The organism is Desulfopila aestuarii DSM 18488 (genome assembly GCF_900143695.1).
GTDB classification, from domain to species: Bacteria; Desulfobacterota; Desulfobulbia; order Desulfobulbales; family Desulfocapsaceae; genus Desulfopila; species Desulfopila aestuarii.
Window position 1 is genome coordinate 57,672 of sequence record NZ_FRFE01000017.1, and the last position, 57,671, is coordinate 115,342.

General features: G+C 47.8%; 51 protein-coding genes and 1 pseudogene (1 of these 52 only partly in view). 22 read left to right on the forward strand and 30 right to left on the reverse strand.

Annotated features, from left to right (window positions below; all coding sequences use genetic code 11):
• Window positions 1-64: 64 nt before the first annotated feature.
• Together BUF15_RS16215 and proC are read left to right on the forward strand one after the other, a co-directional pair.
• Window positions 65-865: an LbetaH domain-containing protein gene (locus BUF15_RS16215; protein ID WP_073614755.1), complete on the forward strand. Its 801-nt coding sequence runs from the start codon at window positions 65-67 to the stop codon at window positions 863-865.
• 179 nt (window positions 866-1,044) lie between these two features.
• The gene (proC, locus tag BUF15_RS16220; RefSeq protein ID WP_073614756.1) at window positions 1,045-1,893 is read left to right on the forward strand and encodes a pyrroline-5-carboxylate reductase; all 849 of its coding nucleotides are present in this window, start codon (window positions 1,045-1,047) and stop codon (window positions 1,891-1,893) included.
• An 87-nt stretch (window positions 1,894-1,980) separates the two neighbouring features.
• On the opposite strand, the gene BUF15_RS16225 is transcribed toward proC, so the two are convergent.
• The 6 genes from BUF15_RS16225 to BUF15_RS16250 form a co-directional block, all read right to left on the reverse strand.
• Window positions 1,981-2,232: a winged helix-turn-helix domain-containing protein gene (locus BUF15_RS16225; protein WP_073614757.1), complete on the reverse strand. Its 252-nt coding sequence runs from the start codon at window positions 2,230-2,232 to the stop codon at window positions 1,981-1,983.
• A gap of 80 nt (window positions 2,233-2,312) precedes the next feature.
• Window positions 2,313-5,465: an NAD-glutamate dehydrogenase domain-containing protein gene (locus tag BUF15_RS16230; protein WP_073614758.1), complete on the reverse strand. Its 3,153-nt coding sequence runs from the start codon at window positions 5,463-5,465 to the stop codon at window positions 2,313-2,315.
• A gap of 255 nt (window positions 5,466-5,720) precedes the next feature.
• Complete coding sequence (locus BUF15_RS16235; protein ID WP_073614759.1) at window positions 5,721-6,266, reverse strand: 2-oxoacid:acceptor oxidoreductase family protein; 546 nt, start codon at window positions 6,264-6,266, stop codon at window positions 5,721-5,723.
• Window positions 6,263-7,072, reverse strand: a complete 810-nt coding sequence (locus BUF15_RS16240) for a 2-oxoacid:ferredoxin oxidoreductase subunit beta (protein ID WP_073614760.1) — start codon at window positions 7,070-7,072, stop codon at window positions 6,263-6,265. The genes BUF15_RS16235 and BUF15_RS16240 overlap by 4 nt, the downstream gene beginning before the upstream one ends.
• Window positions 7,073-7,074: 2 nt before the next feature.
• Window positions 7,075-8,223 carry a 2-oxoacid:acceptor oxidoreductase subunit alpha gene (locus tag BUF15_RS16245; RefSeq protein ID WP_143170744.1) on the reverse strand — a complete coding sequence of 383 codons (1,149 nt, stop codon included), beginning with the start codon at window positions 8,221-8,223 and terminating at the stop codon, window positions 7,075-7,077.
• Window positions 8,207-8,437: a 4Fe-4S dicluster domain-containing protein gene (locus BUF15_RS16250; RefSeq protein WP_073614762.1), complete on the reverse strand. Its 231-nt coding sequence runs from the start codon at window positions 8,435-8,437 to the stop codon at window positions 8,207-8,209. The genes BUF15_RS16245 and BUF15_RS16250 overlap by 17 nt, the downstream gene beginning before the upstream one ends.
• A gap of 711 nt (window positions 8,438-9,148) precedes the next feature.
• Here BUF15_RS16250 and BUF15_RS16255 point away from each other — a divergent pair.
• Both BUF15_RS16255 and nadA read left to right on the forward strand, forming a co-directional pair.
• Window positions 9,149-9,817 carry a GntR family transcriptional regulator gene (locus tag BUF15_RS16255; protein WP_073614763.1) on the forward strand — a complete coding sequence of 223 codons (669 nt, stop codon included), beginning with the start codon at window positions 9,149-9,151 and terminating at the stop codon, window positions 9,815-9,817.
• 269 nt (window positions 9,818-10,086) lie between these two features.
• Window positions 10,087-11,139 (forward strand): quinolinate synthase NadA, encoded by a 1,053-nt coding sequence (gene nadA / locus BUF15_RS16260; protein WP_073614764.1) that lies wholly within the window; start codon window positions 10,087-10,089, stop codon window positions 11,137-11,139.
• A gap of 49 nt (window positions 11,140-11,188) precedes the next feature.
• On the opposite strand, the gene BUF15_RS16265 is transcribed toward nadA, so the two are convergent.
• From BUF15_RS16265 to BUF15_RS16275, 3 genes are all read right to left on the reverse strand, one after another.
• Window positions 11,189-11,719 (reverse strand): shikimate kinase, encoded by a 531-nt coding sequence (locus BUF15_RS16265; RefSeq protein ID WP_200802402.1) that lies wholly within the window; start codon window positions 11,717-11,719, stop codon window positions 11,189-11,191.
• Between the two features lie 63 nt (window positions 11,720-11,782).
• Window positions 11,783-12,883: a tRNA-queuosine alpha-mannosyltransferase domain-containing protein gene (locus BUF15_RS16270; protein WP_073614765.1), complete on the reverse strand. Its 1,101-nt coding sequence runs from the start codon at window positions 12,881-12,883 to the stop codon at window positions 11,783-11,785.
• Window positions 12,846-13,343 carry a YkgJ family cysteine cluster protein gene (locus BUF15_RS16275; protein ID WP_073614766.1) on the reverse strand — a complete coding sequence of 166 codons (498 nt, stop codon included), beginning with the start codon at window positions 13,341-13,343 and terminating at the stop codon, window positions 12,846-12,848. Before BUF15_RS16275 ends, BUF15_RS16270 begins: the two co-directional genes overlap by 38 nt.
• 234 nt (window positions 13,344-13,577) lie before the next feature.
• On the opposite strand from BUF15_RS16275, the gene BUF15_RS16280 reads away from it, so the two are divergent.
• Both BUF15_RS16280 and BUF15_RS16285 read left to right on the forward strand, forming a co-directional pair.
• Complete coding sequence (locus BUF15_RS16280; RefSeq protein WP_073614767.1) at window positions 13,578-14,402, forward strand: pyruvate, water dikinase regulatory protein; 825 nt, start codon at window positions 13,578-13,580, stop codon at window positions 14,400-14,402.
• Window positions 14,403-14,481: 79 nt separating this feature from the next.
• Window positions 14,482-14,922 (forward strand): YchJ family protein, encoded by a 441-nt coding sequence (locus BUF15_RS16285; RefSeq protein ID WP_159441316.1) that lies wholly within the window; start codon window positions 14,482-14,484, stop codon window positions 14,920-14,922.
• A 30-nt stretch (window positions 14,923-14,952) separates the two neighbouring features.
• Here BUF15_RS16285 and coaBC read toward each other — a convergent pair whose 3' ends face one another.
• From coaBC to BUF15_RS16305, 4 genes are all read right to left on the reverse strand, one after another.
• The gene (gene coaBC / locus BUF15_RS16290) at window positions 14,953-16,170 is read right to left on the reverse strand and encodes a bifunctional phosphopantothenoylcysteine decarboxylase/phosphopantothenate--cysteine ligase CoaBC (protein WP_073614769.1); all 1,218 of its coding nucleotides are present in this window, start codon (window positions 16,168-16,170) and stop codon (window positions 14,953-14,955) included.
• A gap of 96 nt (window positions 16,171-16,266) precedes the next feature.
• A complete protein-coding gene (locus BUF15_RS16295) occupies window positions 16,267-16,974 on the reverse strand; it encodes a Bax inhibitor-1/YccA family protein (RefSeq protein WP_073614770.1) in 708 nt (235 codons plus the stop codon).
• Between the two features lie 141 nt (window positions 16,975-17,115).
• Entirely contained in the window at window positions 17,116-18,732 is a 1,617-nt protein-coding gene (locus BUF15_RS16300; protein WP_073614771.1) for a fumarate hydratase, read from the reverse strand.
• A gap of 247 nt (window positions 18,733-18,979) precedes the next feature.
• Window positions 18,980-20,254, reverse strand: a complete 1,275-nt coding sequence (locus tag BUF15_RS16305; protein ID WP_200802403.1) for a U32 family peptidase — start codon at window positions 20,252-20,254, stop codon at window positions 18,980-18,982.
• 94 nt (window positions 20,255-20,348) lie between these two features.
• On the opposite strand from BUF15_RS16305, the gene mnmA reads away from it, so the two are divergent.
• The 7 genes from mnmA to BUF15_RS16340 all read left to right on the forward strand — a co-directional run bounded on the left by mnmA (window position 20,349) and on the right by BUF15_RS16340 (window position 27,870).
• Window positions 20,349-21,386, forward strand: coding sequence for a tRNA 2-thiouridine(34) synthase MnmA (mnmA, locus tag BUF15_RS16310; protein ID WP_159441317.1), 1,038 nt, complete (start codon window positions 20,349-20,351; stop codon window positions 21,384-21,386).
• An 11-nt stretch (window positions 21,387-21,397) separates the two neighbouring features.
• Window positions 21,398-22,720 (forward strand): tRNA (N(6)-L-threonylcarbamoyladenosine(37)-C(2))-methylthiotransferase MtaB, encoded by a 1,323-nt coding sequence (mtaB, locus tag BUF15_RS16315; RefSeq protein WP_073614773.1) that lies wholly within the window; start codon window positions 21,398-21,400, stop codon window positions 22,718-22,720.
• Window positions 22,710-23,948, forward strand: a complete 1,239-nt coding sequence (locus BUF15_RS16320; RefSeq protein WP_073614774.1) for a competence/damage-inducible protein A — start codon at window positions 22,710-22,712, stop codon at window positions 23,946-23,948. The genes mtaB and BUF15_RS16320 overlap by 11 nt, the downstream gene beginning before the upstream one ends.
• Before the next feature lie 200 nt (window positions 23,949-24,148).
• Window positions 24,149-25,186, forward strand: coding sequence for a recombinase RecA (gene recA / locus BUF15_RS16325; RefSeq protein ID WP_073614775.1), 1,038 nt, complete (start codon window positions 24,149-24,151; stop codon window positions 25,184-25,186).
• 197 nt (window positions 25,187-25,383) lie between these two features.
• The gene (locus BUF15_RS16330; RefSeq protein WP_073614776.1) at window positions 25,384-26,790 is read left to right on the forward strand and encodes an NAD(P)/FAD-dependent oxidoreductase; all 1,407 of its coding nucleotides are present in this window, start codon (window positions 25,384-25,386) and stop codon (window positions 26,788-26,790) included.
• 193 nt (window positions 26,791-26,983) lie between these two features.
• Window positions 26,984-27,145, forward strand: coding sequence for a rubredoxin (locus BUF15_RS16335; protein ID WP_073614777.1), 162 nt, complete (start codon window positions 26,984-26,986; stop codon window positions 27,143-27,145).
• 131 nt (window positions 27,146-27,276) lie between these two features.
• Window positions 27,277-27,870, forward strand: coding sequence for a peroxiredoxin (locus BUF15_RS16340; RefSeq protein ID WP_073614778.1), 594 nt, complete (start codon window positions 27,277-27,279; stop codon window positions 27,868-27,870).
• 70 nt (window positions 27,871-27,940) lie between these two features.
• On the opposite strand, the pseudogene BUF15_RS28105 reads toward BUF15_RS16340, so the two are convergent.
• The 9 genes and pseudogenes from BUF15_RS28105 to BUF15_RS16380 form a co-directional block, all read right to left on the reverse strand.
• Window positions 27,941-28,234, reverse strand: a pseudogene (locus BUF15_RS28105) (ArsC family (seleno)protein); the annotation flags it as partial.
• Window positions 28,235-28,358: 124 nt separating this feature from the next.
• Window positions 28,359-28,514, reverse strand: a complete 156-nt coding sequence (locus tag BUF15_RS27430) for a hypothetical protein (protein ID WP_200802404.1) — start codon at window positions 28,512-28,514, stop codon at window positions 28,359-28,361.
• A 162-nt stretch (window positions 28,515-28,676) separates the two neighbouring features.
• Window positions 28,677-29,600 (reverse strand): UbiA family prenyltransferase, encoded by a 924-nt coding sequence (locus BUF15_RS16350; RefSeq protein WP_073614780.1) that lies wholly within the window; start codon window positions 29,598-29,600, stop codon window positions 28,677-28,679.
• Window positions 29,581-30,177, reverse strand: a complete 597-nt coding sequence (gene coxB / locus BUF15_RS16355; protein WP_073614781.1) for a cytochrome c oxidase subunit II — start codon at window positions 30,175-30,177, stop codon at window positions 29,581-29,583. Before coxB ends, BUF15_RS16350 begins: the two co-directional genes overlap by 20 nt.
• 15 nt (window positions 30,178-30,192) lie before the next feature.
• Window positions 30,193-30,480 carry a cytochrome C oxidase subunit IV family protein gene (locus BUF15_RS16360; protein WP_234981200.1) on the reverse strand — a complete coding sequence of 96 codons (288 nt, stop codon included), beginning with the start codon at window positions 30,478-30,480 and terminating at the stop codon, window positions 30,193-30,195.
• A gap of 28 nt (window positions 30,481-30,508) precedes the next feature.
• The gene (locus BUF15_RS16365) at window positions 30,509-31,105 is read right to left on the reverse strand and encodes a cytochrome c oxidase subunit 3 family protein (protein WP_073614783.1); all 597 of its coding nucleotides are present in this window, start codon (window positions 31,103-31,105) and stop codon (window positions 30,509-30,511) included.
• A 3-nt stretch (window positions 31,106-31,108) separates the two neighbouring features.
• Window positions 31,109-32,746, reverse strand: a complete 1,638-nt coding sequence (locus tag BUF15_RS16370) for a cytochrome c oxidase subunit I (protein ID WP_073614784.1) — start codon at window positions 32,744-32,746, stop codon at window positions 31,109-31,111.
• 146 nt (window positions 32,747-32,892) lie between these two features.
• A complete protein-coding gene (locus BUF15_RS16375; RefSeq protein ID WP_143170745.1) occupies window positions 32,893-33,618 on the reverse strand; it encodes an SCO family protein in 726 nt (241 codons plus the stop codon).
• Window positions 33,619-33,734: 116 nt separating this feature from the next.
• Window positions 33,735-34,274: a DOMON domain-containing protein gene (locus BUF15_RS16380; protein WP_073614786.1), complete on the reverse strand. Its 540-nt coding sequence runs from the start codon at window positions 34,272-34,274 to the stop codon at window positions 33,735-33,737.
• Window positions 34,275-34,870: 596 nt separating this feature from the next.
• Here BUF15_RS16380 and BUF15_RS16385 point away from each other — a divergent pair.
• The gene (locus tag BUF15_RS16385) at window positions 34,871-35,251 is read left to right on the forward strand and encodes a desulfoferrodoxin (RefSeq protein ID WP_073614787.1); all 381 of its coding nucleotides are present in this window, start codon (window positions 34,871-34,873) and stop codon (window positions 35,249-35,251) included.
• Between the two features lie 72 nt (window positions 35,252-35,323).
• On the opposite strand, the gene BUF15_RS16390 is transcribed toward BUF15_RS16385, so the two are convergent.
• Window positions 35,324-37,315 carry an ATP-binding protein gene (locus tag BUF15_RS16390; protein ID WP_084554087.1) on the reverse strand — a complete coding sequence of 664 codons (1,992 nt, stop codon included), beginning with the start codon at window positions 37,313-37,315 and terminating at the stop codon, window positions 35,324-35,326.
• 396 nt (window positions 37,316-37,711) lie between these two features.
• Here BUF15_RS16390 and BUF15_RS16395 point away from each other — a divergent pair, with 396 nt between their 5' ends.
• Entirely contained in the window at window positions 37,712-39,094 is a 1,383-nt protein-coding gene (locus tag BUF15_RS16395) for a class II fumarate hydratase (protein WP_073614789.1), read from the forward strand.
• Between the two features lie 24 nt (window positions 39,095-39,118).
• On the opposite strand, the gene BUF15_RS16400 is transcribed toward BUF15_RS16395, so the two are convergent.
• Complete coding sequence (locus BUF15_RS16400; protein ID WP_073614790.1) at window positions 39,119-41,275, reverse strand: glycosyltransferase; 2,157 nt, start codon at window positions 41,273-41,275, stop codon at window positions 39,119-39,121.
• Between the two features lie 188 nt (window positions 41,276-41,463).
• The gene (locus BUF15_RS16405; RefSeq protein WP_073614791.1) at window positions 41,464-42,171 is read right to left on the reverse strand and encodes an N-acyl homoserine lactonase family protein; all 708 of its coding nucleotides are present in this window, start codon (window positions 42,169-42,171) and stop codon (window positions 41,464-41,466) included.
• Between the two features lie 294 nt (window positions 42,172-42,465).
• Between BUF15_RS16405 and BUF15_RS16410 the strand changes: the two genes are divergently transcribed.
• From BUF15_RS16410 to BUF15_RS16435, 6 genes are all read left to right on the forward strand, one after another.
• The gene (locus tag BUF15_RS16410; protein WP_084554089.1) at window positions 42,466-42,921 is read left to right on the forward strand and encodes an Lrp/AsnC family transcriptional regulator; all 456 of its coding nucleotides are present in this window, start codon (window positions 42,466-42,468) and stop codon (window positions 42,919-42,921) included.
• 23 nt (window positions 42,922-42,944) lie between these two features.
• Window positions 42,945-44,204, forward strand: a complete 1,260-nt coding sequence (locus tag BUF15_RS16415; RefSeq protein WP_073614792.1) for a diaminopimelate decarboxylase — start codon at window positions 42,945-42,947, stop codon at window positions 44,202-44,204.
• Between the two features lie 237 nt (window positions 44,205-44,441).
• Window positions 44,442-46,133 carry a L,D-transpeptidase family protein gene (locus BUF15_RS16420; protein WP_073614793.1) on the forward strand — a complete coding sequence of 564 codons (1,692 nt, stop codon included), beginning with the start codon at window positions 44,442-44,444 and terminating at the stop codon, window positions 46,131-46,133.
• Between the two features lie 42 nt (window positions 46,134-46,175).
• Window positions 46,176-46,769: a YcbK family protein gene (locus tag BUF15_RS16425; RefSeq protein WP_073614794.1), complete on the forward strand. Its 594-nt coding sequence runs from the start codon at window positions 46,176-46,178 to the stop codon at window positions 46,767-46,769.
• A 33-nt stretch (window positions 46,770-46,802) separates the two neighbouring features.
• The gene (locus tag BUF15_RS16430; RefSeq protein WP_073614795.1) at window positions 46,803-48,257 is read left to right on the forward strand and encodes an exodeoxyribonuclease III; all 1,455 of its coding nucleotides are present in this window, start codon (window positions 46,803-46,805) and stop codon (window positions 48,255-48,257) included.
• 280 nt (window positions 48,258-48,537) lie between these two features.
• Window positions 48,538-51,339, forward strand: coding sequence for an ABC transporter substrate-binding protein (locus BUF15_RS16435; RefSeq protein WP_073614796.1), 2,802 nt, complete (start codon window positions 48,538-48,540; stop codon window positions 51,337-51,339).
• A gap of 23 nt (window positions 51,340-51,362) precedes the next feature.
• On the opposite strand, the gene mutY is transcribed toward BUF15_RS16435, so the two are convergent.
• From mutY to BUF15_RS16455, 4 genes are all read right to left on the reverse strand, one after another.
• A complete protein-coding gene (mutY, locus tag BUF15_RS16440; protein ID WP_073614797.1) occupies window positions 51,363-52,493 on the reverse strand; it encodes an A/G-specific adenine glycosylase in 1,131 nt (376 codons plus the stop codon).
• A gap of 78 nt (window positions 52,494-52,571) precedes the next feature.
• A complete protein-coding gene (locus BUF15_RS16445; RefSeq protein WP_073614798.1) occupies window positions 52,572-54,977 on the reverse strand; it encodes a hybrid sensor histidine kinase/response regulator in 2,406 nt (801 codons plus the stop codon).
• On the reverse strand, window positions 54,974-55,477 hold the full coding sequence (locus BUF15_RS16450; protein ID WP_073614799.1) for a rhodanese-like domain-containing protein: 504 nt from the start codon (window positions 55,475-55,477) through the stop codon (window positions 54,974-54,976). Before BUF15_RS16450 ends, BUF15_RS16445 begins: the two co-directional genes overlap by 4 nt.
• A gap of 15 nt (window positions 55,478-55,492) precedes the next feature.
• Window positions 55,493-55,786 carry a rhodanese-like domain-containing protein gene (locus tag BUF15_RS16455; protein WP_073614800.1) on the reverse strand — a complete coding sequence of 98 codons (294 nt, stop codon included), beginning with the start codon at window positions 55,784-55,786 and terminating at the stop codon, window positions 55,493-55,495.
• A 378-nt stretch (window positions 55,787-56,164) separates the two neighbouring features.
• On the opposite strand from BUF15_RS16455, the gene BUF15_RS16460 reads away from it, so the two are divergent.
• Window positions 56,165-56,386 carry an RNA-binding S4 domain-containing protein gene (locus tag BUF15_RS16460; RefSeq protein ID WP_073614801.1) on the forward strand — a complete coding sequence of 74 codons (222 nt, stop codon included), beginning with the start codon at window positions 56,165-56,167 and terminating at the stop codon, window positions 56,384-56,386.
• A gap of 11 nt (window positions 56,387-56,397) precedes the next feature.
• Here BUF15_RS16460 and BUF15_RS16465 read toward each other — a convergent pair whose 3' ends face one another.
• Window positions 56,398-57,671, reverse strand: partial view of an adenylate/guanylate cyclase domain-containing protein gene (locus BUF15_RS16465; protein ID WP_073614802.1) — the 3' portion only. It continues 298 nt past the right edge of the window; only the last 1,274 of its 1,572 coding nucleotides appear in the window; its start codon lies beyond the right edge, outside the window; the stop codon is at window positions 56,398-56,400.

Genomic DNA, 57,671 nt, shown 5'->3' on the forward strand with positions numbered 1-57,671 from the left:
GTTGTTCACGGTTTTACGTTATTGCAATCTTACACTCTCACCTTCATTTACTGGAGTTACAACAATGCTTGACGCAGCTTCCCTTTTCGACCTTTCCGAATTTGAACACGCATCCCTCTTTACAGAAGGCGATTTTGTCTGGTCAGCACTCAATAAGCTCAAATCCTACATGGATAAGGCCAGCTATCCTGAACTTGACCGCGCCCTGATAGAGAATGGCAAACCACTCACTGAGACAGTAATCTTGCATAATGGCCGATATCTTCCTGCCACAGGTCTTGAAATTATTTTTGACGACGCCACAAAAGGAAAACTTTCTGTTATGAGGGAAGGAACCCGACTTGAAGGGGCGACAGTTATTATGGCCGGAGCGATTCTTATGGGTGATAGAATTGCATTTGGAAAAGGGGTGCTGGTCGAATCAGGGGCAATGATTAAATCGCCGACAATTATCGGCGACTGCTGTGAAGTACGCCAGGCGGCCTACCTCCGCGGTTATTGCCTCGCCGGTAAGCGCTGTGTACTTGGTCACGCCACCGAAATCAAACATTCGATATTCCTTAATGATGCCAAAGCCGGCCACTTTGCCTATCTTGGTGATTCAATCCTTGGCACCAATGCCAATCTCGGGGCAGGTACCAAATTCGCCAATCTCAAAATGGTTTCCGGTAATATCTATATCCAGCACGAAGGAAAAGAATACGATACTGGCAGGCGAAAACTTGGGGCAATTTTAGGCGATGACAGCCAAACCGGCTGCAATTCGGTCACCAACCCAGGCACGATATTCGGCAAACGATGCATGCTCATGCCAAATGTCACCTCCCGTGCTGGCTTTCATCGAGCAAAATCGTTCATACGGTAATTTCAGTCCAGTTCGACGATGTAACAAGTGCTGTCATCTGGTTGTGGACCACTTTTATCTTGACGTGAATCCTACGGTGAACGTACATTACGGCCTGCTTATATTTCTCGCCCTGCGCTGCTAACCTCGTGTAGCTCAATCCTCACCTTATCACCTCTTTCAGAAGGAGCCTTTTCTCCATGCTCATAGAGAAAAAAATTGGTTTAATCGGCGGCGGCAACATGGCCGAAGCACTTATCAGCGGCCTGGTTCAATCAGGATCGGCACTCCCTGAAAACATCATCTGTTCCGACATCCGTGAAGAACCGCTTGAGGAACTTCATCGCAAATACGGTGTAGCCGTAACAACTGATAACGTCGAAGTGGCTCAAAAATCCGAAATTATAATTTATGCCACCAAGCCGCAGATCCTTGCCACCGTCCTTAAAGAAACAGCCGATATCCTTGACAGATCAAAGCTCATCATTTCAATCGCCGCCGGTGTACCGCTAGCTGCCATCCAGTCAGGTTTGCATAAAGATTTGCGACTCATCAGGGTCATGCCGAATATCTGTGCCTTCGTCAAAGAGAGCGCAACTGCTATTGCCGCTGGAAAATATGTAGAAAAGGGAGATATTGAACTGGCGAAAGCCATTTTTGATTCGGTTGGCGTCAGCGTCTTCATCAAGGAAAACATTCTTATGGACGCATTCACAGGTCTGAGCGGCAGTGGACCCGCCTACTTCTTTCTTATTATTGACGCCATGGCTGACGCGGGAGTGAAGATGGGCCTATCACGAAAAGACTCGCTGCTCCTTTCTACCCAGACAATGCTTGGTTCTGCCAAAATGCTGCTCGAGTCAAAAGAGCATCCAGGCCAGCTGAAGGATCGTGTCACCTCGCCTGGTGGCACCTCAATTGCCGGTATTCACACCCTCGAACAAGGCGGGCTGCGTACCACCATAATGGACGCTGTCGAAGCAGCAACCAATCGCTCAAAAGAACTAGGCGAAGTTATGATTCATAATTTTCTTGAAAATAACGATTAGTTTTTGACTTCAAGGATATTGTGAGATCGTCAACTCATTTGGAGTTATTACAGGGCAGGCATCACGTGCCTGCCCTGTTTTGCATGGTTACGCAGCGTGGGATAATCCCATCTCCGCCAGATACACCTGTCCCTGCCGGGTCATAACTACCCGGTCTCCATCCTGGTCGCTTTCGACTACCCCATCCTTATTCATTACTTTGATAATCTGACGCATCTCTTTCAGACTCAACTGTAGCTTTTCAGCAAGAGATGCAGCATTCACCGGTTGCGGCTGATCGTTTTGCAGATTTTCCTGGAGAAGGTGGAGTATCGTGTTTTTTATCTCAAAAAATTTCATCTCTGATCCTTATTTAAACGCAAAAAATAAGAGCGCTTGCAACGCGTTCCATAACCACGAAAAGCAAACGTTCATCCATTTCACATGGCAACCGAGTCCCATTCATCAAAGATATGGTGCAGGTTCTTAACAAGAGACACTTCAGCGGCCTCAAGATAGGTGTCCCACTCAAGACAGAATCTGTAATACGCCATGGACGCCAGTTTTTTCGTCACAATTGCATCAAGATAGGGACCAAGCTCTTCAGATTTGAAAGTGGTCATGATATGTTCTCGCCCCAACACACCGATCAATACAGGCGGCACATACTGTTCCATGGTCTTCCAGACAAGTTCTTCATCGGCCAAAATCTCGCCTTTCCGTTCAAGCAATTGATCCTGGAAGGCAAAAATCTTTTCACTTGTTTTTTCCGATAGATCAAAAAGTGGTATCATCGGGTCAACACCATACACCTTCATCAGCATCAGCGTCTCAACCGCGGCATAACGAGCAACCATGTTCATAATGTCGCGAATAAGAGCCCAACGAGTCTTAACATCGTTGAGAAGTTTTTCCTCATATTCATCCTGCAAAAGGAACGCAGTGAGAACTTCTGAGACCGAACTGCTGAACACCCCGCCCTTATTAGCTGAAGAGTCTTTAATCTGCAGGATGTCGGTAGCGATGGCAATATGGCGACGGGCCACATCATCGAAGAAAACGTTGGCACCCTCGACAATGAATTTCAATTCCTTAAAGAGCTCAAGAAACTGTTTCACGTTGCCATGGTTGATAGTGTCCTTGAAACCTCCACATGGGATAAAAGCGGTAATATTCGCTTCACGTATAAATTTTCGATTCTCGACATTGGCGAGAAAAGTTTTATGGAACAACGCTCCATCTTCAATGACAGTTCCGTCAGGAAGGGAAACATTCTTTCCCCTGAGCGGTACCCGAAAACCTCTTGCTCCCAGTTTTTGTTCAGGATACGCCAGTGAGTTTGCGCGAGGGTCACCGTTACGCATGAAGGCAATTTTCATCAGCTCTTTTTTATCAAGCCCTTCTGGGTCGAACAAAACAGAGCCGCCATCAAGTATCAGGCAGATCTTGCCTTGGTAACATTGAATTTCGTTGGCACCGAGGTCACCGTCCGGGCCACCGGTAATCATCAGGTTAAGGTTTTCTTCAGCATGTCCCTGCGATTCAATAAGGGTTCTGAAGGCGCTCATGATCGAGGTAGTCGTCATGCCGGACAGAGTGATTTTTCCGCCAATCTGTGCATAAATCTCTTCCATGTCGTTTGTTAGCAATACCGATTTACCATCGACCTGAAGATCAACACCATCAGCACCCATATTCAACAACCCGAACAGTTCACCACTTTCGAGCAGCCCATACGTATCGTGTGGTATGCCGAAGGATTTTCCGGTGGTCATGGTCCGCCAGTGCCGGTATCCTCTTTCCTTTGCCCTGAGCGACACTCCGTCCATGAGCGGTGCCGTGCCCTCATCAGGCCCGAAAAAGATCAGCTCAGGCTTGCCGTAATAGTCGATAATAGAATTATCAAGCAGCATGAGATCCATGATGCCTTCTGTGTAGTCAAACAATGCGTCTCGAGAATACGAGGCATACTGGGGATGCGGCACCACCACACCTTTTGAGCCACTCTCGCAGATATCTTTATGTTTTAAGCGCTGCGCCTTAGGGCCAAGTGCGTAATTCAGCAGTACGGCATTGTCCAGTTCGGTGGCGTGATTGGATCTGGAAATCCGAAGCAAACGTAATCCGCCTCGGGCAATGTCTGCAGCACGTAAATGCGTTCCGCAGGCATAATGCCCATTCACATAAAAAATACCGTACACAAACTGGTTATACACCAGTGGGTCGAGAATGGAGCTGTCGAACCTGAAGGAAAAAGAACGTTTTTCTTCTTTGTAAAAATTGGTTTTCAGTGTTGCGCTGACTATCTTGAACATAAACTTGAAGATGTCGTAACCCAGACTGAAATCTATGAAACGGGCAGAAATCATCTTGTCGAATTCTTTCCACTTCGTCTGGAGTACGGCGTCAGTAAGCCGGTCCATAATCCCCGGCTTGAATTTTCGTTCAAACAGTTCGTGAAGAAATCGAAGAAGATCGACATTTTTTTTCACCATCTCTTCTATGAGGCTGGCGGCGTATATCGACTTGTTAGAGCTGTGGAGTCTTTTGGAAAAAGCATCCTGATGATCTTTACTGCTCAGACTTTCAAGGATTTCTCTATCGGTTGCATTTTCACTCTCCTTGTAGATAAAGAGATGCGTAAAATCTATGGCATTTCCAGCAAACAGCATCTCATGAAACGTCAGTTCGCCGTTTAAATAAAGTTCTTTCATAGAGTTTATGGAGTATGAAAGAAATGATCGCAAATCAGCAAGAATGCGTGCCTCTTGAGTCCTTGTGAGTTCACCCTGAATGTAAAGTGCACATACAGAAGATGGAACCGAGGCCTTGGTAAGATATGGCTCCCAGTAGGCGCGTACCAAAGTGAATCCATGCTCGGCCAGCAATTTACGCAAAAGTGGCAACTGCGGCTTTTCAAAATCACTTCCAAACATCAAACGTGTTTCGCCGGTCTCCGGCAGGTTGAACACTTCAATATGCGGCACAACCGCCCGATCGGCTTTTACCAGAAAACTCTCATACCGTTTCCTCGTCGGTTCAGGAGTTACGGCATAGTCACCTGCCAGAGAGAAGAGAAAACGTGAAGACAGAAACTCCTCACGAGAATAATCTACAACTGTTTCGGGCCGAATAATATAGGTGGAATATTTGGAATCAGGGCTGTAATAATATTCCCGTCGATGGCCGGAGATCTGGTCTTCCAGCATCGCTTCCATATTCTCACGGGTCTCTTCTGTCGCAATACGTACCCGGCCCACCTGACTGCCGTAAGACATATCAAAATCGATATTAGCGACTCGCCCATAAAGGGTGACAGTGCCATCGATAACTTTGATAGAGGTGGCGATTGATTGAAGCAAGTGTTCCAGGGCATCGCTCTGGATATTTTCAAAGAAATATCGTGGAAGACCGAGGTCTGCCAAAATGATACCCGCGGCGATATTGATGCAGTTTGCTGTCAGCAATCCTTCGGTTGACAGGTCTATAACCGCCTCATAAAGCAATTTAGGATCCAGACCAACACTCTCCGCCTTCTTTATAATTTCGGCACCTTGCGCTACCGGTGTTGCTGCTGGTAGTAATTTCTCCATGACGTCTCCAGATAAACAAAATCCGTTCGTATTTGCCATCTATCCGCCTGCCGCAGCATCAATATCACTAACGGCTGACTTCCTCGCAACTGAGTCGAATTCGTAGCTACTCCGGTTGAAACCAATTGCCGAGCTGTCTTCCTGCTGCTACGACAACATCTCAACTTGAGCCTGCCATAAAACAACAACGCGGCATGAAACCACAGTATAGCTGCCTTTCATGCCGCGGGAATACACGCAATACTTTGGCTCTCGTCACATCCTGTAAGGAAGGCCAAGTTCAATACCGATATTGAGAGCCTTTTTATTCAAGTCAATAAAATCCTTTGGCACCCTTTCACCAATAACCTTCATAACAGAGTCAGCATTTACGACATCGGAGATGCCAATCAACGCGCCAAGAACGCAGATGTTAAAAACAATAGGTTTACCAATTTCCTCCATGACTTTTTCATACATGGGCAACTCGATCTGGCGGGCATCCACCTTTTTTGTCGTCTCCACGAATTTACTGTCAGTGAGCAGAATACCGGCGGGACGAATCTCAGGGCCAAAGCTGGTATACGCATCCTGGGTAAGGCAGACCAAAATGTTTGGCTGAGTCACCACCGGAAAATCGATCTCACGTTCCGAGATGATCACATCACTTCGGGTTGCTCCTCCACGAGCCGCAGCTCCGTAGCTTTGCGACTGCGTTGCATTTTTTCCTTCGTGGATAACTGCAGCTTCAGCAAGAATTATGGCAGCGGTGATGACCCCTTGCCCACCTGAACCTGAAAAGACAAGTCGTGTTCTTCTCATTTTGCCGCCCCCTTCATTGCCAGCTCAACAATTTTTCCGTATTCAGTGCAGTATTCAGGCCTTTCTCTCTCAACAAAAATTCCTCGACCCCAAAGTGCAGGATTTTCCTCGAGAGCCTTGGAGCCAACCGGTGCGGTGATGTTTTTGTAGTTTTCCATCATCTGGGCAGCGTCACCCTCTTTATTCTTACGACCAAAGTGGGTTGGACACTGTGACAGGATCTCCACTACGGAAAAGCCTTTATGGAGAATCGCTTTTTTCAGCAGGGAGGTAGCCTCCTTGGCGTGGTAGGTGGTAGTTCTTGCAACAAAGGTAGCCCCGGCGGCGGTAGCCAATTCAACCACATCGAAATTGTTATCAATGGTGGTGTAAGGCGCCGTAGTAGCCTTGATGCCGCAGCCAGAAAGTGGCGAGAACTGGCCGCCAGTCATGCCGTAAATCCGGTTATTCATGACAATGGCGGTAATATCGATATTACGTCGTGCCGCATGAATAAAATGGTTACCACCAATAGCAAGCGCGTCACCATCGCCCATGGGCACCAGGAGAGTCAGTTCAGGTTTACTCATCTTTACGCCAGTAGCAAAGGCAAGTGCCCGGCCATGCAATGTGTGCAATGAATGAAAATCGACATAGCCTGAAATTCTGGCAGAACAGCCGATACCTGACGTCATGACGATATTATTTTTATCAAGCCCCAGCTCTTCAACAGCACGCAACAATGAATTGAGCACTGTTCCGTGACCACAGCCGGGACACCACATATGCGGAAAAAAACGTTGCCGGAGATAATCTTGTACAGCCATAATTATATTCCCCTCCCCTGGATAACCCGCAAAAGACCTTTGATATCCGTGGGTGTAATAAGTTTCCCATCGATACGATTGGCCAGAAAGACCTTATTCGGCTCATCCACTGCAGCTTTCACCTGCGCGAGGACCTGACCCATATTCATTTCTACAACCACTACTGCCTTGGCGTTCGCACATTTCTCCCGAACCAGCTCAGAGGGGAACGGCCAGATCGACTGCAGTTCGAGTACACCGATCTTTTCATTTTTCTCCCGCCTGTTTTTGGCCATGTGGATGGCTGATCTGGCGGAAGATCCATAGGAAATGAGGATGTACTGGGCATCGTCGAGGAAATATTCCTTGTAACGGGTGATGGAATCGACGTTGTTTTCGATCTTATCTACCAGGTGGCGTAACAATTCGTTGACGATTTTGGGATTTGCCGAAGGGAATCCCCACATGTCGTGATAAAGGCCTGTAACGTTATAACGGTGCTTGTCGCCGAAGTCTGACATTGGCAGACGACCATCTTCTCTTGGCAGATAAGGTCGGTAATCAACACCTTTGGGAACAGACGTACGCAATCGATCAACGATCTCTACTTCGCCCGGCGCCGGAATAACCAATTTTTCCCGCATATGGCCTACAACTTCGTCAAAAAGAAGCACAACCGGTGTACGATAGGTTTCGGCCATGTTGAAGGCCTCAACAGTCATGGCGAACACATCTTGATGGTTGGAAGCTGTCAGAGCGATAATAGCATGGTCGCCATGAGTGCCCCAGCGTGCCTGATTAATATCTCCCTGACCCACATGGGTAGGGTTGCCGGTAGAGGGACCACCACGCTGAACGTTGGCAATGACACATGGAATTTCTGCCATGCAGGCATAACCGATCGCCTCTTGCTTGAGCGAGAAACCAGGACCGCTGGTAGCGGTCAGAACTTTATGCCCCGTCAGCGATGCACCGATAATGGCGCACATGGAAGCAATCTCATCTTCCATCTGAATAAATTTCCCGCCAATCTCCGGGAGTCGTCCTGACAGTGCCTCGGCGATTTCTGTAGATGGTGTTATAGGGTATCCAGCGTAGAAGTTCACACCGGCGTAGAGCGCACCCTCGACACAGGCCTCGTTGCCCTGTACAAATTTAGTCGTTCTTTCCATTGTCATCTTCCTGGGTTGTCAGCACGGTAATTGCGAGATCCGGACATCGCAGCTCGCACAGTTTGCAGACGATACAATCTTCAGGGCGTACCACGGTCGCCTTCTCCTTGTTGTCCAATTCTAGAACCTGTTTTGGGCAGAACTTGACACATATCCCGCAGCCCTTGCACCAATCACGATTAATCTCTAATTCTTTGAGTTTCTGCCTCGCCATAACAATTATTCAACGGATTTAACCGCTCCTCATCTGCCTCTTCATGAATTATGAAGCGTACACCCGCACAAACCAACCACCTGTTTTATACGGATCCTTTACCACCATTACTGAGCGCCTTGAAAGGGCCTGACCCCATTGCTTTGAACAACCTCACCAATCAGACAAGGCAGATCCTATGGAATCTCGTCCTAATGAGCACACGGCAAATTGTATACAATTTATTCGAACTCGACAATTACCCCTCTCAACCATTCATGTCAACCATTTTCTGCCTGAATTATTCCGCGACAATTTCACAGAAATTCCACTATTTGGAATGCCGCTCAATTTCGTCAGATGATGGACTAAACAGAACCGTTATCATTACATTTATGTAACTTTTCACTTCATGAAAGAGTGATTGATCAAAGACAACCAATTCCAGACACAGGCCAGATACATATCAACAATACGAGCTTTGCCAAATTATCTTCGCTCATCAAGTATTCAATAAAAACGTGGGACTACGACGCTGTGAGACCTGACAACTCCTTCGATATTGGATCAAGTTACGATGTGTTTTGTGCACTTTCTTTGCACACAATTCGTGTTTTTACGAAATAGTCGTGGTATACATGTGCTTTGAAAAGTTCCAATCTCGTCTTCATAGTTATTTTTTTTAGGCAGCCTGATGAAATCGATCTTTTAGCCTGCCGCCAGAGGTTAAGTATGACTGTCCGTGGAAATTCTGAAGAAGAAGTTTACATCAAGCTCAAAAACGCAATCCGAAAACGGTACATCAAACAGGGGAGCCAGCTGGTTGAGGTTTCACTGGCGCAGCAGCTCGGTGTCAGCAGAACACCGGTACGCAGTGCCATCAAGCGCCTTGAAGCGGAAGGGATGGTTAACTCCATACCCAACAGGGGGGCTTTTGTTGTCACCCCGACCTCACGAGAAATCGAAGAGACATATCAAGTCCGCATGGAAATGGAATGCATGGCAGCCAGACTTACAGCCGCTATCATTACCGACAGCCAAATCAAGGAACTCAATCAGCTGGTCATCGACGAAGGACAGGTCTTCGACAGGACAAACCTTGAAGGTTACGATGTGACTAATGCCTGTTTACACCTGAAAATCGCAGAATTTTCAGGAAATAGTATTCTGTATCATTATGTCAAAGAGTTGCTTGATCGCACCCGCATCTACCTCATCCTTTTTGATCCGTTTTTTAAACTTGAATACAGCCCAACTGTGGACGCTCACCAAAAGATTGTCAACGCCCTCGCCGAGCACTCTGCCCAGAAGGCAGAGGCCGCTATTCGAGAGCATCTTCAGAATTCAGTTGATGGGCTTGAAAAGGTCGAAACTATGCCGGAGGACTATCTAGCCCTGTAAGGATCACAACTCTTCTCGCCCCATTTTTGGCATCAGACTTGACAAAGAGGCTTGAAAGCCTCAAACTACATGCCACTCTTTGGAATTGTCGGATTGGTCGTCCTGCGCGTCAACCTTCAGTTCAACCCGTAAGCCCGATTACCGCCTGCCCTTCTCTTTAATCAGATGCATAAGGCGTAAACGAGCCTGACACTACCGCACTTACGCACTACCCTGCCGACTGTGCCGAAACGACCCACTCTTATTCCAGTACGTCAAGAAGGTGTATTATGTCCTCCATCGTTTCCGCCTCTGTTACTCTTCCAACGATCCACGTTCCCGACAACCCTGTTTGGCCTGAGCTCAGCAAGGAAGAGGAACTGCAGCTGAAAAATGAAATAAAATCTCTCCTCGTGAAAAACAACGGTGTACTGGTTGCTCATTATTACACTGCCGGTGTTCTTCAGGATCTTGCGGAGGAGACTGGTGGCTGTGTTGCCGACTCGCTGGAAATGGCCAGATTCGGTACAGAACATCCGGCATCGACGCTGGTTGTAGCCGGTGTAAAATTCATGGGTGAAACATCCAAGATTTTAAACAATGAAAAACGGGTACTCATGCCCGATCTCAACGCTACCTGTTCGCTTGATGAAGGCTGTCCTGCCGACATGTTTTCCGACTACTGTGATCAGCATCCCGAACATACGGTGGTGGTCTACGCCAACACCAGTGCCAAGGTCAAGGCACGCTCCGACTGGGTTGTAACATCAGGTATCGCCCTGCCCATCATCGAGCACCTGGCGAAAAAAGGGGAAAAGATTCTCTGGGGACCGGACAAGCACCTTGGGCGCTATGTCCAGCAGCTGACCGGAGCTGATATGATTTTCTGGCCTGGTTCCTGCGTCGTGCATGAGGAATTTCGCTCGGTTGCCCTGGAGCGCCTTAAAAAACTGCATCCTGATGCCGCGGTTCTTGTCCATCCCGAGTCGCCTGAACAGGTAGTGCAACAAGCCGACGTTGTGGGCTCGACCACTGCGCTCATCAAGGCAGTACAGAACATGGACCGCCAGGAGTTCATTGTGGCCACCGATGCTGGCATTTTCAACAAGATGCGTCAGGTCGCCCCCGGCAAGACACTTATTGAAGCCCCAACCATGGGTGAAGGTGCCACCTGCCAGAGCTGCGCCCGTTGCCCCTGGATGGGCATGAACTCTTTACAGAACCTGGCCGAAGTGCTGAGAACTGGCCAAAACGAGATTCTTGTCTCACCAGAATTGGCCGAGAAAGCAAGAGTACCGATCAAGCGGATGCTTGATTTTGCGGCTAAGATGAAGAAAGCATAAATATTTTGTGTGAGATGGTGGATATTCCATCATCTCACACAATCACACTTTAACTCTTCTTCAGCTTCAGCATTTTTACCCGTTCGACAATTTCTTCCGCCACCCTTGCCACCGGCCTGTCAGCCATGAACACCTCGACATCAGCAACACGCCGATAAATCGGTAGTCGCGTGTTATACAGCTTTCGAGCTGCCTCCATATCCTGCAATAGTGGCCTTTTCTTTATTTTTTTCTCTGCATTCGGATGAGACTTGATTGATTTGATGATCGAGTCAAAATCGGAATGCAGGTAGACAACCGTACCAATCGCCTTGATATTTTCAACATTTACAAAGCCCCCCCCAGTTGAAATAACGGAAGCATTGACATTTTTTTCAAGCCATCTTGCAGCTTTCTTCTCAAGCTCACGAAAAGCTGGCTCACCGTCTTCACTGAATATGGTACGTATCCGCTTATTAGCGTAGCTTTCGATAAGGTCGTCACAATCAAGAGCGAACATTCCAGTCTGATCTGCAAGACATCGTGCGGTTCTCCCCTTTCCCACACCCATAAAGCCAATAAGCACGATATTTCCTTTCACGCCTGAACCCCAACTTCTAATATTTATATACGCTCTGAAACGAGCACTTTTCTCTTGTGTCTATTACTTGAACAACCAGTCACGATACGTGTTGGAAACACTCTTCCAACTAAAAGGCTCTGTATACTCTCGCGCACTTTCCATCTGCAGCGGCAGCGGTTGCTCGAGTAAACACAAGAGTCTTTCACTAAGTTCATGCTCACCGTACAATACCTCATCTGGAAAAAGGTCGGGATAGGAAAGTTTTCTTGGCAACAGCGGACGGCACCCTGCACGCACCGCTTCCATTACCGCAATACCGAAAAACTCATGAAGCGCAGTAGACACGACAATATCTCCTTGTTTCAGTAAACGGCAATAGGTCTCCCGCGATTCGGCAAAACCAAAATGAAGAATTTGCTCACGAAGTTTTTTCTTCGCCTCTTGAAAACAAGTTGGAGAAGTCGCAAAAGACTGGCCTAGGAGTATCAATTGAAAATCTACACCTTGGCGCTGCAGGGAATAGAGTACGGAAAAAAACTCTTCCGGCCCTTTGTCATGCTCCCAGCGATGATTCCAGATTATAACTGGCGGAGTATTGAACTCTTTTTGCCCCTTACACTCACATCCATCAAAATTAATCCCCGGCGCTATGATATCACTTTTTCTCTTCAACTTCTGAAGAGTTCCATTCACCGCCATATCCGCTGCCTTGGTAAGATATCGGGCACAGCCGTCCAGAAAACTCTCCCGGTTATAACGGGAATTGAAACAGATCCGGTCGGAAGCCATAGCGGTAGTGAAATTGATATATTGAAACTGGCGGATATTTGGGTCAGCAAAACGACCAGGATAGGCAAACTGATTTTCGTGAAAATAGGTTAGGAATTGCGCTTCACGACTCCAGCCCGGAACCTGCTGCAGCATTGATTTCAAGAGTGCGACATCAACAAAAGTTGAGCAGAGTACAACATTAAATTGTCTTTCAACTGGTGGCATCTTGCAGACTTCGGCAACAAACCAAGGCGCAGCAAGCTGCATACGCATCTTCCAGCTACGAGCAGGAAGTGAAAGAAGTAGATAATCGGCAGCGACATGCTCCATCAATCCTTCAATAAATGCTTTATGCGAACCACCCATATAGGGTTCAATCACCAGTACTCTTTTTCTTTCGGCGGCTTCCATGCTGTGTATCAAGTTCTCGTTTCAAAATTTTTTCAAAAGGCACGACCTCACTGAACTGATACCCGCACCCGCCATGTATTTCTCCGCCAGTAAAATAAAGATCGATATCCGGGTAGCTCCGACAGATCTCAAGCCTGTTTTCATGATCCCTGCATACTCCAGATGGTTCATCATACCAGCTACAGGTAAACAGCAAGAACCCCTGGCTATCCCGCCCAGTCAGCGAGAATCTTCTGTATTCAGGATAAATCGTAAGGAGACGGTTGAATTCAGCCTCGCTTCTCAGCCACCTGCCACCCGCCTCCAGACTGACCCTCCGGCAGCATCGGCCACACAAGTTGCAGCTGCCGGTAACAACCACTTTTTTGCCACTGCATTTCAACCGAATAGCTCGAAACCAGCCCAAAATGGAATAACGCTTCAATCGCGCTATAAAAGAATTCCCGTTGGTGTTATCCATTGAAGATTTTCCATTGAACCGCCTCACCATCCAAGGTAAGGTTAAAGGAGTATTCTCGATAAACCTATAGCATCCATCCGGATACAACCTAGCTTTCCTACCCCTTCACTGTTTTTCACTATCCTCACATCACGTCCGGATAGATCTTTTTCATGAAAAGCAGCATAAATGCGTATTCAGGCTAGAATCCCCAGTTCCGGGTAGAGACAGTATCAATCGCACTGGAGTAAATGCATGTGGAAGTCTAAAGATGTCTATTATGTTTCAGGCAACACCGGCATCCTTGCCAAGGATATGGGCAAGGCCCTGCTCTGTCAGTTCCCTGAAGTCAGCTTCAACGAAGAACTTATCCCCTTTGTACGCACTGAATCTCAAGCGAAAAAAGCGCTTGAACGCATCCTTCAGCAGTCCGCAGGTCGTTACCCCATCATCTTTTCTACGCTCTTTTCCAAAAATCTCAATAAGATTTTTGATATCCCCGAAGTTGAATTCCTCAACATCTGCGACCATTTCCTCGTACGTTTGGAAGAAATCCTTGAAGCCAAGCCCATACGAGAACCAGGAACAGCACGAGCCCTGGATGATACGGCAATGACAAGAAGAGTCAACGCCATCCACTATTCCATCGCCCACGATGACGGTACCGGCACCAAAGATTATGACGAAGCAGACCTGATCATTGTTGGCGTCTCACGTTCAGGCAAAACCCCGGTCTCGGTATTCCTCGCTACTCAGATGGGCCTGAAAACTGCAAATTATCCTTTGGTAGACGACAATCTGCAAACCTGCCGACTGCCACCGGAGATTATCCGCAACAAACACCGTGTTGTTGGCCTTTCAACCACCCCGGATATGCTGCATTCTTTTCGTGAAAAGCGATACAAGGGTTCGACGTATGCTAAAATCGCCACCTGTGCAACCGAGCTGAAGCAATCTGACCAGATCTTTTTGAAATACCAGATCCCCGTTGTTTTTTCAGATGGCCGCTCCATTGAGGAAACTGCAACCCAGGTAGCCCAGGAACTGCAATTGAAAATGGCCGCCGATTCCGGAAAATGAAAAACATCAGTAATCACCATATCCTGCCGATCGGTAAACGATGACGACACATACCGGATTATGTTTTTGCTGCAGCCAGATGCCTTTTGTTGAGTGCTGTGAACCTATCCTCGCAGATCACAGCCGCGCTCTCACCCCGCTCGCCCTGATGCGTTCACGCTACACAGCCTATGTGCTCGGCCACGAAACGCATCTGTTAGCCACCTGGGCAGATGAAACGCGACCGGAGCGCCTGAACCTTGAGGACAGCAAAACGAAATGGTTGGAGTTGACTATCCATTCGGAGAGTGTTGATCCGATAGACGAAAGCAAGGGGAATGTGGATTTTTCGGCCCGCTTCATGGAACATGACCAGGTTTGCGAGCTTCGGGAAAACAGTATTTTCATGCGTCAAGACGGACTCTGGTACTATCTTGGCGGCGCACCCAAGATAACCAGAACCAAAATTGGCCGCAACGGACCATGCCCCTGTGGCTCAGGCAAGAAATACAAGCGCTGCTGCCTGGGCAGTTCAGAATAATCCTTTATGTTGCTGCAGGTAGATACCCGCTCAATTCGCAGAAATTGTCTCTTTGGCAACCAGCTGCACAACCTGATCGAGAATCAGATCAGCCGTCTTCTCTTTTGAAGCAAAAGGAAGGTTCTCACTTTTTTCACGGCTGATCAGCAACACCTGGTTCGTATCAACTTCAAATCCGGTACTTTCAGAACTGATATTATTCACGGCAATCAGGTCGAGATTTTTCGCCTGCAACTTACGTGTACCCTCTTCGATCAGTCGGGAACTCTCAGCCGCAAACCCCACCAACACCTGGCCATCACGTTTTTTGCGACCAAGCTCCAGCAAGATATCAGGGTTTTTCTCCAACTCAAGGGATGTGCCAATCGCTTCTTTTTTGATTTTTTGGCTCGCGACTTCTTTTGCTCGATAGTCCGCTACTGCAGCGGCCTTGATGATAATGGTAGATTTCTCGGCATATTGCATCACAGCTTCATGCATCTCCAGAGCCGTCTGAACATTAATACGCTCAATGTTGCCGGGTGTTGGGAGCGAACCAGGTCCCGCAACGAGAATAACCTTCGCCCCGCGGCGCCATGCCGCCCTGGCGAGAGCAAAACCCATTTTCCCCGACGACCTGTTGCTTAAAAAACGCGCTGGGTCTATAGGCTCCCGTGTTGGCCCCGCTGTAACCAGCACAGTCTGCCCGGATAAATCCTGCCGGGATAATGCGCGCTGGAATATATCGTCTACCTGCTCCCATTCCGGCAAACGGCCTGGGCCTTCTTCCTTGCAGGCCATCATTCCTTCCTGGGGATCAATCACATGGTAGCCAAACTTCTTCAACTTTTCGATATTCTCTTGAGTTGCCGGATGGCTATACATGCGGCTATTCATCGCCGGACAGATGTAAACGGGTGTACGAGAGGCAAGAATGGTTGTGGAAAGCAGATCATCCGCCAGACCATGGGCAAGCCTGGCAATGGTCTGCGCTGATGCAGGGGCAATAATGATCAGGTCAGCGTCGCGGCCAAGATTGATATGTGCCATCGATTCACCGCTCTCATTATCGAACATATCGACATGTGTCTTCTCGCCTGAAAGTGCGCTGAAGGTGAGCGGAGTCACAAAACGGGTAGCAGAGTTTGTCATGATCACCGAAACTCTGGCCTCCGCTTTAGCAAGCGTAGATACCCAGCCGGCAACCTTAAACGCTGCGATACTGCCGCTTACACCAACCAGCACCTTTTTCCCTGCGTAGACACTCATCCTGCCCCTCTCTGTTTTTCATTTATCCCTAAATGGAAAAAGCATGACTCCATTTGGAGCCATGCTTTTCACGTTTTCCCACTTCACCGGTTTCTGCTAATCTCTTGATCCACCAAAAAATCTGAGCAACATAAGGAAAAGGTTGATGAAATCAAGATAGAGCGCCAGTGCACCCATGATGGCGCCTTTACGGATCGCGCTATCTCCCTGCGCCATAATTCCTTCCTCGCCCATTCGCTTGATCTTCTGAATGTCATAAGCGGTAAGGCCTGTGAAGACAAGTACGCCTATCATTGAGATCGCCCAGTAGAGACTGGAACTTTTCAAGAAGATGTTCACCACCGAGGCAATGAGTACTCCAATCAGCCCCATAAACATGAATGAGCCAAGACCAGAGAGATCACGTTTGGTAACCATGCCGTAGATCGCCATAGCTCCGAACATGCCGGCAGTGATAAAAAATGTCCCGGCAATTGAAGAGCTGGTGTAAGCCAGAAAGATCATCGACAGGGTGAGACCATTTAACACCGAATATCCGGTGAAAAGTGCTGTTGCTGTTGATGCCTGAATTTTGCCGATCCGGGCGGAGAGATAAAACACCATCCCCAGTTGTGCGATAATAAGCACAAAGAACAACGGACTAGCCATCAGAATCTGGGCAAGGCCGCTTGCGGCAGTAAAATAGGCGACGACGCCGGTAACACCGAGGCCAATGGCCATCCAGTTGAAGACCTTGGCAAGGAAAATCGACGAAGCCTCCTGCCGGGCTTGTGCTATGGTTATCTGTCTTGCTTGTTCGTACATTGTCTACTCCTCTGTTTTTTTGAGTACCTGGAACAGCTTACTTTTTTCATCAACTCTATAGTAAGTATTTCAGGACAATGTGCAAGCAAAACAGGATATCCACATCGTACCTCGGCATTTTTTTCGTTTTGTGCCAGTGTCCTACATCAGGCAGGCAAAGAAATCATTCCCCTTGTCATCCACCAGGATAAAGGCGGGAAAATCGACCACGTCAATTTTCCATACCGCCTCCATACCTAATTCCGGATAATCGATACACTCAACCTTTTTGATATTTTCCTCGGCAAGAATCGCAGCCGGCCCGCCAATCGAACCAAGATAGAAACCACCGTGTTTCTTACAGGCATCGGTTACCTGCTGGGAACGGTTACCCTTGGCGATCATGATCATCGAACCACCTTTTTCCTGCAGCAGGTCGACATAGCTATCCATCCGACCTGCTGTTGTCGGGCCAAAAGATCCGGAGGGCTTGCCTGGCGGAGTCTTAGCTGGACCGGCATAATAAATAGGGTGTTTCCGCAGATACTCAGGCAGCGGTTTTCCGCTATCGAGCAGCTCCTTAAACTTGGCATGGGCGATATCGCGGCCTACCACGATAGTGCCAGTTAATAGCAGTGAGGTTCCCACCGGATGTTTGGTGAGTTCAGCAAGAATCGCCTCCATCGGCCTATTCAGGTCGATGCGCACGCCATGATCATGTTTGCCACGGTATTTTTCTGGAATCAGACGACCGGGATTGGTATCGAGCTGCTCGACCCAACAACCTTCTTTATTTATCTTTGCCTTGATGTTGCGATCGGCAGAGCATGAAACGCCCATCCCAACAGGACATGAGGCACCGTGGCGTGGCAGTCGTACTACCCGCACATCGTGGGTGAAATATTTACCGCCAAATTGGGCGCCAATTCCAAGCTTTTCTGCGGCGGCCTGTAGTCGTTTTTCCAGGTCGATATCCCTGAATGCCTGGCCATGTTCATTACCACTGACGGGAAGGCTGTCATAATACTTGGTCGAGGCAAGCTTGACGGTCTTCAAATTTGCTTCGGCACTGGTTCCACCGATCACAAAAGCCAAATGGTATGGAGGGCAGGCCGCCGTACCAAGGGTTTTCATTTTCTGGACCAGAAACGTCTCAAGCTTTTCCGGATTCAGGAGCGCTTTGGTCTCCTGGAACAGGTAGGTTTTATTGGCGCTTCCGCCGCCCTTGCAGACAAAGAGGAATTTATATTCGCTGCCTTCGGTTGCATAGAGATCGATCTGCGCCGGCAGATTCGTCCCTGTATTTTTCTCTGTGTACATATCGAGGGCGACCGTCTGGGAATAGCGCAGGTTCTCCTCGGTGTAGGTTTTGTATACCCCTTTGGAAATCGCTTCAGCGTCGTTTGCACCTGTCCAGACATTCTGGCCCTTCTTGCCTACAATCGTTGCTGTGCCGGTATCTTGACAAATAGGCAGGTCAAACTGGGACGCAACTTCGGCATTTCGCAAAAAGGCGAGAGCCACGCCCTTCTCGTTCATCGACGCCTCCGGGTCATCGAGGATCTTTGCCACCTGCTGATTATGTGCCGACCGGAGCAGAAAGGATACGTGTCGCATAGCCTGATTAGCCAGGAGTGTCAGGGCGGCAGGATCGATCTTCAATATTTCCTGACCGTTGAACGAATCAAGTCCTACGAATTTCTCCGAACCTTCTATTTTCCTATATTGCGTCGTGTCCGGACCCAGCGGAAAAGGATCCTGGTAATGAAATTCAACCATGCGTCACGCTCCTTGTTTGAAAGAGGATTACTGGTGATGAAAGTCAACCTTGGGTAACAACTTGAAAGTATTGACTACTCAACCTGGCATAAAAATGGCTGCCTATTCGCTCAATAGACGGTATTCCCACACTTTTTTGTTCGCGTATAACTATTACTCCCGGCATGGCCTTTTCGCCAGACCTTTTTCCCTGACCGCCAGATTCTTTTCGCAAAAGGATATTATCCGTATAGTATAAAGACTTTTATTACATTATTTTACGACGTAAAATAGCAAGAACCTCTGAATCTACCAAAGGAGGTTCGCATTCCAGGAAAACATTGTTACCGGGATTTGCCTTCTGGAGGACAGCACCGGTTTCCACATCCAGCATCTGTACGATCCTGACTTTCCTGGTTTCGATACCACGACACATATATTCAACTTCGGCGCCTGGCAACATGGTATTGCGGATCTCCACCATCGGCGGGCTCCCAGTTTTACGAACGACAGCGACAGGCTCATAGCTCTGCTCGACCCGTGAGGTGAGATAATTCATCTCCGTGGCGCCTGGCCGTTGCTCAAAAAAGTTGGAGCTCGTCCCTCTTGTTCCGGAACGCAACACCTCTTCAATATATTCTTTTGGGATTTTTATGTCTTTCGGCTGGTTCCAAGCCTCTTGGGGTAACGTGTTTAAGTAATCCAACGCTGCTCGATAGACGCGCACCACCCCGCCTACATAAAATATCGACTTCATCCGTCCTTCAATTTTTAGGGAATCTACTCCGGAAGCCACCAGTTGCGGCAAATTCTCCAGTAAACAAAGATCCTTGGCATTGAAGATATAGGTGCCACGCTCATCTTCTTCTACCGGAAAATATTGACCCGGCCGCTTTTCTTCAACCAGCGCATAACTATAGCGACAGGGATGGGCACAATTTCCCTGGTTGGCGTCCCTACCGGTCATGTAATTTGAAAGCATGCAGCGGCCTGAGTAAGAAATGCAGAGTGCCCCGTGAACAAAGATTTCCAGTTCTCCAATCACCTCTTTACGTATTTTAGATAGCTCAGCAAGAGACAGTTCGCGAGCAAGATTGAGCCGTGAAACTCCGTGTGCGTACCAGAACTTTGCCGCCGATACGTTGGTAACATTTGCCTGCGTGGAAAGATGCACCGGCAATTCCGGAACAGCTTGTCGGGCAATCATAAGAATCCCAGGATCGGAGATAATGACACCGTCCGCCTCCATCGCCAGCAACTTCCGCAGATAGTCTTCCAGCCCATGTAAATCTTCATTGTGGGCAAGAATATTGACGGTCACATACACCTTCACTCCATGCGCATGGGCAAAGGCAATTCCTTCCGCCATTTTTTCCTGGCTGAAATTGCCAGCTTTGGCCCGCAAGCTGAATCGCTTTCCGCCGAGATAAACGGCATCCGCACCATAATGCACGGCCGTCATGAGTTTTTCGTAATTACCTGCCGGGGCGAGGAGTTCCGGCATCCGCATGATGGAGCCATTGCCACTTTTCATTTCATTCATAGTCGAGTAGGTTGTTTTCTGATTTTTCTGGACGGATGAGCCAGATTTTTCTTACTCTTATTAGATGAACAGACCTGGGAATGCAAGGACTTCAGTGAGCAAAGAACGTATCGGCATAGCCATGAGCGGCGGTGTAGACTCCACCGCAACGGCACTTATTTTGCGTGAAAACACCACAGTCGAAGGTTATTTCATGAGACTGGCACAGCCCGACTTCGATCGGCAGCTGGCCCGAGTTGAAAACCTGGCCGAGCAATTGAACATCAAGCTCCATGTCGTCGATCTACGGCAGGAATTCACAGCCAAAGTGCTTGAATATTTTGCCAACGCTTATTTTCATGGCACTACTCCTAATCCCTGCATGGTCTGCAATCGAGAAGTGAAATTTGGACTTTTCCAGAAGGCAATACTCAGCCACGGCATGGATCGTATGGCCACTGGGCATTATGCGAGAATAGTTCATGACAGCTCTGGCTACCACCTGCATGACGGTCTTGATCCTGCCAAAAATCAGTCCTATTTTCTGGCGCGACTTACCCAGGAGCAGTTGGCCAAAGTTATCTTCCCGCTTGGTGAGAAACGGAAGAGCGAAGTTTATGCGTTCGTTTCCGAGTACGGTTTTACCGATTTTGGTGGCATTGAGAGCCAGGACGTGTGCTTCCTGGCTAATGAATCCGTCGGCAGCTATCTTGAAAAACGATACCCGCAAGCAGTTCGTGGCGGCCCTGTTGTCTCCACCGAAGGGGTACAGGTCGGTCAACATACAGGTCTCTTTCGCTATACTATCGGTCAACGGCGCGGTCTCGGCATTCCCGACGCCAGCCCCTGGTATGTTACCGGCATAGATGCAGAAACCAACACACTTATCGTCGGCAAATCAGACGAGCTCCTGAAAACAACTATCCGTGTACGTGACATCCATTGGCTGAGCGGTATGCCGCCAGATATCGATGAAACCTACAGTGTTCGCATCCGCTACAGCCATCGCGGTGCCATAGCTAAGCTGCAGCTTATCGACCAATCTTCCATACACATTGTTTTTACAGAACCGCAGCGCGCCATAACCCCCGGCCAGTTCGCTGTTATCTATCGAGGCGATGAGGTTATCGGCTCAGGCGTTATCCTCGATTAAGGCTAATCTTCATGAAACAGGTCATCATCACTACGCTTGGCTGCAAGGTCAATCAATATGAGTCGGCAGCATTTCATACCGCTTTTGCCGAAGCCGGCTACGAAGTCGTCAAATCCGGCAAAGAGGTTGCTGTCGTCGTCATCAATACCTGCGCGGTGACCTCAAAAGCTGGGGCCCAGTCCCGCCAGGCGGTTCGCCAGGCCATTCGAAAAAATCCTGCCGCTCGTATCGTCATTACCGGCTGCTATGCCGAGATAGCCGCCAAAGAGCTTACCAATCTGGAAGAACTGAGCGGAAGACAATATTGTATTATCGGTAACAGCAAGAAGGACCAGCTTGTTCCGGTATCAATCAGCGATGATCTCGGATCACAGTTACTCCTTGGCGCTATTGACTCGGCAACGGAAATCTGCCGGTTGCCGGTTCGCCATTTCGGCGATCGCACAAGGGCCTACCTTCGAGTTCAGGATGGCTGTGAAAGTTTCTGCACCTACTGCATAGTTCCCTTTACCCGCGGGCCAAGCAGAAGCCTCCCTGAAGATGAAGTGCTACAACAGGCACGCAGCTTTATCGAGAACGATTTCCAGGAAATTGTCCTGACCGGCATCCATCTCGGCCAGTATGGGCGTGACCTCAACCCATCTATAGATATTACCCGTCTTCTTGATCGTCTATCACATGCGACACCAACAGTCCGCTACCGTATCAGCTCAATTGAGCCTACAGAGATCAACAAGCAGCTGCTGACACTTATGCAGACCAGGGATAACATCATGCCTCATCTGCATATCCCGCTGCAGAGTGGTGACGATGAGATATTAGCGCGTATGAACCGCAAATATACCACTGCTGAATTTCAACGCGTGGTTGAATCCTGCCGAGAATTTCTGCCCGATGCGGCTATTGGTATCGACATACTTGCCGGCTTTCCCGGTGAAAGCGATGAACAATTTCTGAATACCAGAAATTTTCTTGCTTCCCTGCCATGCACCTACCTCCATGTTTTCCCCTACTCCCGCCGCCCCGGTACCGTTGCCGCTGGCTATAAGGACGAGGTAAAAAAACATGTCAAGGAAGAGCGCGTCGCTGAACTGCGCGCTCTTGGAGATGCCAAGCACGATGCATTCTACCAGAGTCAACTCGGCAGGACCCTGCCCGTTCTGGTTGAAGGCCGCAGAGATAAAGAAGGGTTGCTACAGGGGTTTTCAAGCAATTACGTTTCTGTCCATTTTCATGGTGATGATAATCTGAAAAACAGGGTCGTTCAGGTGTATTTGAAGGAGCAAAACGGCCCCCATATTTTTGGCGAGGTACGAAACAGCAATGCGAGTTGAAATAATTGCCATTGGCGATGAACTGACTTCCGGCCGTATTCTCAACACCACCAGCGGTTTTGCTGCACGCCAGCTTTTTGAAGCCGGCTATGAGATTTATGCTATGCATACCATTGGCGACACCCCGGCACTTATCGGTGAAGCGCTCAAACGGGCAATAGAACGGGTGGACGCCGTTCTGGTCACCGGTGGGCTTGGCATGACTGATGACGACCTCACCAATGAAGCCGTCTCCATGGCCCTGAATCGGCCAACCATGCCAAATCTCGAGGTGCTCGCCAATATTCGTCGTCATCTTGACAGTATTACCAGTGCACCGGTTGGCCAGCTGGAAAAACTTGCCTGGCTACCTGAAGGGGCCGAAGTGCTCAATCCTGGCTCACGCATGGCCGGTTATATGCTGGTTCATGACGGTACACCGGTCTATTTCCTGCCCGGTGTACCACGCCAGATGAAACAACTCCTGGTAGAGCATGTTTTGCCCAGCCTCGCCACCTGGGGCAATGATCATAAACTTTCAACCTATCAACGAATTTTTAGAATTTTCAATCTTCCTGAAGCGGAAGTAAATCGCCGGATTAACACCCTCGACCTCAACAAGGCGGCACATATCGGCTATTACCCCGTCTTTCCCGAGGTACATTTAAGCCTTACCATCCGGGATCGGGAAGCGGAAAACGCCGAAAAACTGTTCACCAGTTGTAAAAAAGCGATCGATACGGTACTAGGGGATGCCATCTATGGCCATGACCGTGATGACATGGAAACCATCGTCGGACAGCTCCTCCACGAGCACAATCTGCAACTCGCAGTGGGCGAATCCTGCACCGGTGGACTGATTGCCCAACGCATCACCAATGTCCCCGGCAGTTCCAGGTATTTCCTCGGCGGTGTCGTTTCTTATGCCAACAGCCTCAAGACCGCATATCTTGGAGTGGACCAGCGACTCATTGACCAACATGGCGCCGTCAGCCGCGAGGTCGCGGAAGCAATGGCCTCAGGAGTTCTCATGAAAAGTGGCGCGGATATCGGTCTTGCCGTCACCGGTATCGCCGGTCCGGAAGGTGGAACCGAAGAAAAACCGGTCGGTACCGTTTATGTGGGTATCGCCACACCAGGAGGCAACTGGGTGAGCAAGTTTCAGTTTGATGGAGACCGCCAGCAGATCCGCGAGATGACCGCTCAGACCGCACTCGATCTTGTTCGAAAATATCTGCTCCAGTCATAAGTCCACGCTACCTTCCCCGACAGTTATTTTTCATAGAAAAAAACTTACGGAAACCAATGGTTCTGCCTGAAACAGCTATAGAGGGCCTCTGTGTTTCCAATCTTTTAACGAGTTTTTACGATACCATCGCCAGGCAATCTATGGTAGATTCACGCTTTCATAATGAAGTACCGCAATAATCCAGCATAACAGGAGAAGATATGGCAGCAAGTTCCAATAAAGATAAAGTAAACAGCGTTGACAACGCCATAAATCAGATTCAGCGGCAGTTCGGTAAAGGCTCTATCATGCGGCTTGGCGCCCATGAGACTGAGAAGATTCCGGTCATCCCGACTGGCGCCTTAAGCCTTGATGTAGCTCTTGGTGTCGGCGGTTTTCCTAAAGGAAGAATTACTGAGATCTACGGCCCTGAATCATCTGGTAAAACCACCCTTGCCCTCCATGTTGTTGCAGAAGCCCAGAAGCGCGGTGGCACTGCAGCCTTTATAGATGCCGAGCATGCTCTCGACACCAGCTACGCCCAGCGCCTTGGAGTCAACGTCGACGACCTGCTCATCTCTCAACCAGACTTTGGCGAGCAAGCCCTGGAAATCGCCGAAATTCTCATCCGCTCCGGCGGGGTTGATGTTATCGTCATCGACTCTGTTGCGGCACTGGTTCCCAAAGCAGAAATCGACGGCAATGTCGGTGACCAGCATGTCGGCCTGCAGGCACGTCTTATGTCCCATGCAATGCGAAAATTCACCGGTGTGTTGAATCGCAGCAACACTGTACTCATCTTCATCAATCAAATACGTATGAAGATCGGCGTAATGTTTGGCAACCCCGAGACCACCACCGGCGGCAATGCATTGAAATTCTATTCTTCATTGCGTCTTGATATCCGCAAGATTGCAACCCTCAAAGAAGGACAGGACAGCATAGGCAGTAGAACCAAGGTCAAAGTCGTTAAGAATAAAGTTGCACCTCCATTCAAAGTCTCTGAGTTTGATATCATTTACGGAGAAGGCATCTCGAAAGCAGGTGATCTCCTGGATCTCGGGGTGGAGCATAATATCATCGACAAAAGTGGCTCCTGGTATTCATACCAGGATGAGCGCATCGGCCAGGGGCGTGAGAATGCTAAGCGTTTCCTGACAGATCACCCTGAGATGTTTCTTGATATTGAGAACAAGCTACGTTTGACCTTTGGCATGTCTCAGGTAGAGGCTGGGGAACCTGTGGCTGCCGCCGAGTAAACCTGTTCTTTCCCGCATCAAACAATGTTTTGAATCTCATACAGCCCGGTGCATCACCGGGCTGTATTCGTTACACCTCCCCCCTTCATCTGTTTCAGCGCCTCTTTCACCTTGACGATATATAGTTGCTCGGGTATTGCTGCATTTTGGCCCTCTTTTAAATCTTTTCACTCAAACTATTGCTACAGGTTTATCACGTGAACAGTGTAAACACCTCGTATGATGTTATCATTGTCGGTGGCGGTCCGGCTGGACTCTTTGCCGCCTACTATCTTGCCGAACATTCTCCACTCAAAATTCTGCTCATTGAGAAGGGAAAGGCACCGCTTAAACGGCAATGCCCGATCAAGGACCATGGCTGTATCAAATGCCGCCCTTGCAATATTCTGTGCGGCATTGGCGGTGCCGGGCTTTTTTCGGATGGGAAACTGAATTTCATCCATAAACTGGGTAAGACTGATCTCACCCAGTTCATGCCTGTTTCAGAGGCCAAGGCACTTATCGACGAGACCGAGGCAATCTACAATCGCTTTAATATGGATGGTGATGTCTATCCAACCGATATGGAAGCGGCCAGAGAGATCAGAAAAGAAGCCCGCAAACAGGGTATTGACCTCCTGATTATCAAACAGAAACATCTCGGGAGCGACAATCTCCCCGGCCATATTTCGGCACTAGCCGACTATGTGCAGGGAAAAGGAGTTGTCTTTCACCACTCCGAAGAGGTCAAAGATGTCATTGTCGACAACAACAAGATAGCAGGAGTCCGAACGAGTCGTGGCAACTACGAAGCTCCCTACGTCATTTTGGCGCCCGGCCGGGTTGGTGCAGACTGGATGGGTACAATTGCCAGGGAGAATGGTCTGGGACTTTCCCAACGGGGCATAGAAGTCGGGGTGAGAGTTGAGGTCCACAATGAAATTATGCAGGATCTCTGTCGCATCATTTATGATCCCACTTTTTTTATCCGAACCAGTAAATACGACGATCAGACCAGAACCTTCTGCACCAACCTTGGTGGTTATGTAGCGCTTGAAAATTACCAGAATTTTGTCTGTGTCAACGGCCACGCGTATATGGATAAGAAATCGGAAAATAGCAATTTCGCTTTTCTCTCCAAGGTTGTATTAACCGATCCCGTAGAAGATAATCAGGCCTATGGTGAAGCTATAGGTCGGCTGGCAACGCTTATTGGCGGTGGCAAACCGATCCTCCAGCGTTATGGAGATCTCAAGCGGGGACGACGCTCCACCTGGAACCGTGTACGTAACAGTTATATCGAACCCACCTTAAAAAATGTCACCTGTGGCGATATCGCCATGGCATTACCAGAAAGAATCCTCAGCAACCTTGTGGACGGCCTTGATCAGCTGAATTATGTCATTCCGGGAGTTGCAAATGACGAAACACTCCTCTACGCACCAGAAATCAAATTTTTTGCCACCCAGATAGATACCAGTAATACTCTTGAAACTTCTATCAAAGGCCTTTTTGTCGCAGGTGATGGGCCAGGAGTAGCTGGCAATATTGTTTCAGCCACTGCCACAGCTCTCATTCCTTCTAAGGAAATCATCCGAAGAACAAACGAATTGCCTTCACCTTAATCCATTTCAAGGAATTACTGTCAAACAAATTCTTAAATCACAAAAAGACAAACTCGAACATGCACTGTTACTTAGCTCTTTCGTATGCTATGCTACATGCACTGAGACTTTGTTATTGACAAGACAAATGAATCAGCTAAAATGACGATTTATCAATAATGATTATCATTACAACTCAACGGAGGATACGTACATGCAGAAATGGGAATGCCCGTGTGGTTACATTTATGATCCGGCAGAAGGCGATTATGCCAACGGCGTTGAACCTGATACCGCCTGGGAAGACCTCCCAGCAGACTGGGTCTGCCCGTTGTGCGGCGCTGAGAAAGATGCGTTCTGGAAATATGACGGCTGATACCAGCCGGTAGCCGCCGAGCTGCCCAAAAGTTGTCGATTCAACTTCAGGGCAGCTTTTTATTTACCAACCATGTTTGGCACTCCTAATTCATTTTCAACTCCCTAATCATCGTCCATGGAGGATACATTATGAGCCTTATCGTCACCAAGCCTGCACCGGATTTCACGGCCACTGCCGTCCTGCCGGATAACAGTTTTAAAGAGGATTTCAGTCTTTCGGATTTTCGTGGGAAATATGTTCTGCTCTTTTTCTACCCGCTGAATTTCACCTTTGTTTGCCCCACAGAGATCCTTGCCTTTAATCGGGCGGTCGGTGAGTTCACAGAGCACAATTGTCAACTCATCGGCATATCCATCGATTCCCATTTTTCCCATCTTGCCTGGAAGAAAACCGCACTCCAGGACGGCGGCATCGGCGATATTCAGTACCCGCTGGTGTCAGATCTCGACAAATCAATTTCAACGAAATATCAGGTATTACTCGATTCCGGAATTGCCCTGCGTGGACTTTTCCTCATTGATCGTGAAGGCATTGTCCGCCATCAGGTGGTGAATGACCTTCCGCTTGGCAGAAATGTCAACGAGGCACTACGAATTCTCCATGCGCTGCAGTTTACGGAAAAACATGGGGAGGTATGTCCTGCCAACTGGAATCAGGGTGAAGATGCCATGAAACCAACAGCTGAAGGGGTTTCACAATATCTCTCACGTAGCCTGAAGTGATATTTTTCGTCTTGTACCGGGCAAGATGAGGGGTCACTCTTGCCCGGTTTTTTTTGCGGCAACAACACAACTACAGCGCAGCGATCCTGGCGTACAGTTCCTCGTTAAAACCCACATAGAACGTCGACCCCACCCGCAAAGTCGGGGCTCGCAAATTACCGGTTCGTCCGCAAACAGTTGCAAGTATCTGAGCCTTATCATCCTTTTTCGGATCAAACTCGCTAATCTTCTTATTCTGGGCCACAATGATTTTGGCACCAGAAGCAAGGGTGTTCCAGACTTCATCACCGGCTATTGTCGCTTTCGCGGCATTTACCTGCTCATCAACTTCAAGCTTATTTTCCGTAAAAACCGAACTGGCTTTTTTACATGAGGTTCAACCATTTCGCAGATAGGCCCAATCAATTTTCATACTGCTCTCCCAATACGGATTTTAACATATCCATTCCATCGATCTTCCTCAAACCTAAATCAGCATCGATCGATCATTATTTCTTTTTTTTGCCTTTACCCTTGTCCTTATCCTTTTTCTTACCTTTCTTTTTGGATTTATCTTTTCCTACATCATCAGCCGAGGCAAGAGGACATCCTTTACAACAGTTTCCTTTCTTTTTGTATTTTTCACAGCATTTATCTTTGCCCATGTGAGATCCTTAAATGTAATGGTTGAATTTTGGCATCAACTACCTATATCGGGTCATTGAAAAATGATGACACTCTTTATGAATAGTTATCAACATTAAAGTGCGCTAGGAAATTTGGGGTTTGATAAGAAAATTATCGATATAAAGGAAACCAGAATTTCATCAAAAGATGAGGTGGGGAACGGCCATAATCAACATGTGATTACCTAGCATGATGTTTAAAAAGATAAATAAGTTGCGGTAAGAGACTGGAAGTTGAGAAAGCAGCAAGTATGAACTTACACCGGCCAGCACCAACGCATTGACTATAACAAGGAAAATTTGCCAGATGCTAATCGCTGCAGTGGAGAGAGCAAAAAGCATCATCACCAGAGCAAGACCACAGATCCAGACAGTACTGAGGTGTCGCACCCCTCTTTCTGCAAACATTCGGATAAAATTCGGCTGCTCAACTTTAAGGTAATCTTCTTTATGAAGAAGAAGAACGAGACAAAAATGCGGTACCTGCCAGAGAAAAAGCATGACAAAGAGGAGCAACGCCACATACGAAAATAGCGCCCCCCCACCCCCCACCCATCCTATAACTGGTGGCAAAGCTCCACAAATGGCACCGGGGATAATAGCCATTACGGTTTTCTGTTTAAGCTGCGTATAGAGACAATTGTAGATGAGAAGAGACAGGATAACGAGTGAGACGACTATTTTTGGCGCCGCATCTGTAGTACCTAACAGAAGGAGACCGAAAGTAAAGAGGATTACGGACTGGAGGATCGCGAAGGTCCCCGATACCGTTTTTCTGACAAGCGGCCTGGAAGCTGTACGCTTGAATTGCCGGTCGATATCCCGTTCCTGCAGACTGTTAACAGTGGCCCCAGACATTGCCACCATCAGAACTCCAAGACCAAGAATGAGTATACTCAGTAGCGAAGAATTTGAGACAAGAGCAGCACCAAAACTCGTGGAGCAACCAATAAGGAAGCAGAGAGGAACTTTGGCAAGTTGCCATGCAGCAACAACCGAAGCCCAAATGGTACTTGCTGAAGCTACATCACCCTCTGTTACCTCATCATTCTTCGTCTGATTCAAGCCACCTCTGATATTCTTCTTCCGGAACAATTTTTAGTACACCAACCATTGCCGAGTGATCGGTTCCACAATATTCGGTACAGAGGACGTCGTATTCGCCTTCCTTATCGGCATAAAACCAAGCGTAGGTCGTCATCCCCTTAACCGCATCTACTTTGATACGAAACGCAGGAATATAAAACGAATGGAGTACATCAGTTGAGGTGATATTCAATTTGACCGCTTTCCCTAGAGGTACCACCAAATTATTCTCAGTCTCCTTATCGTTATCATAGACAAAAATCCACGAATACTGTTGGCCGAAAACCTCAACTTGCATAGCATCTTCCGGGACATCCCTCAGGCCAACATATGACTTCCAGCCGACATAAAACATCGACAACGCTATGAGGGTTGGGATGATGGTCCATGCCACTTCCAGGAGATAATTATCCCTGATATCTGAAGGCACAGGATTCTTACTGCGACGATACCTGATAACGAAATAGATCATTACAATGGTAATGCCAAGTAGCAGAACTCCTGATATACCGAGAATATACCAGAACGCCTGATCTACACCTTGTACCGGATTCATACACGTCTCCGTTTATTATCTGAACGCCACATCCCAGAAAGTGAACGTTATCATGATCGCAAGGAAGAAGATGGTCGCGATAAACGACCACGTAATCGCCTTCCCTTCATATTTGAGATGCATAAAAAATAACAGGACTAGTGTAACCTTGGTGGAAGCAATGGTCAGCGCCACTGGAACATTCCAGAACCCAAGGTCAACATAGGACACCCCAATGGTCACCAGGGTCAGAGCAAGCAACCCTGCCAGAACTGCAGCAAGTTTCCCGTAACTCAGGATATGGTGTTCTTCATGTGCACCCACGGACATTCTCCTACGTTTTTTATAATGGCTATAAAACAAGATAAAACAAAGGAAAGACAAATATCCAGATCAAATCAACCAGATGCCAGTAAAGTCCTGAATTGTCCAGCATGGCAAAACGTTCCTGGGTTATCTTGTCCCGAATCACAAGAACCAAGCTGATACTGAGCAGCGTCATTCCGATTATGACATGCAGGCCGTGGAGACCGGTTATGACATAATACAAGCCAAAAAAGATGTTAATACCAGGCTCACCGTTTACCAGTCGTTCCGAGTTTGGGTAGATGTCATGATGAAACTTCGCACCCCACTCGAAGTATTTATTCACAAGAAATATACACCCGCAGCATATTGAAAAAATGAGCAGACCGATGCTCATTTTTTTCTTGCCCTGCTGAATAGCGGTAATCGAGGCAGCGACAGTAAAACTGGATATTAGAAGGACAATGGTGTTGAGCGAACCGAAAAAACGGCTCAGCTCCTTTCCGCCTTCTGCAAAATATCCAGCATAATCATAAAAATAGATTGCATAGAGTACGAAAAGACCACCGAAGAGGATAATCTCGGAATAGAGAAATATCCACATTCCTAGTTTTATTCCGGTTGAATCTACTCGGGTCGACATGAGTTATTCCTTCCCCTTTACCTTTTGAGATTCGGCAACAATCTCACTGAAATCATACGGGTAATCTTTCACATGAGGCGGCTCCACAAAATTCTCCATAGGTGGAGGGGAAGGCACCGACCACTCCAAAGTGGTCCCCCCCCAAGGATTAACTGAGGCAGGTGTTCTCTTCTTGAAACTCATGAACAGGTTATAGAACATGAGAAACACCCCGAATACCATCAGATAACCGCCGAGACCAGCGGAAAAATTGCCGCTCTCGTACTGGGGTAGATAATCGTAATAGCGTCTCGGCATACCTTGCAGACCGAGTATAAACATCGGTACATAGTGAAAAAGAAAACCGACACAAGCACAGACTGCTCCGACATACGCCTTCTTGAAATCATACATGATGCCGAACATCTTCGGCCACCAGTAGTGTAAGGCTGCAAAGAAGGCAAAACCGGTTCCGCCGAACATCACAAAATGGAAGTGGGCGACGACAAAATAGGTGTCATGAACATGGATATCGGTACCGGCTGCACCCAGCACCAAACCAGTCAACCCACCGACAGTGAAGAGATAAATAAACATCAGAGAGAGCAGCAGGGCCGGGTTCATCTCGATTGAACCCTTATACATGGTTGAAACCCAGGAAAAGACTTTCACCGCTGAAGGAATGGCAACCAGAAAAGTGAGCAGCGAAAAGATAAACACGGAAACATCGCTCATGCCGCTGGTGTACATATGGTGTGCCCAGACCAGGGAACCGGCAATGGCAATCGCCATGGAGGAGCCTGCAATTGCCTTGTAACCGAAAATGGCCTTTCTTGAAAAAACTGGAATGATTTCCGAAATAACACCCATTCCAGGTAGTATCATAATATAGACTGCGGGATGAGAATACATCCAGAATAAATGCTGGTATAAAATAGGATCACCACCTTTATCCGGATCGAAAAGACCAATGGAGAAAACCCTCTCAAACACCACCAGTACCAGGGTAATGGAGATGACAGGCGTAGCCAGGATCTGTACCCAGGCAGTGGCATACAACGACCAGGTAAATAGCGGAATCTGCATCCAACCCATGGCCTTGTCGCGCATGCGATGAACGGTGGTTACAAAATTTAGGCCAGTCAACATCGACGACATGCCGAGAATAAATGCCGCACTCACAGTCAGTGATACATTTCTTTCAGTCGTCACACTAAACGGCACATAAAAGGTCCAGCCCGTATCGGCAAACCCTTGCCCGGTAACGAGTGAAATGACGGCCAACAGGCCGCCGAACATATAAAGATACCAGGAAAAAAGATTCAGCCGAGGAAAAAAAACGTCGTCGGCGCCAATCTGTATCGGCAGGAAAAAATTGCCGAATATCGCAGGAATAGCTGGAATAATAAAAAGAAAGATCATAATCACCCCGTGTAGGGTGAACATGGCGTTATACACGTCTGCACCGACAATGGTCTTTCCCTGGGTCATCAACTCAGTACGGACCAGGAGTCCGATAATCATGCCCAACGAAAACCAGAAAAGAACGGCCCACATGTACATCAGTGCCAACCGCTTATGGTCGTGCGTCAGCAGCCAGGCCTTCATTCCTTTCAGGTGAGCCGGTGATGGCGTGTTGAAAAACGATATCGATTCACTCATGTCATCTCATCCTGTTCGTTCCAGAGCTGATTATCAGTATCATCCGTGCCCCAATTTGATCTGGTCATTACAAATACTTCTCTTGCCAACGATTCAACAGCGCCTTGGATTGATTTTCGAAACGCTCCTGAGCCTTGCGGGAGAAACTACTTTCCCTTTTTCTTCCTGCCAAAATAAAAGATCAACCCTATCCCAACACCAAAAAAGAGACCAACACCAATTTTTACGTACAAAAATATAGGTTTATTATTATCCGGATCATAACTGAGACAAAACTCAAGAAACCTTTTTACCGAAAGTGCCGGAGTCCCTTCCAACGCGCTAGAAACAGCCATGTCCATATCACCGGGGACAAACGAACCGTAGACGTAACGGATAATCTTGCCGTCAGCACCAACGGCAATGACTGTCGATGGGTGAACGAACAAGCCATCTGCCATTTTTTTGAACCGATAACCCATTGCATCCGTCACGCTCTTTATCGCATCTGCACTGCCAGTCAGGAATGTCCACGAGTCTGCAGGAAAGCCGTCATACATCAGCTTCAGATAGTTCTGCTTCGCTCTCGTTGCATTCTCGGCTGTTTCAGTATCACTGAAACTGAGGGCAATAGCCCGATAATCTCGACCCGGTTCAAAGTTCATCCGATTCATGGCCACTGCCATGTTGGCGAGATTTTTACTGCATGCACTCGGGCAGTAAAAATAAATAGGCAGGATGAGGGTCGGCCGGTCAATAATAGACCTAAGGGTTACCGAATTGCCGTTTTCATCGACAAAAAGCGTATCCAGCGGCAGAAAACTCCCAGTTTTCTCCACAACCCAATCCCGACCGGCATTGCCTGTTGTATCTGCCGGGATGTCACTCGCCAAAGGTACTGCCTGGTCGTCAGCCTGAGCCGCAATTATACAACAGAAGGATATCAGTACTACTACCAAGTGTTGTATATAACGGCTCAAGGGCATAGGCAACCAGCTCATGGTGTTAACTATTTTACTGCACCAGTACCAAGATTGACGGTGATGGAGGTTCTGAATTTATGCTTACTTTTGAAGCTGTCACGACCGGAACCGTAGGCTAAAAGTACGACAGTGTCTCCATCGACGACAAGTTCACCATCTTTATCATCGCCAGACTTCAGCGGCATGACAAACTCAATGGTGGTCATGCCACCTTCTTCTGTTCCGCTGACGAGCGTCAAATCGGTTTTGCCACCCAGATCCTCATCATTCTTGTGACCGGTGGAAGTTGTGCCATATTCATCGATGATTTTGGTTTCACCATCTTTCACGTAACCAAGAATAAAATTGGCATCTTTCATTTTCTCACTCGGATTAAATCCGACACCAACCCAGCCGTCTGTTTTGGCGGCAATTTTTCCTGCCAGATTGTCGCCATCAATCTTCCAGGAAAAAGTGATATCCTTGGCCTCAATGGTATGATCATAATCCGCAGCAAAGCCTTGCGTGATGGTGGCAAGAAGAAAACAACCCCCGATAACAATATTTCTGCATGCACGATGTAACATCAGTCTTCCCTCCTGAATATTTTTAAGGTTACTATCACTGTCCGCCTACCAAACAATCAGACAAATGCCCTGAAATGTCAAATAAAAATGTGAGTTTTTCCAAAACACTAGCCTCTTGAAAAATCGAATAGAAACCTGCTAACTGAGATTTACTAAGCTAAAATCGATTATTCACCGAGATACTTAATCCCTTCAGATTGATTTCTATTTTTTTTCGCTACTCCAATTCAGATGTCTATGCAAAGAGCCTCCAGGCCCACTTGCAGCCTGACATATATTACCACCTCAACCTATTTCCTTCGCACAAGCATCAACTAACGAAAAAAACGATGGAACCGTATAGCTTTTTTATGTTATTACGATATACTACAAATAACAGAAGCTGACATAGCCAATCAATACTTCACCCCGTATCTATTTTTTTCCTGTAGACAGCCAGTAACATTACGGTATACTCTTCAAGGAGTCTACAACATCAGAACGGACTCAAAACATTCCGAAAATTCATTGCGGCACTCGTTGTCTGGTTCAGTAAAGAGAACCAGCCCAGGACGAGAAGAGTCCAAACCCACGATTCACAACCGGAGGATTTTGCTATGGCAAAGAAAATGGCAGTGTACAAGTGCAACGCATGTGGAAATATTGTCGAGGTCCTTACTGCCGGAGGTGGTGATCTCAACTGCTGCGGTGCCCCCATGGTCGAGATGACGGAAAACACTACCGACGCAGCTGTTGAAAAACACGTACCGGCACTTGAGAAAAAAGATAACGGCTGGCAGGTCAACGTGGGTAGCGTAGATCACCCAATGACCACCGAACATTTCATTGAGTGGATTGAGCTCATCGTCGACGACACCGTCTACCGCCAGTTTTTAAAGCCGGACAGCAAACCGGCAGCCTTCTTCCCGATCGCAGCAGATAAGGTTTCTGCCAAAGCCTACTGCAACCTGCATGGCTTGTGGAAAGCTGACAAATAATTTTGTTCTGAAGTTCTGCTTTAGCCGTCTGCAACAATCAAGGTTGCAGACGGCCTTCTTTTTCTCAGACCATCAGATAGCTTCCTGCCCTCTTTTGCATAGCATGTTCAACTGGCAGCGGATTTCATCGAGCTGAAATGGTTTACTGATATAGCCATCCATACCGGCCTGCAGACAACGCTCACGATCACCACTCATTGCATGCGCCGTCATGGCGATAAGGGGCATATGGCCGCCCTGGAGTCTTGCGGCAGCCTTTGCAAACCGCGACTGGTGCTCTCCAAAGTCAGGACTGACGTCATTTTCAGCACTTCGGATAAGCTCTGTTACCTGAAAACCATCCATTTCAGGCATCTGAATATCAAGCAAAACACAGTCAAAATGATGTTCAGCCAGGGCCTCAAAAGCTTCAGCGCCGCTTTCAACGCACGTCACAGCGTGGCCATCGTTTTCCAGTAACATCATAGCCAGATCACGGTTCGTTGCGATATCATCAACAAGGAGAATGTTGAGAGCGCATACAACCGGCGCACCATTGGTAATATTTTTCGCTGGTAGATCTTTTTTCTCAACAACAGAAAAAGGCAAAGTGAAGTAAAAGGTCGCCCCTCGCCCTTCAACGCTCGTCAATCGAATGTCACCGCCCATCATCTGCACCAATCTCTGGCTAATGGCCAGCCCCAGACCCGTGCCGCCATAGGATCGAGTAATCGAACTGTCAGCTTGGGAGAAGATGTTGAAAATACGTGTCTGGGCGTCTGAGTGAATCCCGATTCCCGTATCGCTGACAAAAAATGAGATTTCAGCCACCCCATTCCGCATCGCCTCTTCGCAGATAAGAGAGACCTCTCCTTCCTTAGTGAATTTAATAGCATTGCCAACCAGATTAATCAGTATCTGACTGAGTCGCAGATCATCGCCCAAGAAATATCCGGCAGGGTCGACTGGATCATAAGAGAGAATGAGCGCCACCTTTTTCTCACTTGCTTTTAACTTTAATGATCTCAAAATGTTATTGAGCACAGTGCCCAGGTGAAACGGTCGTTGGTCGAGTTCGAGCTTTCCTGCTTCAATCTTCGAAAAATCGAGGATATCATTTATGATATTCAAGAGCAGCTCGGATGAATCCCGTACTGTCATGAGATAGTGTCGCTGCATGGATGTGAGATCTGTCGACAACGCCAGGCTTGTCATGCCAATAATGGCGTTCATTGGAGTGCGAACCTCATGACTCATGTTGGCGAGAAATTCACTCTTGGCCATATTGGCCCGTTCAGCCTCCCGCCTGGCCTTCAGCATTTCCCGTTCTGACGTTTTCCTGACGGTGACATCATGAACATATTCGATGGTCTGAACCAGTTTGCCACGTTCGTCAAAAATTGGATAGCTATGAATCTCAACATCTTTCGGCTGCCCAAGGTGATCGAAATGAACATGCTCAACTTTCACAGGTTTACCTGTTTCTTTAATCAACTCGAGAGGGCAGGGATGATCTGCGCAGTCGCAAGGGGTGTCCGAGTTATGGGTCAGTCGATGACAGGTTGTTGCCTGACCTGAATTGAGATCGCCAAACCCGGAGGCAGCGTTGGCAAGAGCAATAGAATAGTCGTGAACATTTATGACATAGAACGGGTGACCAAGTGAGTTCAGTACGTTTTCCAGAAATCTTTTTTGCTCTTTTATATCGATCTGAGATTTCTGCAGCGAACTGTTTGAAGCCTCAAGCTCTGCCGTGCGTTTTCTTACGGCGGATTCCAGTCCATTATTCAAATGATACAATTCGGTAATGGTCGCTTTGGATAGCATGAGTACAACTACAACAAAAAGCGCCCCACCCAAAAACACCCCGCCAACCAGCAGTTCTACTGGAAAAACAACGCCAGTAACAATAATGACTACGAATCCAAGATAACCTAAAACAAAGCACCCCATAAGCGCGGTCAAAAGTGACCATCTTCGCCTTTGACTCTCCGGCGCAAGCGCGTAGACCTTTAAGATTAAATGGATTGAATATAAAAGAATACAAGCCCCAGTCAGAGCCAGCAAAGCTGCAAATATCTTCATGAAAACAAATCACAGAATATCATTTTTTCTCCCATAGAGAGCAAAGACTGCCACATAGTGCTTTTTTTACTATCTCGCAATTCAACCTTTTGTTCCAGACAAATTATTCAACTTTTCTATTAAATTCATTGTCTCCTAGGCGCGTTACCTGTTTGACATACACTCATGCGGGTTGTAATTTATGATCTAAACATATAGAGCTTTCAGGTGCCAGCAACATCACTGGTACTCTATGTATATCCCCCTTTCACCTTCTGTGTTTTACTGAAATTTTGCCCCTCTAACGCAAGAAAAACAAAGAGATCTTTGTTGTTTATGCAGAGATATTCTTCGACAGCAATTGGCCGAATTTGATCGCAACAACATTTCTCCCTTTATCAGCAGAGAGGAAAGCATATGACATCAGAACATGGACGAATCGAATATGACAGCATGGGCCCGGTCGAACTCCCTGCCGGAGTACTTTACGGACCTCAAACCCAAAGAGCTGTCAATAATTTCACAATCCACCCACAGCCGATGCCCTGGGAATTCATTGTTACAGTAATTCTCATCAAACAGGCTGCCGCCGAGGCGAATATGGAACTCGGACTTCTTGACCAGGAGAGGGGTAAACAGATTGTCATCTCGTGTGAACAGCTGACCAAAGGAGAATTACGCGATCAATTTCCGGTTTCGGTCTACCAAACCGGATCAGGCACCTCAACCAACATGAACGTCAATGAGGTCATCTCTTCGATGGCAAAAGCGAAAGGTGTAAAGGTCAGTCCCAACGATCATGTTAATCTCGGCCAGAGCAGCAATGATGTCATCCCCGCCGCCGTTCATATCGCCACAGCGATTGAGGTGCGAAAAGCATTGATTCCGGCAACACAGAAGCTTGCCGACTCCATTCGTTCCAAAGCCGCAGAATATAGTGAGGTAATAAAAACCGGACGTACTCATCTCATGGACGCCCTTCCCATCCGGGTCCAAGCTGAATTTGAAGCCTGGGCCCTGCAGATTGAAGAGAGTAGTGCTCGGCTTCAAGACAGCTTTGATCGCCTCACCAGGCTACCGCTCGGCGGGACGGCCATTGGCAGCGGGGTCAACTGCCATCCCGATTTTGCCGCCACCGCAATCACTTATATTAACGAAGCTACCGGAATACGTTTTGCGAAGGCACGCTCGCTCTACAAAGGGATCAGTAGCATGGACACAGCCCTTGAGGTCTCAAGCCATTTGAAGACTCTTGCGATGTCGCTTATGAAAATTGCCAATGACCTGCGCTGGATGAACTCCGGCCCACTATCAGGCATTGGCGAAATTGTTTTACCAGCCCTGCAACCCGGATCCTCCATCATGCCTGCCAAGGTGAACCCGGTGATCCCCGAAGCAGTAGCCATGGCAGCGGCACAGGTGGCCGGATATGACCTGGCAGTCACCTTTGCCACACAATCAGGCAATTTTCAGCTGAACACCATGTTGCCGCTTATTGCAGCAAATCTTCTCGCATCAATCGAATTATTGACCAACAGCTGCTACAGCCTGGCAGAAAAAGTCTTTGACGGTCTTGTGGTGAAAAACGACCGGTGCCTGGCTGCACTAGAAAAAAATCCCATCCTGGTGACTGCTCTTAATCCGGAGATCGGCTATCTGCGGGCGGCAGAACTCGCCAAAATTGCGGTGGCAGAAAATAGAACTATTCTTGATGTTGCCTTAGAACATACCGACCTCTCCCGTGAGAAGTTGGAAAATCTTCTAGATCCGAAAAAAATGGCTGACGGCGGAAACAGCTGACGTGATTCCTTCGGTTTGGAGGGGTTACAGGACGGCTAAATGAAGGGTTATACCGTAAAACGCCATCAATAGCCCGATGGTCGGCCACCAGACTGCCTGCAGCAGCCTGGATATTGTATCGGCCGCAGCTACAGTTTTTTTGATAGTGAGAGCCATGGTGGGCAGCAATACCACCCAGATAACTCCCCCAGCGTCCACCGGCCCGCTGGCATAGAGTCCCGGAAGCAGGAAAATCAACAATGGCAAAAAGAACATCATCAACACAAACTTTCTCCCCCTGTCCCAGTCTTTTACTTCACTTACACCTGCAGCAGAACGGGATTGCAGCCACCTTAACAACGCATACCCGCCCGCAACCAAACCGGTTGGACTCAAAAGCAGCACGATCACCACAAAACTATTGACCGTCGCTTCCCCCAAAAGACTGTTCAGCCATCTTTCGGGCTGTGGTATCGGCTGTCCACTGTTGGCATCCAGCAGAAGGGAAGGCAATGTTGTGAGCAGCAGTACCCCCAAGGCCAGATACGGCATGGGAGCATAAAAACGCTGTCTGTCTTTTGTATGCATCAGTAGGTAGACCACTACAGCAACGAGGAGTGCACACATTCGCAGATCCACCTGCATCCCGAAACCCAAGGCCAGTCCGGCCCATAGCCAGCCACGGTTCACCTCGTTGACAAGTGTCCGATATAAGATATAGAGAGTACACGACCAACAAAATACTAACAGCGCATCACCACTTACAAAAAGACCGCTGCCGAAAAAGAATGGGAGTACAGCAAAGAGCAGACAGCACATGAATGCCGTGCCACGATCGAACATCAGCCTAGCAAGACTGAAAACACAGGTTGTTGAAAGAAACCAGAGCAACCAGATAGCTCCCCGAAGCTTAAAAACACCTTCGACACTGGAAGAGACGGCTGCAGTGTGGCCAATAGCTGTACCTGCCTGACCAAAGAGAGGCCACATTGCAATGAGATCCTGATAGTAACGCTCTTCAGGCAAGACCGGGGCACTACCGAGATAGACGAGCCGTAAGAATATGAGGTACAAAAAAACACCCAAGCCATAAAATCGCTGAACAAGAGGACCACGTATCCGTTTTTGACCTATGGAAAACACATACCCTACATTTCCCACATAAACAGCAGCCAACCCGAACAGAGCGACCCAGAAAACTCCAGCCGTAGTCAATATTTTCTGTTCTGAACCAAGAGAGGCAACCAATCCGCTTCTGAGTAATAACACGAGAAACACAACCCAGAAAAATCCGATCAGGTACTCCAGACGCCTTCTGGCAGAAATATCTGGCAACGATTTCCGGTGCAAATAGATGAGAACAGCAGCCCCCAGACTACTGGCAGGAATGAAACTCAACCAGTGGGCAAGACCAGGACGAACCCCCCCCTCAAGCGACATGGTCAGGATGGTGCAGTCCATTATCAATAACGTGAGAAGAAGAGGAAGCAGTTTCCCACTTGGAATCGGTACGATATTGACACCTGCCAGCATAAGAAGTTGCCGACAATAATCGATCATCACCTTGACACCCATTTTCGAGGTGCCATAACATCTGTCCCGAAAAATAATGGGAATCTCTTTGACCCGCAGATCATCCTCACCTGTTGCCAAAAGCTCAAGACCAATTTTAAATCCGCACACCTGCCGATTCATACTGGCAAGACGCTCGCGCCGAACGGCAATAAATCCAGCCAGTGGGTCTTTGACATCGGTCCACATCCGCGCTGGGAATGTAGCAATTTTTGATGATATCCTACGTGATATTGGCCATTCCGGAGTATCTCCACCTGTGGTGTAACGACTGCCGATGGCCATATCGCAGGCGCCGGAAATGAGTGGTGCGACAAGCGCTGGAATCATTTCTGGCGGGTGACTCAGGTCGGCATCCATGACTACCGCAAACTCCCCTGCAGCAGCACGCGCACCAGCCATAACTGCCGCCGACAACCCTTCATTTTCCTTGGAGCACACGAGTTTGACCCTGTCGTTATCAAGCCACTTTTCTACAAATTTACAGGTCCCATCGGTTGACGCACCGTCAGAAAAAACCACTTCATAATCAAGACACTGAAGATCTTCGACCGCAAAAATCCGTTCAAGCAACAGATCGATATTCTCTGCTTCATTATAGGTCGGAATAATAATAGAGACTGCCACCATCGGTTGTGCACCTGTAGAACTGAGGAAAAACCATCCGGCCCCATTGCCAGGATAGGCACATTCAACTTATGGTAGCACGCTTTGCAGACAGAAGGATAAAATAATTTGCTTGCAGGTGAATTTTCATAATTACAAAGGGCCGATCCCCACACAATACGAGACCGGCTCCTTTCATTTTCAGGCAACTGTCAGACAATGGGACTAAGTGTTAATTCATGCATCGGCAGAATCTTCACCCCCAACCCTTTGATCTTCTGAATAGACTCCCAAGCGGCAATGGCATCCAGATGGACGCCTGGACAGACCGCGGGCCCATTTTCTGGAAAATTTTTATTGTTACAGCAAAACCCAGTGATAACTGCCGGCCCCTGAACGGTATCGATGACAACAGACAGACAGCCAACCGAGTGGCCAGGTGAATGGAGCACCCTGATGCCCGGCACAATTACCATATCGTTGGTAGCTTGAATGAAGTCAATATTTTCAATAAAATACTCGTCATAGCGATGATCAATGGCGTGAGGATGCAGACAAAAGGCAATCTCGTCGGGATGAGCGTAGAATTTGGCCTTGGTCAACAGCATATTGTTACCGCAGTGATCATCATGGAGATGTGTATTGATGACAATATCCACATCCTCTACTGTCAATCCTTGCATCTCCAGACATTCCCCCAATGTCCGGGGAACGAGACCGGTCTCTTCGGTAAACCCTGCCGGCGGAAAGAGCTCATTCTCATCAAGGCCAGTGTCGATCAAGATATTGTGCCCTTCGCCCTGAACCAGGAATGACCATATCGGTAACCATATACGTGTCCCATATCCTTGTTGATAGGTCATGATCCCTTGGTCTGGATTGCGAACTCCCGTCAATAATGGTGTAATAGTATAGCTCATCCCTCCTCCTTGTCGCAAAAAATCTATAATTTTTCTGAACGTGTTTGGCAGCAGTAAGCGCTATGTTCAGGGTGTTTCACCTGCTTGCTATGTAACATTTGCACAATACCACATATGTCTAATTGCGCCAATTTCTCTTCATAACCTTCTAGCGAAATTTCAATCGCCGCAAACAACCACCTATTAAAGTAGTAAGTAACAAAATATTCCTCTCACCTGATCCTTTCAGCACTATATATTCTTGACAACAACCAACGAGGAGAATAATATTCTCTAAAAAGGAGATATGGCGACATGATCGACGAAATAAGTATGGAGATCCTGAAAATCTTACAGGACAAGGCAAGGATTCCCAACGTTGAGGTTTCCCGGCAGGTTGGGCTTGCACCTTCTGCGGTCCTTGAACGAATCCGTAAGATGGAAAAAACTGGAATAATAGATGGATATGAAGTTCGCCTCAACCCTGAACGTTTTTCCAGAAGCCAGATTTCCTATATACATATTACCACCAGGCTGCATAGCTCAGGAAAAGGAACCATCGGCGACCAGCTGGCTGCCATCCCGGAAATACAGGAAGTACATTTTATCGCAGGCGAAGATGGTTACCTTGTAAAGGCACGGACCGCTAATACCGAAGAGCTCGGCGACCTGCTGCGCAACCAGATAGCCACAATTGAGGGTGTGATCGCCACAAGAACGACCACCGTCCTCCATACCTATAAAGAAACATCAAGAATTCCTATTCGGTAAATATTCATCAGGAGAGTACGAAAATGCCATTATCACCCTCTTTCAAAAACCGCTTGTATCCATCCCTTCCCGCAATCGTCGCGCACTACGGCACACCGTTCCACATCTATGATGAGACCGGCATTCGTGAAACAGGTGCGGCTGTTCGTCAGGCCTTTTCTGGAGTAGAGTCATTTCGCGAGTATTATGCGGTTAAAGCCTTGCCCAACCCGAAAATACTGGCAATCATGCAGGACATGGGCTTTGGCTTTGATTGCTCCTCCACCACAGAACTCATGTTGAGCAGACAACTAGGGGGGCGAGGTGACGACATCATGTTCACCTCAAATAACACCAGTCTCGAAGAATTTCTGGAAGCGGAAAAAGATGGAGGCTGCATCCTCAATCTTGATGACATCACTCTCATACCAAAAGTTCCCAATATGCAGGAACTCATCTGTTTTCGCTACAATCCCGGTTCGCGTCGTACCGGTAACGATATCATCGGTAATCCTACAGAGGCAAAATATGGCGTGAGCCATGACCAGATTATCGACGCCTATCGGCAGGCGATGGCCAGAGGGGCAAAACGATTCGGTCTGCACACCATGCTCGCTTCCAATGAATTGCACTATAGTTATATGGTGCAGACTGCCGAGATGCTGCTAGCTTTAGTCGAGGAAATCTCATCCGAATTAAACATCTCATTTGAATTCATCAATATAGGTGGAGGACTTGGTATCCCCTATCGTCCTGACCAGGAGCCCTTAGACATCGAAGCAATGGGTCGCGAGATTAGCGGCCTGTTCCAAGCGTTTAAAATTCGACACGGCTACATGCCGGCGCTCTGCATGGAAAGTGGGCGCTATATGACCGGCCCCCATGGAGCCCTGGTTGTGCAGGCAATCAACCGTAAAGATATCTACCGAACCTATATTGGCGTTGACGCTTGTATGACGGCCCTGATGCGCCCGGCCTTATATGGAGCCTACCATCACATTGAAGTTCTCGGCAAAGAAACATTCCAGACCGCCCCACCGGTGGATGTCGTCGGTTCGCTCTGTGAAAATAACGATAAATTTGCCATTCAGCGTGAACTGCCACCAATCAACGAAGGTGATATTCTGGTCATTCATGACTCTGGAGCACATGGACACGCCATGGGTTTCAATTATAACGGCAAAATGAGACCAAAAGAGTTGCTGCTGTCGTCTGACTCAACTGTGCAACTCATTCGCCGGGAAGAAACACCCGAGGATTATTTTGCTACTCTGAATTTTTCCCCTGACAATCTGGCACTTTAGCAAACATCACACTTAAAAAAGTGTCGGTTGCGCAACCAATGTGCAATCGACACTTTCTCCCATTCCTACCTCAAAAGCATTCTTTTTTTAAGAGTTGAGTTACCATTCCCCTCCTCAACTCACTGTTTTTTCCTTCGTTTCGTGTCACATCATTTGCAAAATTATAAAATGGATGGTAGATAATCTTTGATAATCGTTTTTGTTCTCTTTTTGAAGTCTCATACGTTCACAGGTTCCATGACACCCTTGATACGCCCTATTGATTGGCCTCGTCGTTTCTCCGGCAGTATTGCACTCTATAGCTGCCTTCTCTTCTTTTTCTTTTCTTCAACCCCTGCCCAGTCACGACCTACATCTGATGAGTTAGCAAAAGCCATGGCCAGTCAACTGGTCTGCTATCCAATGGAACTGGTCAATGTATCAGAGCCGGAAATTACCTTGAAATCAGAAGAGATGTGCCTTGCCCTGATTTATCGGGACCTCGGGCCGTATCCGCTCTGGGTAACTGTCGACGGCCCAACCGCCAAGGCAGAGGTCATCCTGGAATACATCAGGAATGCTGACCTCCAAGGTCTTGACCCGCAGGAATACAACCTGGACCGACTCCTGAACTTGTGGCATACCGAAAACGCAGCTGAACTTGCTCAACTTGACACCAGCCTGACCTATAGCTTGGTGAAATACATCCACGACGTCAGTTATGGGCAATTGAAACCTCACGAAACCGATCCTGAACTTTTTGCCGAAGCAGGCGAAAGTGACTTCAATCCGCTTTTGACTGTCAAGCAAGTGCTTGTTGTCAGTGATCTCGACCAGTTTTTCAAAAATCTTCCACCTCAACACTATCATTACCGAAGTTTGGTGTCAGCCCTTGCCCGTTACCGTAAAATTGCTGCTGATGGAGGGTGGCCACAAGTGGCAGGTGGTGAGTCTCTTCGTCCCGGCGAGCACGATGCACGTGTCCCGACAATCAGGGAACGACTCAAAGTGACTGGTGAATTGCAAGAAAAGGCCACCGTCCTCGACACAAATCTCTATGATCCTGAATTAGAAGAGGCCGTTAAGGTTTTCCAGCGTCACCATGGCCTGACCCAGGACGGTGTGATCGGCAAAAAAACCACTGCCGCAATGAATATCACTGCCGCACAGAAAGTGGACATGATCCGCATCAACATGGCCCGCTGGCGTTGGCATGCGCACGAGCTTGGTGACAAATATATCATGGTCAACATTGCCAGCTTTAATCTCAAGGCGTTTCAGGACAACAGTGACACCCCGACACTCGACTTTGCTGTCATTGTCGGCCAGGATCAGCATCAAACTCCGGTTTTCAGTGACACTGTGGCCTATCTGGACTTCAATCCCTACTGGAACGTAACCCCAAGCATTGCAGCCAATGAGGAACTGCCGGGTCTCAGGAAGGATCCAAACCATTTATCCAAACGTCACATCCGGGTGTTTTCCAGCTGGCAACCGGAAGCTGTCGAACTCGATTCAACGACCATGGATTGGCACACGGTCACGCCTGGCAGAATGCGCGGTTACAAACTCAGGCAGGACCCAGGCCCATGGAATGCCCTTGGCAAGGTCAAGTTTGTCTTCCCCAACCAATATTCTGTTTACATGCACGACACCGCGTCGCCAAATCTCTTCCAACGGACAAAGCGTGATTTCAGCCATGGCTGCATTCGGGTAAGCAACCCACTGGAGCTTGCTATTTTTGTCCTCAACGACCAGGATGGCGGCTGGACTCGAGATAAAGTTATTGACCTCTATGGAAAAGATACAAGAAAAGTCGTGCGTTTATCTCGACCTGTTCCTGTACACATTACGTACCAGACAGTCTGGGTTGACAAAGACGGCACAATCAATTTTAATGGTGATATTTATGCGCGCGACAAAAAGCTCCTAAGTATCTTAATAAAATAGATTTTTTTGACCCCTAACCCATTTAAAGAGGTATACCACCAAATGACCACCGATCACAAAGACCCTTTGATGAACCGGCGAAGATTTCTGGTCGCCTCGACTCAGCTGGCTCTCGGCCTTTGTCTTACCAACCCCGGTGAGCTTTTCGCTAAATACACGTCTACCGTACCTGTTCTTAAAGATGACAAGAAGCGGGCACCGAAACCTATTATTCTCGTCAATACTCACACTCAGGAAGAATTCCAACTCCGTTATTTTGGCAAATCTTGCCCTCCAACCATAAAACGTGACCTCTACTCCTTTTTGCGTGACTACAGGACTGGCGATGTCCATCCCATCGATTTCCGTTTGATGGACATTCTCTACGCCATTCAACGCAAAACCGGCAGTAAGGGTGTCTATGAAGTGATATCCGGATACCGCTCTCCCAAAACCAACGCCATGCTGAGGTCCAAATCGGGAGGAGTAGCCAGAAACAGCCTCCACCTCAAAGGCCAGGCCATTGATGTCAGATTGAGTGATCTTTCAACGAGGCAGCTGCGCGATGTCGCCAAATCACTTAAAGCCGGAGGCGTCGGATATTATGCCCAGGCTGATTTTGTCCATATCGATACGGGCAAAGTACGTGTATGGTAGCATAGTGGGTAGATAACTGACCCATCGTAAAGCATGTTTTCTCCGATCGATATCAATTTCTTTCTCGACAAGGTCGCAGCTCACGTCAAAGGTGTGCAGGTGCCTGTGGTCGATCTCATTGCTGTACAGACCAAAGACCCGTTTAAAGTTCTTGTCGCCACCATCCTTTCTGCCAGAACGAAGGATGAAACCACTGCAGTTGCGGCTGAGAAATTATTTCGCGTTGCCGGCAACGCCGAAGCGCTCGACGCTCTCTCAGAGGAGCAAATCGAAAAGCTCATCTTTCCCGTCGGCTTTTTTCGCAATAAGGCTCGTTTTCTCAAAGCACTGCCAGCTGCTCTCTCCAAATTTGACAATCTGGTTCCAAACACCATTGAAGAGTTGGTTACCCTGCCTGGGGTTGGCAGGAAGACCGCCAATCTCGTGCGCGCCATCGCCTTTGACCTGCCTGCAATTTGCGTCGACACCCATGTCCATCGCATAATGAATATCTGGCGCTATGTTGACACGAATACCCCGCTTGAAACCGAAATGGCGCTAAGAAATAGTCTTCCGGAAGAACATTGGAAATCTGTCAATTCCATACTGGTTGCCTTTGGTCAATTGTTGTGCAAACCCGTTAGACCACATTGCGACATTTGCCCATTGCTGCAGGAATGTCCCCAATATGAGGTCGTTCCACGCAATCCCCCACGCAAGACAAAAAAGCAGACCAGCAAACCATCTATTCGGCTCATGTCCTGGAATGTCAATGGTATCCGGGCCATTGAAAAAAAAGGCTTTCCAAAGAGTATTGCAAAATTTGATGCCGATATCCTCGCCTTGCAGGAAATCAAGGCAACTCCCGATCAGTTGTCGGAATCGCTACTGCAACCCGATGGTTATACCGCTTTCTGGCACAGTGCTGTGCGAAAAGGTTATTCCGGAGTCGCTGTCTATAGCAGAATTCAACCACTTAGCGTCATAACCGGTCTCGGCAACGAAGAATTTGATTGTGAAGGAAGGGTTCTTACCCTTGAGTTTGATGATTTTTACCTGACCAACATCTATTTTCCCAATTCAGGGGATGGTCTCAAGCGCCTCGACTACAAGCTTGCTTTTAACGATGCCCTCCTGCATTTCGCTAACAGCCTTCGCAAAAACAAGTCGGTCATTCTCTGTGGCGATTTCAACGTTGCCCACAAAGCCATTGATCTGAAGAACCCAGAAGCAAACGTTAAAAACCCTGGTTACACTCCTGAAGAACGTGCATGGATGGATAGCTTCGTCGACGCAGGTTATGTAGATACATTCCGGAAATTTAACCAGGATCCTGACAACTACACCTGGTGGAGCTATCGCTTCAACGCCAGGGCCCGCAATATCGGTTGGCGTATCGATTATTTCTGGATAGATGGTCAGAGCGTTGCCAAGGTGACTGATGCAACAATTCTTCCTGAAGTTTCCGGTTCAGATCATTGCCCCGTACTCCTTGAATATACTCCCTAATCTCATCTGATCTTTCAGGTATCTCCTTTTCATCAACCCTCCTTTCAAAAAAATGCTGTCATTTTGCTTGCGTTGCCAGGTGACAATAATGTATTATTTCAAGGTGTTCTCCTTTGTAGGCCAGATTTCATCGCCACCAGGCTGGCCGGCATAGACAATATGTTCATCTGCTAGCCAGGGTTTTATGTATCGAAACCGGACTTCAAAGCTGAAGTTACCCGCCATCTTTCGTCGCCTACCATTCGTTCTTCTCTTGCTGTTCGTTGTGAGCTGGAGTGGCATGGCTCGCGCCACCACTGGAGCGATAGCCGAAACCACCTCCATACGTCTTCAATTGCGATGGCTGCATCAATTCCAGTTTGCCGGTTATTACGCAGCTATTAAAGAAGGATACTATAGTGAATCCGGTTTACAGGTAACACTCATTGAGGGCGGCAAAGGAAAGGACACCATCGATGAGGTATTGAATGGCAATGCCGACTATGGCGTGACTAATGCTGAGATGCTATTACAACGACTCAATGGCAAACCGCTGGTCGCCGTTGCTGCTATTTTTCAGCACTCACCTCTTATCTTTGTTGCCAGAAAGAGCAGCGGTATCACCGTCCCCCAGGATCTTTCCGGCAAAATCGTCAAAATGAGCCGGACCAGCCGAGATATCGAGTTGCAAGCCATGCTCCACGGCGAAGGTGTCAATTTCGACAAGCTTATTCTTCTCGAAGATGTAGCTTCGTATAATGATTACTTCGATCCAAACATTGACGTACTGGCAGCCTATATCACCAACCAGCCATACTATTTGAAGGAAAAACATATACCCTACACCATCATCTCTCCATCTTCATATGGTATTGACTTCTACGGAGACTGTCTGTTTACAACGGAAAATGAAGCCAAGACCAATCCTGCCAGGGTCCAGGCCTTTCGTGAAGCAACCGTTAAAGGATGGCACTACGCGCTCGCCCACAAAGAAGAGATTATTGATCTCATACTCAACACATATCAATCAAAAAAAAGCCGCGAACATCTCCGATACGAAGCGGACGAAATTGAAAAACTCATCCTCGCCGACCTGGTCGAGATTGGCCATATGAACCCAGGACGCTGGGAACATATCGCCAAGACGTTCCACCAGTATCAACTCATACCCGACAACTACTCACTCGATGGCTTTATCTTTTCCGCCGAGCAGGATAAACTGCCGCACTGGATATATCGCGCCCTGATGATACTCGGTGCCGCTACCATCCTCATCACCCTCGGCTGTATCGGCCTCTTTTTCTTCAACCGGCGACTGCAAAGCGAGATTGCCATTCGCAAAAAAACAGAAATGGCCCTGCATCAGAGTGAAAAATCCCTCCTCAACTACTCTAAACAGATCGAACAGTTCAGTATCTCTGCAGCCTCGATTCTATCCATACGTGATGAAAAAGCCCTGTTTGCAGAAATGAGTAAGGCTATTATAGAACTTTCTGATTTCAGTCGAGTGCTCATCCTGCTTTTTAAAGATGAACCACCTTTTCGCGAGTTCATCGGTTCTGCCGGCATTTCTGATGAAGTGCTCGCCAAGATCAGGATGACCCACCTCCCGCAGAGCTGGTATGATGATATTTTCGAACTCGGTATCAAGCTTGGCCAGATGAGCTATTATGTTCCACATAACATGAAAAGCATTCTCAATCAGGAGGCGGTTTTCTATGGAGAAGGATCTATACCAGACAGAGAAGACATGTGGCACCCACAGGACAACCTCTTCGTTCGGATGAACAATGAAAAAGGAGAGCTTATTGGCGTAATTTCCGTCGATACTTCGAAGTCCGGTGCCCGCCCTACAGATGAGACGGTCCGGCCCCTTGAGGTGTATGCTGGTCTCATTTCCCAGATCATCGTTTTAAAACGTGAACACATCAGGAGACAGCAACTCGAACAAAAACTCCGATTCTCCCAGAAGCTTGAAGCTCTTGGTAACCTTACCGGAGGAATCGCTCATGATTTCAATAATATTCTTGGCATCATCATTGGAAATGCCGAGCTCGCCCTCCTTGATACGACCGAATCTCACCCGACCTACCACAATCTGTCTGAAATACGCAACGCCTGCAACCGGGCACGTGATATTGTTCAACATCTGCTGATGTTCAACCGTAAGTCGGATAAAGAACTTCGCCCCATAGCAGTCGCCGATCTCCTCAAAGACTCTCTGCGGTTTCTGCGCACCATCATTCCGCCCAATATTGAGCTGATCAATCAGATCCAGACCATTGATGAACATCTTCTTGCCGATCCGCCACAAATATATCAGGCCCTCCTGAATCTTTTTACCAATGGCGTGCAGGCCATGGAGGATACCGGCGGCACGCTCACAATTGCCTCCAGGACTGAATTACTCCGAGAACCACTGAAATGTTCTACAGGCGAGATTCCACCAGGCCGTTACATCCGGCTGAGCGTCAGCGATACCGGACACGGTATTGCCCCTCACCTTATTGAAAAGATATTTGATCCGTATTACACCACTCGGGAGTTCGGCAAGGGAACCGGAATGGGGCTGTCTATCGTTCATGGCATCATCCAGAGCCATAACGGCGCTATACTGGTTCAATCTTTTGTTGGTCAGGGCACAACGTTCATCCTTTATCTGCCGGTCATTGAAAAGATAGTAGACGAGAAACAGGTAACCTCACCCCCCATGTTGCCAGGTGGCAGCGAAAACATTCTGCTGGTTGATGATGATGAAGCACTGCTTGAAGTAGGAATGCTCATGCTGCAAAAGCTTGGCTATTCGGTGATCACCTACATCGACCCGGAACAAGCCCTGGAATATTTCCGCCAGCACACTGATCATATACAATTGCTGATAACCGATATGACCATGCCGGTCATGAGTGGACGTGAGCTTGCCGAAAAGGCACTTGAACTCAAGCCGGATCTTCCGGTATTCCTCTGCACCGGCTACAGCGATAAGATTGATGAACGCGAAGCAACCCGTATCGGCATCAGTCGCTACTTTGAGAAGCCCCTTGACCCGGTGATTTTTTCGGCAGCAATCCGCAATGTACTGAGCGACCGGCCTCACTCCTGAAGTAATACTGGTACTTGTGCCCGCTACCGCCCTGCACACGGCTCCAGAAGCAGCTCTGGACAGTAATCGGCAATATATTCCATCAATTTACGATGCCCAGCCGGGAACGCGTAACCAACGAGTTCTTCTGCTTCCACCCATCTATAATCCTGGGCTGCTGTCAATTGTGGCCTCGGCTGGATTTCGCTGCCTGCCAAAGTCACCGCATAGCAATGCAGCACAACCTTGTAGCGGGTATAAAAGTGGATAACACTGGTAATATCGTTGCAAACCTTCACTGGAAACCCGGTCTCTTCACGATACTCCCGCACCACGGTCTCGGCAGGTTCTTCCCCTTCTTCAAGGCGTCCACCAGGGAACTCCCACAAGCCACCCCAGATATCCTCATTCTTTCGTTGCTGGATAAACAGTTTCCCTCCACTTTCGAGGACACCGGTGGCCATTTCAATAAGAATGGTTTTTTTGGTGCTGGTCGTGACAGGACGATCGGCAACCGTTCCACGCTGCCAGGCAAGACAGCCAAAAGCAATAGGACATTTGGAGCAGTCAGGGTTACGCGGCAAGCAGACCAAACCGCCAAAATCCATTAATGCCTGATTGAACTGCCGGGCTCTGCCCTTAGGGAGCATTTCCCTGGCAAGTTGTTCAATTTTCTTTCGAGTAGCCCCTGATTTGACCTGACCGTCAATATCAAATATCCGGGCATAAACACGAAGAACATTGGCATCCACCACGGGAATGTCTGTATTGCAAGCAATAGAGCTAACTGCAGCAGCCGTGTAGGGGCCTATACCCGGCAGCCCCTGAAGCTCGCCAGGATCGCAAGGAATAATTCCGCTATATTCCCATGAAATAATTTTGGCAGCGGCGTGCAGATTTCTTGCTCTTGCATAATAGCCGAGTCCCTCCCAGTTTTTTAGGATCTCATGCTCATCCGCAGCGGCTACGGCATGGACATCGGGAAATCGGAGGAGCCATCGATTGAAGTAGTCTATTCCTCGCTCCATCTGAGTCTGCTGCAGCATAATCTCAGATATCCACACATGGTAAGGGTCATAGGTTTTACGCCAGGGAAGCTGTCGATCGGTACGGATAAACCAGTCGAGCAAACGTTGTTGGACCTGCTGTTTATTCTCAAATACGAAATCGTTCATTTATCCTCTAACTGCTCTTTACTCACCACGGTTCTCAACCCGCCAGTTGAATGATTGGCTAATCTATCGATTTTGAATTTATGCATCATTGAGAATGGTATAGATAGCCTTTCCCAAAGTCTCGACAGAATAGGGCTTTTTGATATAGGTACCAGCGCCAAAACTTAATGCCCGCCGAACCCGATCATTTTCGGAATAGCCGCTGGCAATCACCACCGGCATTTCCGGCACTACTGCTTTTATGGCCATAAAGGTATCGAAACCGTCCATACCTGGCGGCATAATCATATCCAGAAGGACGAGGTCTACTGCATTGTCGCGAACATAGGCAACCGCTTCCTCTCCGCTGGCAGCAGTTGCAACGGTATAATTCAGCCGTTTCAGCATGGCGGAGGCAATCTGCCGCTGTTCGAAGATGTCATCAACAATAAGAAGATGTTCACTGTTGCCTGTAAGTGATAATAAATCTGTAGATTGCTCACGAACCGGACTGCTTTCTCGGGTGAGTGGAAAGTACAAGGTGATGACAGAACCCTTATCAGGTTCACTGTCAATGTCAATATACCCACCATGATCTTTCACCGTACTATACACCACCGCCATGCCAAGACCGGTTCCACTTCGTCCCATTTTTTTCCGGGTGAAGAATGGCTCAAAAATCTGGGTGACCACTTCCTCAGACATACCAACCCCGGAATCGCTCACAGTAAGGCAAACATAATCCCCTTCCTGCACTGTATCGTAGCCTTTTATAACGGTATCAACATATACAGCCCTGCTGCTAATAGACAGTGTTCCGCCTTCAGGCATGGCCTCCATTCCGTTAATAATGATGTTCATCACAGCTTTTTGTAGATGCATTCTGGAACCCATTACATTCCCGGTAAAGTCTGCCAGATCGACATCTAGCACAACCTCAGGATGAGCCTTTTTCAACGTTCCAAATTCTGCACTTTCAAGATACCCCTGAACCAGGGAGCGAAATTCGACGACCTCTTTCACTGCCACCCCTCGCCTTGCCAAGGTTAAGAGATCCTGGACAATGGATGCGGCACGGTCTCCTGACATCTTAATATTCTGCAACGGTTTATAGAGTGGGTCATCCTCCTGCATATCAAGAAGCAGCAATTCTGGATAGGTAACAACTCCGGAGAGTATATTATTCAGATCATGGGCAACACCACCAGCAAGGGTCCCCACAGCCTCCATTTTCTTGGCCCGGATAAGTTGATCTTCAAGTTCCTTACGTAAATCATCAGCTTTGACACGATCAGCTATCTCGTTTTTCAAGCGGGTATTCATATGCACCAGTTCAGCCGTACGTTCCTGAACCCGTCGACCCATTTCCCGATGAATCTTTTCGAGTGACTTGACCTGACTATCTGCCGTTTCTGCAAGACTATTCAAAGTGCTATATATCGTACTGAACTCCAGGTAGCTTTCACACTCTTCAGGAATACGATACGTGAGATCGTTGCCTATTTTCCGTGCCTCTATGACAGTCCGTGAGAATGCTCTCGAGAGTCTCACCCCATAATAAATAAGCCAGCATGCAAGCAGAACAAGTACGGTGATTGATATGTTCTGAATTGCTTCGAGACGTTGCCGCAACTCCTGCCTATCGACATTCAATGCAACCGCAGCATCGTCAAACATAGCGGAGATCTGCTGCTGATTATCAACAAGTTTCTTTTTTAATAATCTTATTTTACCATTATTTTGCAGCAGCCTCCCGAATGCTTGCCGGAAATGTTTGCCGATCAAAAGAAGCTCTTCCACCAAAAGGCCATCCTGAGCATCAAGTGAGAAATCCTCAAAGCGAGTAACAGCCCCTGAAAACTTGGCCATGCGCTGCTGAAAAAGCTCCTCTACACCATCTATGTTTTCAGAAAGCTGCATTTCATAAAAAACGGCGATGACATCGAGCAGATTGTTCTGCACATATACCGCTGAGTCGATAATTTCCAGTTCGGATGCTGATTTATCAGGATAATTTCTGAAACCACTCCTGGTATTTGAGGGAGGATCGCTATTAAAGGAAGAAAGGGAGGATTGCAGACTCTCTATATGATACGCATGAATCTGTCGTACATTTGCAACAAGGCGAGGCAGCGTATTTCGGATATCAAGATAGAATTGTCTGTTTTCCTCGACCGTCGACAAAAGCGTACTGAAGACATGTTCCCGTTCACGGATAAATCCCGGACGCAGATACTGCGATTCTGCCTCAAGCTCTTCTACCAGGTCCATCCCTGTTGACAGAAGATTGGCGTAATGCTCCCCTCCGCTGAGTACCATATTCTCGATGGTGACGAGATCGACAAATGTTTTCTGCAGCTGGAGTATACGATGATACCGGCTTTCAGCTGAATCGTTAACCCGATTAAAATATATATAGATAAAGGCAAGCAGAACCAGGGTAATTACTGAGACGAGGGAAAGCCCCTGGCTCAGTCGAATTGAACGTATTCTCGCACCTATCATTGTTTCTCTAATGACACCGTTGGATAATCAGCCTTGATCCAGCCACGCATACCATACTGCAAGCCGAATACTTGGTTATATCCATACTTATGGAGATAACGTGCGGCATATTCATCACGGTTTCCCGTTTCGGTGATAACTATTATCGGGGAATCTACAGGGATTTTTTTTCGAAAATCATCACGTTGCAAATCATCGAGAAATCCACTTACGGTTTGGCAACTGCTTCGTATTACCAGAGGCGCCTCGGCCCCTTCCGGCACTCTTTCAGTCCGAAGGTCAAGCAAGGTTAAAAGGGGTAAGCCATTTTCAGACAAGCAACCACTTTTCTCGGCTACACCCATCCTTTGTTTCACATCTTCTGCACTCAAAAAAATTGTCTTGTACTCAGGTAGTTTTTCATCGCTTACTACCGGTAATCCGGCTCCAATCCAATCTTTCAACCCTCCATTGTATATCTTGACATTCGTGTAGCCGTATTCCTTGATGGCGACCGCCACCTTATACGAGAATACTCACCGGTGCCCTATACAATAGGTAATGATAAGTCGATTTTTGTCTTCACCAAGTTCAGTATACCGATCATCGATGACATTCCACGGGATGTTCATCGAACCTGGTATCGATTGGTGATGGAAAATGATTTCGTCCAGGGTGTTCAGTAGAGTAAAATCTATTTTTCCACTGCTACGCTGTACGAGCATATCCTGTAACTCGTCGGTGACTACCACCGGAAAACGCTCAAACGCCTGAGCTTTTCCTGCAAAAAAAAGGCAGGCAACCAGAAACAGAAAACTTATTTTCTGCATGGATTCTCCCTATTCACATGAACCTCTACGCAAAGGAAACTGCAGCGCTAACCATATCGCCGGCACAAGACAGTAACATATTACCCTGCCATGTTCTCCAACAAAACGCTGCCGCTTTTTCGCCTCACAAGGACATCGCGACCATAGTCTTCATTTGCTTCTAAAAAGAGATTTACAGGTAAACCGACTCACGCTGACAAAAAATTTCATTATCAAAAGTGTCATGATGTTGATCATTATAAAGAAGTTGTTACCACGACCAGTGATGTTGTAAGAATCACTCAATTGAATACGCTCTTTTCTTGTTTCCTTCGATAAATAGACTATAGTCGAAACCTCAAGGAACACCAATCTACTTACACTTTACCAAATAGTACTATGACCACCGCAACTCCTGTTATTATCAAACAACTCCCCATCCGCCTCGGCCAGTTTCTGAAAATTGCCAACCTTGTCCAGGATGGCTTTGAAGCCAAGATCCGAATACAGCATGGAGAAGTTCTGCTGAACGGAGCGGTGGAAACCCAAAGGGGTAAACAGCTGCAGAAAGACGATATCGTCACATTTGCAAGCCAAGACTATCTGGTTCAAATCAGTTAAGCCCACTTGCATTAGCTCTTTTCGTTTGCAACCTCTTGCTCTGATATAACGGAATAGACCTGGATATCCTGATCGAGCCCCCGCAATAGTCTGGCACCTTCTTTTTTAATGGCATACGTTCCGGAAACGTCCCTGCTCACGCTTTCCGTAATGAGAATCTGGCCTGAGTTGGTTTCCGAGGCAAGGCGTTGAGCAATGTTGACGTTAGTACCTATGACGGTGAAATCCAACCTCTTTTCAGAGCCTACATTGCCAAGGTAGACCTCACCGCTGCTAATCCCAATGCCTATGCCAATTTGGGTAAACCATGAAGAATTCTCGACCCATTTCCCGCGCAGTTCTTCGAACCCTTTAAGTATTTTCACCGCTGCGCCCACCGCTGCAACAGCAGGAGCATCTATTGCGACCGGAGCCCCGAACAACACCAGGGCCGCATCACCCATAAATTTATCAAGCGTCCCTTGGGCGTTAAAGATGATATTCGTGAAAAGTTCGAAGAACTGATTGAGAAAACGGCGCAGTTCCTCAGGTGAGATATGCTGGACAAGGCCGGTGAAATTTCTGATGTCTGCAAACAGAACCGTGAGATTTTTCACCTCTCCCACATCTATCATGCGCTCTTCCCGGTTGAGCAGGAACTCAGCTACCTCCGGGGCAACATACTGCTCGAAAAGAGTTCGTAAACGAACGGCCTGTTCCCTCTCGAAGATCGACATAACGTTTTCAAGCGCCATGATAGCCTGACTGCAGATGACCGAAAGCATCTCCATGTCCGCCTGGCTATATTCAATATTGACGTCCCGGTCGCTGATATTCACCACACCTGCCACTTCCCCCCTGAGGGTGAGTGGATAGGAGATGGACGCAGCGATTTCTTTTCTCTGCAACAGATTGGCAAACGGCGTAGCATCCTGTGTTCGACGATTAAGTATCAACGGTTCTCCGTGGGCAAACACCCAGCCCGCAATTTTTTCACCGGGCTGCAGCCGCACCGTTTCCGCTATCTGCTCTTCGATTCCTTTGGAGGCAACTATCCGTAACTCGCCGTTAACCTTATCAAGCATCATAAGGGAGACACTTGACGGGGAGAGTTCATTATAAATGGTATTAACAAGCTCGACATAGATATCGCCGGAAGTCGTAGCTGTGAGAAACTTCTTACCTAACTGGTACAATGGGATCAGCGTTTTAAGTCGAGTGTTTTCTTCTCGTAGCCTGGTGATGGAAAGTGCGCCTACTACTCTTTTTAAAAGATTTTCAGTGCTGACCGGTTTTTCCAATACCC

Bases quoted from the DNA above. Each gene is read 5' to 3' on its own strand.
- BUF15_RS16215 (WP_073614755.1), top strand. From the start codon at position 65: ATGCTTGACGCAGCTTCCCTTTTCGACCTTTCCGAATTTGAACACGCA.
- proC (WP_073614756.1), top strand. From the start codon at position 1,045: ATGCTCATAGAGAAAAAAATTGGTTTAATCGGCGGCGGCAACATGGCC.
- BUF15_RS16225 (WP_073614757.1), bottom strand. From the start codon at position 2,232: ATGAAATTTTTTGAGATAAAAAACACGATACTCCACCTTCTCCAGGAA.
- BUF15_RS16230 (WP_073614758.1), bottom strand. From the start codon at position 5,465: ATGGAGAAATTACTACCAGCAGCAACACCGGTAGCGCAAGGTGCCGAA.
- BUF15_RS16235 (WP_073614759.1), bottom strand. From the start codon at position 6,266: ATGAGAAGAACACGACTTGTCTTTTCAGGTTCAGGTGGGCAAGGGGTC.
- BUF15_RS16240 (WP_073614760.1), bottom strand. From the start codon at position 7,072: ATGGCTGTACAAGATTATCTCCGGCAACGTTTTTTTCCGCATATGTGG.
- BUF15_RS16245 (WP_143170744.1), bottom strand. From the start codon at position 8,223: ATGGAAAGAACGACTAAATTTGTACAGGGCAACGAGGCCTGTGTCGAG.
- BUF15_RS16250 (WP_073614762.1), bottom strand. From the start codon at position 8,437: ATGGCGAGGCAGAAACTCAAAGAATTAGAGATTAATCGTGATTGGTGC.
- BUF15_RS16255 (WP_073614763.1), top strand. From the start codon at position 9,149: ATGACTGTCCGTGGAAATTCTGAAGAAGAAGTTTACATCAAGCTCAAA.
- nadA (WP_073614764.1), top strand. From the start codon at position 10,087: ATGTCCTCCATCGTTTCCGCCTCTGTTACTCTTCCAACGATCCACGTT.
- BUF15_RS16270 (WP_073614765.1), bottom strand. From the start codon at position 12,883: ATGGAAGCCGCCGAAAGAAAAAGAGTACTGGTGATTGAACCCTATATG.
- BUF15_RS16275 (WP_073614766.1), bottom strand. From the start codon at position 13,343: ATGGATAACACCAACGGGAATTCTTTTATAGCGCGATTGAAGCGTTAT.
- BUF15_RS16280 (WP_073614767.1), top strand. From the start codon at position 13,578: ATGTGGAAGTCTAAAGATGTCTATTATGTTTCAGGCAACACCGGCATC.
- BUF15_RS16285 (WP_159441316.1), top strand. From the start codon at position 14,482: ATGCCTTTTGTTGAGTGCTGTGAACCTATCCTCGCAGATCACAGCCGC.
- coaBC (WP_073614769.1), bottom strand. From the start codon at position 16,170: ATGAGTGTCTACGCAGGGAAAAAGGTGCTGGTTGGTGTAAGCGGCAGT.
- BUF15_RS16295 (WP_073614770.1), bottom strand. From the start codon at position 16,974: ATGTACGAACAAGCAAGACAGATAACCATAGCACAAGCCCGGCAGGAG.
- BUF15_RS16300 (WP_073614771.1), bottom strand. From the start codon at position 18,732: ATGGTTGAATTTCATTACCAGGATCCTTTTCCGCTGGGTCCGGACACG.
- BUF15_RS16305 (WP_200802403.1), bottom strand. From the start codon at position 20,254: ATGAATGAAATGAAAAGTGGCAATGGCTCCATCATGCGGATGCCGGAA.
- mtaB (WP_073614773.1), top strand. From the start codon at position 21,398: ATGAAACAGGTCATCATCACTACGCTTGGCTGCAAGGTCAATCAATAT.
- BUF15_RS16320 (WP_073614774.1), top strand. From the start codon at position 22,710: ATGCGAGTTGAAATAATTGCCATTGGCGATGAACTGACTTCCGGCCGT.
- recA (WP_073614775.1), top strand. From the start codon at position 24,149: ATGGCAGCAAGTTCCAATAAAGATAAAGTAAACAGCGTTGACAACGCC.
- BUF15_RS16335 (WP_073614777.1), top strand. From the start codon at position 26,984: ATGCAGAAATGGGAATGCCCGTGTGGTTACATTTATGATCCGGCAGAA.
- BUF15_RS16340 (WP_073614778.1), top strand. From the start codon at position 27,277: ATGAGCCTTATCGTCACCAAGCCTGCACCGGATTTCACGGCCACTGCC.
- BUF15_RS27430 (WP_200802404.1), bottom strand. From the start codon at position 28,514: ATGGGCAAAGATAAATGCTGTGAAAAATACAAAAAGAAAGGAAACTGT.
- coxB (WP_073614781.1), bottom strand. From the start codon at position 30,177: ATGAATCCGGTACAAGGTGTAGATCAGGCGTTCTGGTATATTCTCGGT.
- BUF15_RS16365 (WP_073614783.1), bottom strand. From the start codon at position 31,105: ATGTCGACCCGAGTAGATTCAACCGGAATAAAACTAGGAATGTGGATA.
- BUF15_RS16370 (WP_073614784.1), bottom strand. From the start codon at position 32,746: ATGAGTGAATCGATATCGTTTTTCAACACGCCATCACCGGCTCACCTG.
- BUF15_RS16380 (WP_073614786.1), bottom strand. From the start codon at position 34,274: ATGTTACATCGTGCATGCAGAAATATTGTTATCGGGGGTTGTTTTCTT.
- BUF15_RS16385 (WP_073614787.1), top strand. From the start codon at position 34,871: ATGGCAAAGAAAATGGCAGTGTACAAGTGCAACGCATGTGGAAATATT.
- BUF15_RS16390 (WP_084554087.1), bottom strand. From the start codon at position 37,315: ATGAAGATATTTGCAGCTTTGCTGGCTCTGACTGGGGCTTGTATTCTT.
- BUF15_RS16395 (WP_073614789.1), top strand. From the start codon at position 37,712: ATGACATCAGAACATGGACGAATCGAATATGACAGCATGGGCCCGGTC.
- BUF15_RS16400 (WP_073614790.1), bottom strand. From the start codon at position 41,275: ATGGTGGCAGTCTCTATTATTATTCCGACCTATAATGAAGCAGAGAAT.
- BUF15_RS16405 (WP_073614791.1), bottom strand. From the start codon at position 42,171: ATGAGCTATACTATTACACCATTATTGACGGGAGTTCGCAATCCAGAC.
- BUF15_RS16410 (WP_084554089.1), top strand. From the start codon at position 42,466: ATGATCGACGAAATAAGTATGGAGATCCTGAAAATCTTACAGGACAAG.
- BUF15_RS16415 (WP_073614792.1), top strand. From the start codon at position 42,945: ATGCCATTATCACCCTCTTTCAAAAACCGCTTGTATCCATCCCTTCCC.
- BUF15_RS16420 (WP_073614793.1), top strand. From the start codon at position 44,442: ATGACACCCTTGATACGCCCTATTGATTGGCCTCGTCGTTTCTCCGGC.
- BUF15_RS16425 (WP_073614794.1), top strand. From the start codon at position 46,176: ATGACCACCGATCACAAAGACCCTTTGATGAACCGGCGAAGATTTCTG.
- BUF15_RS16430 (WP_073614795.1), top strand. From the start codon at position 46,803: ATGTTTTCTCCGATCGATATCAATTTCTTTCTCGACAAGGTCGCAGCT.
- BUF15_RS16435 (WP_073614796.1), top strand. From the start codon at position 48,538: ATGGCTCGCGCCACCACTGGAGCGATAGCCGAAACCACCTCCATACGT.
- mutY (WP_073614797.1), bottom strand. From the start codon at position 52,493: ATGAACGATTTCGTATTTGAGAATAAACAGCAGGTCCAACAACGTTTG.
- BUF15_RS16445 (WP_073614798.1), bottom strand. From the start codon at position 54,977: ATGATAGGTGCGAGAATACGTTCAATTCGACTGAGCCAGGGGCTTTCC.
- BUF15_RS16455 (WP_073614800.1), bottom strand. From the start codon at position 55,786: ATGCAGAAAATAAGTTTTCTGTTTCTGGTTGCCTGCCTTTTTTTTGCA.
- BUF15_RS16460 (WP_073614801.1), top strand. From the start codon at position 56,165: ATGACCACCGCAACTCCTGTTATTATCAAACAACTCCCCATCCGCCTC.